Annotated in this window: 37 protein-coding genes and 1 pseudogene (1 of these 38 cut by a window edge); 14 read left to right on the forward strand and 24 right to left on the reverse strand. The window is 66.2% G+C overall.

Annotation, left to right across the window (positions count from 1 at the left end):
* The 3 genes from DID96_RS22720 to DID96_RS22730 form a co-directional block, all read right to left on the reverse strand.
* Positions 1–1,143, reverse strand: the 5' portion of a protein-coding gene (locus DID96_RS22720) for a SulP family inorganic anion transporter (RefSeq protein WP_124601513.1). Its footprint begins 591 nt before the window's first position; 1,143 of the gene's 1,734 nt are visible here — the first part of the coding sequence; it begins with the start codon at positions 1,141–1,143; its stop codon lies beyond the left edge, outside the window.
* A 10-nt stretch (positions 1,144–1,153) separates the two neighbouring features.
* Complete coding sequence (locus DID96_RS22725; RefSeq protein ID WP_124601514.1) at positions 1,154–1,780, reverse strand: ParB-like protein; 627 nt, start codon at positions 1,778–1,780, stop codon at positions 1,154–1,156.
* Between the two features lie 207 nt (positions 1,781–1,987).
* Complete coding sequence (locus tag DID96_RS22730) at positions 1,988–2,533, reverse strand: GNAT family N-acetyltransferase (protein WP_124601515.1); 546 nt, start codon at positions 2,531–2,533, stop codon at positions 1,988–1,990.
* Positions 2,534–2,817: 284 nt separating this feature from the next.
* Here DID96_RS22730 and DID96_RS22735 point away from each other — a divergent pair, with 284 nt between their 5' ends.
* The 4 genes from DID96_RS22735 to DID96_RS22750 all read left to right on the forward strand — a co-directional run bounded on the left by DID96_RS22735 (position 2,818) and on the right by DID96_RS22750 (position 8,077).
* Entirely contained in the window at positions 2,818–4,038 is a 1,221-nt protein-coding gene (locus DID96_RS22735; protein WP_124601516.1) for an MFS transporter, read from the forward strand.
* Between the two features lie 215 nt (positions 4,039–4,253).
* A complete protein-coding gene (locus tag DID96_RS22740; RefSeq protein ID WP_124601517.1) occupies positions 4,254–5,075 on the forward strand; it encodes a TetR/AcrR family transcriptional regulator in 822 nt (273 codons plus the stop codon).
* A gap of 239 nt (positions 5,076–5,314) precedes the next feature.
* The gene (locus DID96_RS22745) at positions 5,315–7,069 is read left to right on the forward strand and encodes an AMP-binding protein (protein ID WP_124601518.1); all 1,755 of its coding nucleotides are present in this window, start codon (positions 5,315–5,317) and stop codon (positions 7,067–7,069) included.
* Positions 7,070–7,096: 27 nt separating this feature from the next.
* Positions 7,097–8,077 (forward strand): DUF1571 domain-containing protein, encoded by a 981-nt coding sequence (locus DID96_RS22750; RefSeq protein ID WP_124601519.1) that lies wholly within the window; start codon positions 7,097–7,099, stop codon positions 8,075–8,077.
* A gap of 50 nt (positions 8,078–8,127) precedes the next feature.
* Here DID96_RS22750 and DID96_RS22755 read toward each other — a convergent pair whose 3' ends face one another.
* A complete protein-coding gene (locus DID96_RS22755; RefSeq protein WP_124601520.1) occupies positions 8,128–8,421 on the reverse strand; it encodes a hypothetical protein in 294 nt (97 codons plus the stop codon).
* A 295-nt stretch (positions 8,422–8,716) separates the two neighbouring features.
* Between DID96_RS22755 and hfq the strand changes: the two genes are divergently transcribed.
* Positions 8,717–9,286 (forward strand): RNA chaperone Hfq, encoded by a 570-nt coding sequence (gene hfq, locus DID96_RS22760; protein ID WP_124601521.1) that lies wholly within the window; start codon positions 8,717–8,719, stop codon positions 9,284–9,286.
* Between the two features lie 105 nt (positions 9,287–9,391).
* Here hfq and DID96_RS22765 read toward each other — a convergent pair whose 3' ends face one another.
* The 14 genes from DID96_RS22765 to DID96_RS22830 form a co-directional block, all read right to left on the reverse strand.
* Positions 9,392–10,090, reverse strand: a complete 699-nt coding sequence (locus DID96_RS22765) for a DUF2968 domain-containing protein (RefSeq protein ID WP_124601522.1) — start codon at positions 10,088–10,090, stop codon at positions 9,392–9,394.
* A 55-nt stretch (positions 10,091–10,145) separates the two neighbouring features.
* Positions 10,146–11,537, reverse strand: coding sequence for a sigma 54-interacting transcriptional regulator (locus DID96_RS22770; RefSeq protein WP_124601523.1), 1,392 nt, complete (start codon positions 11,535–11,537; stop codon positions 10,146–10,148).
* An 18-nt stretch (positions 11,538–11,555) separates the two neighbouring features.
* Positions 11,556–13,361: a TadG family pilus assembly protein gene (locus DID96_RS22775; protein WP_260463979.1), complete on the reverse strand. Its 1,806-nt coding sequence runs from the start codon at positions 13,359–13,361 to the stop codon at positions 11,556–11,558.
* A gap of 7 nt (positions 13,362–13,368) precedes the next feature.
* Entirely contained in the window at positions 13,369–13,713 is a 345-nt protein-coding gene (locus DID96_RS22780; protein WP_124601524.1) for a DUF3613 domain-containing protein, read from the reverse strand.
* Positions 13,714–13,736: 23 nt separating this feature from the next.
* Positions 13,737–14,612: a pilus assembly protein gene (locus tag DID96_RS22785; RefSeq protein WP_124601525.1), complete on the reverse strand. Its 876-nt coding sequence runs from the start codon at positions 14,610–14,612 to the stop codon at positions 13,737–13,739.
* A gap of 23 nt (positions 14,613–14,635) precedes the next feature.
* Positions 14,636–15,646 carry a type II secretion system F family protein gene (locus DID96_RS22790; protein WP_124601526.1) on the reverse strand — a complete coding sequence of 337 codons (1,011 nt, stop codon included), beginning with the start codon at positions 15,644–15,646 and terminating at the stop codon, positions 14,636–14,638.
* Positions 15,647–15,650: 4 nt separating this feature from the next.
* Positions 15,651–16,643 carry a type II secretion system F family protein gene (locus DID96_RS22795; protein ID WP_124601527.1) on the reverse strand — a complete coding sequence of 331 codons (993 nt, stop codon included), beginning with the start codon at positions 16,641–16,643 and terminating at the stop codon, positions 15,651–15,653.
* Positions 16,636–18,015: a CpaF family protein gene (locus tag DID96_RS22800; RefSeq protein ID WP_124601528.1), complete on the reverse strand. Its 1,380-nt coding sequence runs from the start codon at positions 18,013–18,015 to the stop codon at positions 16,636–16,638. The genes DID96_RS22795 and DID96_RS22800 overlap by 8 nt, the downstream gene beginning before the upstream one ends.
* A gap of 3 nt (positions 18,016–18,018) precedes the next feature.
* Positions 18,019–19,293: a fimbrial protein gene (locus tag DID96_RS22805; protein WP_124601529.1), complete on the reverse strand. Its 1,275-nt coding sequence runs from the start codon at positions 19,291–19,293 to the stop codon at positions 18,019–18,021.
* Between the two features lie 45 nt (positions 19,294–19,338).
* Positions 19,339–20,673: a type II and III secretion system protein family protein gene (locus tag DID96_RS22810; RefSeq protein WP_124601530.1), complete on the reverse strand. Its 1,335-nt coding sequence runs from the start codon at positions 20,671–20,673 to the stop codon at positions 19,339–19,341.
* Positions 20,674–20,743: 70 nt separating this feature from the next.
* The gene (gene cpaB, locus DID96_RS22815; RefSeq protein WP_124601531.1) at positions 20,744–21,646 is read right to left on the reverse strand and encodes a Flp pilus assembly protein CpaB; all 903 of its coding nucleotides are present in this window, start codon (positions 21,644–21,646) and stop codon (positions 20,744–20,746) included.
* 84 nt (positions 21,647–21,730) lie between these two features.
* Positions 21,731–22,207: a TadE/TadG family type IV pilus assembly protein gene (locus tag DID96_RS22820; protein ID WP_124601532.1), complete on the reverse strand. Its 477-nt coding sequence runs from the start codon at positions 22,205–22,207 to the stop codon at positions 21,731–21,733.
* Entirely contained in the window at positions 22,204–22,704 is a 501-nt protein-coding gene (locus DID96_RS22825) for a prepilin peptidase (protein ID WP_124601533.1), read from the reverse strand. Before DID96_RS22825 ends, DID96_RS22820 begins: the two co-directional genes overlap by 4 nt.
* 76 nt (positions 22,705–22,780) lie before the next feature.
* Entirely contained in the window at positions 22,781–22,957 is a 177-nt protein-coding gene (locus tag DID96_RS22830; RefSeq protein ID WP_124601534.1) for a Flp family type IVb pilin, read from the reverse strand.
* A gap of 664 nt (positions 22,958–23,621) precedes the next feature.
* Between DID96_RS22830 and DID96_RS22840 the strand changes: the two genes are divergently transcribed.
* The 4 genes from DID96_RS22840 to DID96_RS22855 all read left to right on the forward strand — a co-directional run bounded on the left by DID96_RS22840 (position 23,622) and on the right by DID96_RS22855 (position 28,905).
* A complete protein-coding gene (locus DID96_RS22840; protein ID WP_124601535.1) occupies positions 23,622–25,076 on the forward strand; it encodes a collagen-like triple helix repeat-containing protein in 1,455 nt (484 codons plus the stop codon).
* Positions 25,077–25,119: 43 nt separating this feature from the next.
* Positions 25,120–26,445 carry a collagen-like triple helix repeat-containing protein gene (locus DID96_RS22845; protein ID WP_124601536.1) on the forward strand — a complete coding sequence of 442 codons (1,326 nt, stop codon included), beginning with the start codon at positions 25,120–25,122 and terminating at the stop codon, positions 26,443–26,445.
* A gap of 141 nt (positions 26,446–26,586) precedes the next feature.
* The gene (locus DID96_RS22850; RefSeq protein WP_124601537.1) at positions 26,587–28,275 is read left to right on the forward strand and encodes a ShlB/FhaC/HecB family hemolysin secretion/activation protein; all 1,689 of its coding nucleotides are present in this window, start codon (positions 26,587–26,589) and stop codon (positions 28,273–28,275) included.
* Positions 28,276–28,443: 168 nt separating this feature from the next.
* Positions 28,444–28,905 (forward strand): DUF2147 domain-containing protein, encoded by a 462-nt coding sequence (locus tag DID96_RS22855; protein WP_124601538.1) that lies wholly within the window; start codon positions 28,444–28,446, stop codon positions 28,903–28,905.
* A gap of 106 nt (positions 28,906–29,011) precedes the next feature.
* On the opposite strand, the gene DID96_RS22860 is transcribed toward DID96_RS22855, so the two are convergent.
* From DID96_RS22860 to typA, 6 genes are all read right to left on the reverse strand, one after another.
* Positions 29,012–29,425, reverse strand: a complete 414-nt coding sequence (locus DID96_RS22860; protein WP_185732334.1) for a transposase — start codon at positions 29,423–29,425, stop codon at positions 29,012–29,014.
* 144 nt (positions 29,426–29,569) lie between these two features.
* Positions 29,570–30,667 carry a cell division protein ZapE gene (gene zapE, locus DID96_RS22865; RefSeq protein WP_124601540.1) on the reverse strand — a complete coding sequence of 366 codons (1,098 nt, stop codon included), beginning with the start codon at positions 30,665–30,667 and terminating at the stop codon, positions 29,570–29,572.
* Between the two features lie 101 nt (positions 30,668–30,768).
* Positions 30,769–32,199 carry a dihydrolipoyl dehydrogenase gene (gene lpdA / locus DID96_RS22870; protein WP_124601541.1) on the reverse strand — a complete coding sequence of 477 codons (1,431 nt, stop codon included), beginning with the start codon at positions 32,197–32,199 and terminating at the stop codon, positions 30,769–30,771.
* 81 nt (positions 32,200–32,280) lie between these two features.
* Positions 32,281–33,558, reverse strand: a complete 1,278-nt coding sequence (gene odhB / locus DID96_RS22875; protein WP_124601542.1) for a 2-oxoglutarate dehydrogenase complex dihydrolipoyllysine-residue succinyltransferase — start codon at positions 33,556–33,558, stop codon at positions 32,281–32,283.
* Between the two features lie 131 nt (positions 33,559–33,689).
* A complete protein-coding gene (locus DID96_RS22880; RefSeq protein WP_124601543.1) occupies positions 33,690–36,554 on the reverse strand; it encodes a 2-oxoglutarate dehydrogenase E1 component in 2,865 nt (954 codons plus the stop codon).
* A gap of 329 nt (positions 36,555–36,883) precedes the next feature.
* Positions 36,884–38,689, reverse strand: a complete 1,806-nt coding sequence (typA, locus tag DID96_RS22885; RefSeq protein WP_260463980.1) for a translational GTPase TypA — start codon at positions 38,687–38,689, stop codon at positions 36,884–36,886.
* Here typA and DID96_RS39015 point away from each other — a divergent pair.
* From DID96_RS39015 to DID96_RS22905, 5 genes and pseudogenes are all read left to right on the forward strand, one after another.
* Positions 38,663–38,728 (forward strand): annotated as a pseudogene (locus DID96_RS39015) (pyridoxal-dependent decarboxylase); the annotation flags it as partial. The gene typA and the pseudogene DID96_RS39015 sit on opposite strands and share 27 nt — an antisense overlap.
* A 317-nt stretch (positions 38,729–39,045) precedes the next feature.
* On the forward strand, positions 39,046–39,543 hold the full coding sequence (locus tag DID96_RS22890) for a MarR family winged helix-turn-helix transcriptional regulator (RefSeq protein WP_124601545.1): 498 nt from the start codon (positions 39,046–39,048) through the stop codon (positions 39,541–39,543).
* 84 nt (positions 39,544–39,627) lie between these two features.
* Positions 39,628–41,151, forward strand: coding sequence for an efflux transporter outer membrane subunit (locus tag DID96_RS22895; protein WP_124601546.1), 1,524 nt, complete (start codon positions 39,628–39,630; stop codon positions 41,149–41,151).
* A gap of 53 nt (positions 41,152–41,204) precedes the next feature.
* Positions 41,205–42,428, forward strand: coding sequence for an HlyD family secretion protein (locus DID96_RS22900; RefSeq protein ID WP_124601547.1), 1,224 nt, complete (start codon positions 41,205–41,207; stop codon positions 42,426–42,428).
* A 28-nt stretch (positions 42,429–42,456) separates the two neighbouring features.
* On the forward strand, positions 42,457–44,016 hold the full coding sequence (locus DID96_RS22905; protein ID WP_124601548.1) for a DHA2 family efflux MFS transporter permease subunit: 1,560 nt from the start codon (positions 42,457–42,459) through the stop codon (positions 44,014–44,016).
* Positions 44,017–44,163 lie beyond the last annotated feature (147 nt).

Raw genomic sequence — 44,163 nt, forward strand, 5'->3', positions numbered from 1 at the left:
CAGCGAATGGCTGACCGCGAAGATCACGATCGCCGCGAGCACGGGCTCGGGCGTGCGCGCCAGTTGCGGCAGCAGCAACCAGACGATCAGCGCGATCACGCCGGCCGCCCACAGCCCGGCAAAGCGCGACTGCGCGCCGGCCGCCTCGTTCGCGGAGGTCGCCGAATAGCCGGCACCGACCGGCATCCCGTGCAACAGCCCCGACACGAGATTCGCGCAGCCGAGCGCGACGAGGTCGCGGTTCGGCAACACGGCATCGCCGTGCTTCAGCGCGAAATTGCGGATCGAGCCATACGATTCCGCGTAGAGGATCAGCATCAGCGCGAACGCCAGCTCGGTGGTCTGCATCCACGCGTTGCGGTCGAGCTGCGGCAGGCCGAACGCGACGTTCTGGAAATCAATGTGCCCGACGATCGCGATCCCGTAGCGCTGCCAGTCAACCAGGTAGCCGGCCGCGATCGACAACACGATCACGACGAGCGTCGCCGGCACGCGCGAGCGGCGCCCGAGCAGGAACAGCAGTGCGAGCGCGGCGCCGCCGAGCGCGACGCTCGCGAGATTCGCGTGCGGCGCGCCGACGATCAGGTCGAACGCGACGCGCGGCGCGTCGCTGTGCTGCACCTTGACCGCGAGGATCTTCGGTAGTTGCTTGACGACGATCGTCAGCGCGAGCCCGAACGTAAAGCCGCGCAGCACGGGCCGCGCGACGAAGTCCGACATGCCGCCGAGCCGCGCGACGCCCGCGAGGATGAACAGCACGCCCGTCATCGCGACGAGCGCCGCCGCGAGCGCGAGCTGCGCAGCGAGGCCCAGGCCCGACTCGGCGAACACGGTCGCCGCGAGCACCGCGGCCGACGACGACGTCGACGACACGATCGCGAAGCGGCTGCTGCCGGTGAGCGCGTAGACGACGAGCCCGGACAGCAACGCGATCAGGCCGGCCTGCGGCGGCAGGTTCGCCAGCCCCGCATACGCGACGGCTTCCGGAATCAGCAGGCCCGCGATCGACACGCCGGCCAGCGCGTCGCGGCCGATGCGCTGCGCACGTGGCGGCACCGCCGCGTCGAGCGGCGCGAAGTGATCCACATGCTGCGGACCGGCGTCAGGACGGGGTTGCGGAGTCTGCGTGCGGTCGGTCGGCATGGCGCTGCTGTCAGCTCTTCGCGACGATCACGCCCGACCAGCCGGGCAGGTAGCGCGCATCCTGTTCGTGCGCGCGCTTCAGCGCGGCGTCGAGCGCCTTGTCGAAGTTCTTGCGGATCTGGTCGGGCGTCACGTGCAGCCGCAGGTAGTCGGCCCACAGGAATTCGCTGAACGGCGTCGCGTCCTTCGCATAGCCGCCCGCCGTGCGCAATTCGCCCGCGAGGCTCCGGTACGGATCGTCCTCGAGCCCCGTGAGCACCTTCGGCAGATGCTCGTAGTCGCGGCGCGCGCCGTCCGGGCCGAACGGATGCACCCACTGGTTGTGCTCCATCATCCGCCAGAAGATCGTCTCGTCGAGCCAGGACAGGTCCTTCAGCAGCATCGCCTTCACGTTCGTCTCCCCTTCCTCGATCAGCGCGAGGCCGAGATGGTGGTGATCGGTGATGAAGTGATGGCCGCCGGGACCGACGACGGCAGGAAACCAGTGCGAATCGATCGCGGCCTTGCGCTCGCCCTTGCCAAGCGTCTTCCAGTGCTTGCGCTTCGCTTTCACTTCGCGATAGCCGACGGTCATCTGCGTCGGGCGCAGCGCCTCGAGCTTGACGGGAATGAGATGAACGTCGCGGCCGAGTGTCATGGTCGTACCCTTTCTAGACAAATTCCGGCAACGATACTCCTGATCGCGCGCGCCGTTAATACCGCGCATCCCTCAACGGCACCCGTTTGACGATTTCCGAAGCCTCGGCGCAGGCACCCGCGCCCGGCTCTATTGGCCGAAATTGCACGCCACTCGAGTTGCGCATCGGGTGCGGTGTCGGGTGCCGAATCGAATGCCGAATCGGGTTCACGACACGCGCAGATCGTCGCGCTCGAGGCGGTGACGCACATACGGAATACCGTCCTGCACGACGCCGACGCGTCGCATCCCGAGCTTGCGCGCGACGTTCAGCGAAGCGGCGTTGGCCGCCGCGATGTCGGCGATCACGCGCGGCAGGCGCACGGTGTCGAACGCATGACGCACGACGGCCGCCGCGGCTTCGCTCGCGATGCCTCGCCCCCATGCGCTCCGGACGAGCCGCCAGCCGATCTCGACGTCGTGCCCGCCGCCAGCGTAATCGGGAATCAGCAACACCCAGCCGACGAACGTGTGCGGCGCAGCCTTCTCGAAGATCGACCAGTAGCCGAGGCCCGACGGATAGTCGCGCGTGATCCGGTGCGTGACGAAGCGGCGATGCTCGACGGGGTCGTGCCACGGCCCCGCGATATGCCGCGTGACTTCGGGATCGCGATCCATCGCGACACATGCGTCGAGGTCGGCGAGCACGCGCGGGCGCAGTTGCAGACGCGCGGTGTCGAGCACCGGCAGCGCGGCAGCGGAACGTGCAGTCATCTGATCCGGACTCCTGATTCGGTGCGCATTCGCGCAATCACATTACAAAAACGATACACCCGCCATTCCAACGCACGACACCTCGGGTGCGCGTGCGCGGCGCATGCGTACTTCGCTTCCGGAAACAATTCATTTCGTAGGGATTATTCCCGATTCGACCGTATCGCGGGCCACATCGCGCGATGCCGCGACCTACACTCGATGAATGCCCCCGCTCCGCGCGCCTGCCGGGCGGCACGCGCATGCGATCCGTCAGGGCGCACGCCAACGAGGAGACCTCGGCCATGAGCTGGACCCCCGAGCAACGCAACGTCACGATCGCCGCCTATCTCGGCTGGACGCTCGATGCGTTCGACTTTTTCCTGATGGTGTTCGTGCTGAAGGACATCGCGACCGAATTCAATTCGACCATTCCGGCCGTCGCGTTCGCGCTCACGCTGACGCTCGCGATGCGTCCGCTCGGCGCGCTGATCTTCGGCCGGCTCGCCGATCGCTACGGGCGTCGGCCAACGCTGATGGTCAACATCGCGTGCTATTCGCTGATCGAGCTGGCTTCGGGCTTCGCGCCGAGTCTCACGTCGCTGCTCGTGCTGCGCGCGCTGTTCGGCGTCGCGATGGGCGGCGAATGGGGCGTCGGATCCGCACTGACGATGGAAACCGTGCCGACCCACTCGCGCGGCGTCGTGTCGGGCCTGCTGCAGGCCGGCTATCCGAGCGGCTACCTGGTCGCGTCGATCGTGTTCGGCGTGCTGTACCAGTACATCGGCTGGCGCGGCATGTTCATGGTCGGCGTGCTGCCCGCACTGCTCGTGCTGTACGTGCGCGCGAAGGTGCCCGAATCGCCGGCGTGGACGCAGATGGAGAAGCGCCCGCGTCCGAGCCTCGGCAGCACGCTGCGCAACAACTGGGTGCTTGCGATCTATGCAGTCGTGCTGATGACCGCGTTCAACTTCTTTTCGCACGGCACGCAGGACCTCTATCCGACCTTCCTGCGCGAACAGCATCACTTCGATCCGCATACGGTGTCGTGGATCACGATCGTGCTCAACGTCGGCGCGATCGTCGGCGGCCTCACGTTCGGCACGATTTCGGAGAAGATCGGTCGCCGCCGCGCGATCTTCATCGCCGCGCTGATCGCGCTGCCGGTGCTGCCGCTGTGGGCGTTCTCGAGCGGCCCGCTCGCGCTGGCCGCAGGCGCATTCCTGATGCAGATCTCGGTGCAGGGCGCATGGGGGATCATTCCCGTCCACCTGAACGAGATCTCGCCAGCCGAGATCCGCGCGACCTTTCCCGGTTTCGTGTACCAGCTCGGCAACCTGCTCGCGTCCGGCAATGCGACGATGCAGGCGTCATTCGCGGTTTCGCGCGGCAACAACTACTCGCTCGCGCTCGCGCTCGTGTGCGGCACCGTCGCCGTCGTGATCGCGATCCTGATCCTGTTCAGCCCGGAACGGCGCGGGATCGACATGACGCAATCGGTCAATACGCGTAGCACCGTCGGCTGAGCATGCCGGTTGATGCAGCGCATCATGCCGCGCGGCCCGGCCTTGGCGGGCCACGCGGCGATCTTTCCGCGTTCGCACATCGATCTAGAGGATTCCGACCAGATTCAGCGCTTGCCCGCGCCGTGCGCGTTTTTTTATCTTAATAAAAACGGTTGTTTGAATTACAAATCTGAATCGATTGTTCGCGGCCGGGCGACCGGCATGGGAGGCGGAACATGGCAGTGGGTCAGGTGGGGCGGCCGCCGGGCAGCCGGCAAGCCGGCGGGACGAAGGCACGCATCCTTGACGCGGCCGAAGACCTGTTCATCGAACATGGCTTCGAGGCGATGTCGATGCGGCAGATCACGTCGCGCGCGGCGGTCAATCTCGCAGCGGTCAACTATCACTTCGGCAGCAAGGAAGCGCTGATCCACGCGATGCTGTCGCGCCGGCTCGATCAGCTCAACCAGGAGCGCCTGCACATCCTCGACCGCTTCGATGCGCAACTCGGCACGCACGTCACCTGCGAACACGTGCTCGGCGCGATGTTCATTCCCGCGCTGAAGGCGTCGCGCGACCCCGAGCGCGGCGGGCGCGCATTCCTGCGGCTGATTGGCCGCGCGTACACCGATCCGTCGCCGTTCGTGCGCAACTTCCTGACCGCGCACTATGCGAGCGTCGCAGGCCGCTTCTTCGACGCGTTCCAGCGCGCGCTGCCGGGCCTGCCACGCACGGAGCTCGGCTGGCGGCTGCACTTCGCGATCGGTGCGCTGTCCGGCGCGCTGGCGGGCGCCGAGACCGAGGGCCTGATCGACGAGTTCTCGCAGGGCCGCACGATGAACGACGTGCAGATGATCGCGCGGCTGTCGTCGCTGATTGTCGCCGCGCTGAAGGCGCCGATGCCCGACAGCGCGCAGCTGTCGATCTTCGCGGCGGTGCTCGACGATGCGGAGGCGAACGATTCGGTGCCTGGTCCGCCCGATTCAGCGGCCGATTCATCGTCTGCTACGCCGGCCGAGGCGCCGGTCGACGACGCGACGCTGCATCACGCGAACTGATGCGCGCTGTGCATCCGGCGTCGCGATGTGTGGCGACGCCGCGTGCTGTCGCAGCAGTACGAACTCAGCGTACTCCGCATGGGACCGAACCCGGCGCTATGGCACCAGGTTCGGTCGATATCCGATCGACTGTAGAGCGTGGAATCAGAGCAGGCGCTGAAGCGCTCATTCTGATCGACCGCAATGCATGCGACCAGGGCAAGCGCCAAAGCGCCAACGCTGGTCGACAGGAGACAACAATGTCCGCTTCCGCCCCCACCGAAGCCGCTCAGCTGCCGCCGAACACCGACGGCATCTGGTACGCGTCATATCCGCCCGGCGTGCCGCGCGAGATCGACGTCACGCAGTACGCATCGCTCGTCCAGTTCTTCGACGAATGCACGACGCAGTTCGCGGACCGCGTCGCGTACGTGAGCGCCGGTGCGTCGATGACCTATCGCGCGCTCGCGCAGAAAGTCGCGGCGTTCGCGTCGTATCTGCAGAGCCTCGGCGTGAAGCCGGGCGACCGCGTCGCGATCATGCTGCCGAACACGTTCCAGTATCCGGTCGCGCTGTTCGGCACGCTGAAGGCCGGCGCAATCGTCGTCAACGTGAACCCGCTCTACACCCCGCGCGAACTTGCGCATCAGCTGAAGGACAGCGGCGCGCAGACGATCGTCGTGTTCGAGAACTTCGCGCGCACACTGCAGGACGCGCTGCCCGAGACGCAGGTCAGGAACGTCGTCGTCACCGCGCTCGGCGACCTGCTCGCAGACGGCTTCAACGCGAAGGGCCGACTGATCAACTTCGTGCTGAAGCACGTGAAGAAGCTCGTCCCGGCATACCACTTGCCGCAGGCCGTGCAGCTGCGCTCGGCACTCGCGCTCGGCGCGCGCGGCAAGCCGCAGCCCGTGCCGCTCACGCGCGACGATCTCGCGTTCCTGCAGTACACCGGCGGCACGACGGGCGTCGCGAAAGGCGCGATGCTCACGCACGGCAACCTGCTCGCGAACCTGCTGCAGGCGAAGGCATGGATCGCCGACCAGGTCTCGGGTGACACCGAGACGGTGCTCACGCCGCTGCCGCTTTATCACATCTATTCGCTGACCGTGAACGCGTTCATCTTCATGGGGCTCGGCGGGCGCAACATCCTGATCGCGAACCCGCGCGACACGAAGATGGTGATGAAGATCATCCGCCACGAAACCTTCACGGGCATCACCGGCATCAACACGCTGTACAACGCGTTCCTCGACAACGAGGAATTCCGCAACCGCGACTTCTCGAAGCTCAAGCTCGCGATGGCGGGCGGCATGGCGATGCAGCGTGCAGTTGCCGAGCGCTTCCAGCAGGTGACGGGCCGGCCGATCGTCGAGGGCTACGGGCTCACCGAATGTTCGCCGATCGTCACGATGAACCCCGTGAACCTGCAGGACATGGCCGCGTTCAGCGGCTCGATCGGCCTGCCTGCCCCGTCGACCGTCGTGCGCTTCCGGCGCGAGGACGGCACCTGGGCCGGCATCGGCGAACCGGGCGAGCTGTGCGTGCACGGCCCGCAGGTGATGCGCGGCTACTGGCAGCGCCCCGATGAAACCGCGAAGGTGATCGACGCCGACGGCTGGCTCGGCACCGGCGACATCGGCGTGATGGACGAACACGGCTTCGTGCGGCTGATCGACCGCAAGAAGGACATGATTCTCGTGTCGGGCTTCAACGTGTATCCGAACGAGATCGAGGAAGTGCTCGTCATGCATCCGGGCATCAGTGAAGCGGCGGCGATCGGGATCCCTGACGACGTGCAGGGCGAGCGGATCAAGGTGTTCGTCGTGCGGCGCGACCCGACGCTCTCGGCGGACGACGTGCTCGCGCATTGCCGCAAGAACCTGACCGGCTACAAGATGCCGAAGCTCGTCGAGTTCCGCGACGCGCTGCCGCAGACCAACGTCGGCAAGATCCTGCGTCGCGCGCTGCGCGACGAGGAACTCGCGAAGCGCAAGCCGGCATCGCATGGCTGAATCCGCCGCATCTGGAGACACAAGTCGATGAACGAAGGAACGAAGCGGCCGCTGCGCCGGAATACGGCCCGCACAAGCACGTCGGCCACTTCGGCCACTTCGGCCGCCTCTGCCGCCGCGGCCATCGCCGGCGCGCTCGCGTTCGCGCTGGCACTGGCGCCGACAGGCGTCCATGCGCAGGAAGCCACCGCACCGGCAAGCGCCACGCACGACGCCGCGCCGTTACCGGCCGACCTCGCGAAGGTCGCGCGCGAGCCCGCCACGCAGCAGGCGCGCTGGCTGCGCAGCGCCGCGCAGCAAGGCACGCTCGCGAAGCTCGACGACGCGACGCTCACCGCGCTGTTCACGGCGCTCGACCCGCTCGCGGTGCCCGAGTACATCCGCACCGGGCCGAGCGGCTATTCGTCGTATCAGTTCACGATGCGCCGCCAGGAACGCATCAGCGGGAAGTGGTCGGACACACCCGATCACATGATCGTCAAGACCATGCGCGACCCGCTGCGGGTTTATGCGAAATGGCTGCCGGACGGCGCGCACGCGGGCCAGGAAATCATCTACGACGCGACGCTGCGCAAGGACGAGATGGTCGGCCACCTCGGCGGGCTGCTCGGCAAGCTGCCGCTGTGGACGGCGATCGACGGCGCACTCGCGCGCGCGCAGTCGAATCATCAGGTGAGGGATCTCGGCACCGAGTTCATCGCGAACCTGTACCTGAGCGAGGGGAAGAAATACCGCGAGGCGGGCGTCGAGCGCCCGACCCATGTGGAGGCGAAGACGGTCGACGGCGTGCGTGTCGTCGCCCTCACCTACGAGACGCCGACCGGCCGGCCGCAGTTCTACGCGAAGAAGGAAATCCTGGGGCTCGACCTGCACGCGCCCTATTTCCGGACGGTCGAATCCTACGACAACGACGGACGGATCTTCGAGCGGATCGTCATTGAGAAGATCGCGCCGGCGACGCTCGACGACACGGCGTTCGACCCGAAGAACCCGGACTACCGGTTCTGATGCGCGCCGCCGGCGGGCGCTTGCGCACGCCGCCGGCAGGTGCACCGCATTCAATCGTCATCGTCATCGTGATGCTTGTGCCAATGCTTGTAGTAGTGCTTGCGCCACTTGCGATAGCGGTCGTCATCGTCATCGCCTTCGTAGCCGTACCCGTAGCCCGGATACGCGACCACCGCCGGCTGCGGCGCCACATAGACCGGCGCCGGCTCGGCATAGACCGGCGCGGGTTCGACATAGGCAGGCACGCCGATGCCGACCGCAACGTCGACGTGCCCCGCCATCGCACTGCCGGAAGCCAGCCACGCCAGGCCCCCGACCCACACTGCCATTCGCCTCTTGTTCATGTTCTCGATCTCTGATAAGTCGGCCCTGCCGACGCGCGCGACGACTGTATCCGAGCGGCACGAAGCGAGGTGCAACGGCGCTGCGAGAGTCGTAACCCGACGTAACAAAACACGGCTGGCCGTTTGGCCGAATCGCCGAAATGCGTGGAACCGTCTATAGTGGGTTACGGTTCGACACAATCACGACCGCACGCAGGCGGATCGAACAAGGTAAAATCCCGCTCAAACATCCTGTGGATTCGACGCCACACACACGCACAACATATTTTCTGACGCAGGCTCCTGCCGCATCTCAATGGCCAATCCCGCAGAATCCCATCCGCAAAACGACTTCATCAATTCCGCGCGCAAGGAACGTAAGCGCGTTGAAATCTATCTCGTCAACGGCATCCGCCTGACGGGTTGCATCGAGTCGTTCGACCAGTATCTGGTGATGCTGCGCACCCCCGTGGGTCTGCAAGGCATCTACAAGCGTGCGATTTCCACGATCCAGCTCGATACGGGCGGTTCACGCCCGGGCGGCGGCGGTCCGCGCGGCCCGCGCCCGGGCGGCGGCGGCCGTCCCGGCGGCCGTGAAGGCGGTGGCCACAGCCCGTACGGCTCGCACGGCGGCTCCCGCGAATCGCGCGGCGACAGTTACGGTTCGCGCGAACCACGCGAAGGCTATACGCCGCGTGAACCTCGTGAAGGCTATACGCCGCGCGAACCTCGTGAAGGCTATGCCCCGCGCGAACCGCGCGAAGGTTACGGCGCGCCGCGCGATGCCGGCGACCAGTCGGCCGGTTCCGCACCGTCGGAGTCGCGCAACAGCAACGGGCCGGTGATCGTCACCCGGCGCCGGCGTATCGTGCCGGACGGCCAGTAACGCCAATAGCGCAAAAGGGCAAGCCCACGGGCTTGCCCTTTTTTTGTGCCGCATCCGGGCGCCAGCGCGGCATGTCGCCGCAGGCGTCCGGTCCGCGCCGTGCGCTCAGTGCACGTTCGGCAAGCCGGCGTCGGCCTCCCGCTGCAGCGAACGCACCTGCTGCTGCAACGCACGCAATTGCGACTGCAGTTCCGCCTGCTGCGCCTGCAGCGCCACAGTTTCGCTGCGCACCGTTTTCTGACGGTCCGCGACGGCCGTCTGCTGTTCGCGCGCGATCGAAATGTCCGCCTGCAGACGCCGCGCGCGTTCCTGTGCCGCATCGATCTGGCGATCCATCTGCGCCTTCTGCGATTCCAGCCGCGCCGCGCGCAATTCGTTGACGGACAGTCGCTCGGCCTGGCGCGAGAAATCGCGGTAGATCGCTTCCGCGCGCGCGTCGTCGTAGGACTTGATCACGCGCCAGAACGCCTTCTGCTGAAACAGCGCGATGTAGTACGCGCCGTCCTTCACATTGAACAACTGGCTCGCGCCGTAGCTGCCGCTGTAGCTGGTGCGCATTTCCGTCAGCGAATGCGCCTGGATCTGGCGTTGCAGTTCGTCGACCGTGCTCTGGCCAGTCGCGTCGCCCGCCTGCATCGGCGTCTGTGCCTGCGAATCGATCGACGGAATCGCGACGACGGGCGCCGCCGCCGGTTGCACCGCCGCCGATGCATCACCCGCCAACCCTTGCGCGCACGCGTGCTGCACGCCTCCCAACATGGCGAGCAACAAGCATGCTCGCCCCATCCCCGTAATCTGGCTCATGTAATGTGATTCCCGCACCGACTCGTTGTAATTTTGCGCTGCATTATCTCATTAATTAATCGCTTTCGCGGGTCTCGGGCTCCTCGTCGAAGATCTGGTATTTGCGCATTTTTTCCCACAGCACCTTGCGGCTGATGCCGAGCTGCTGCGCGGTGTCCTGGCGGCGCCAGCCATTCGCGTCGAGCGCCGCGATCACGCGGCTGCGTTCGCCCATGTCCCACTTGCTGCGATCGACGAAGACCTCGGCCGCGCTCTCCGCCGGCACCGGCTGCGCGGCGCTGCGCGCATGCGCGACCAGACGCTGCAGCCGCGCGGCATCCCAGCCGCCCGTCTGCCGGACCGTCACGCCGACACGTTCGGCCAGATTGCGCAATTCGCGCACATTGCCGGGGAAATAGCTGTCGGCAACGGCATCCGCGAGCCAGTACGGCAGGTCCGGCAGTTGCGCGAGCTTCTCGTCGCCGACGACTTGCGCGACGAACGACTTGAACAGTGCGATCTTGTCGACCGCGCCGCGCTCCTCGAGCGACGGGATGCTCAGCTCGATCACCGCGAGCCGGTAATAGAGATCGGCGCGGAACTGGCCGTCCTTCACGAGCTGCGGCAGCTTCTTGTTGCTCGCGGCGACGAGCCGGAAATCGACCTTGACCGGCGACGTCGCGCCGACCCGCAGCACCGCGCCATCCTCGAGCACGCGCAGCAGCTTGACCTGCTGGTAGAGCGGCAGGTCGCCGACTTCGTCGAGGAACAGCGTGCCGCCGGCGGCCTGTTCGAAATAGCCTTTATGCGCAACAACCGCGCCGGTGAACGATCCTTTTGCATGCCCGAAGAACAGCGATTCGAACAGGCCGTCAGGAATCGCACCGCAGTTGACCGGCACGAATTCGCCGAGCCGGTAGCGCGTGTGCTTGTCGTGGAGCAACTGCGCGATGCGCTCCTTGCCGACGCCGGTTTCGCCGTGCAGCAGCACGTTGGTGTCGCAGTCGGCGAACATATCGACTTCGTGCAGCAGCGCCTGCATCGATTCCGAATGCGCGACGAGCTCGGACGGGCGCAGCGTCTCCGCGGCGTGCGCGTGCAACTGCGTGACGAGCTTGCCGACCATCCCGCGCAGTTCCGCGCAGGTGAAATCGAGCGGCAGGATGTGCGAATACTCGGGCGGATACTGTGACGAGCCGTGGTCGCGCGCGGCGCCGACCCAGACGACCGGCATGCCGATATTGGCTTGCCAGTCGCGCAGGAACGCTGCGCCGCTTTCGATCATCGTCACGCTGATGATCGCGAGCGACGGACGCAGCGCGGCGCGTTCGGGCGAGATTTCCGCGTTGTCGGCGCGGATCACTTCGACGTCGAAGCTCGCCATGCAGCGGGCGACGCGGTCGACGATGTCCGCCTTGCCTTCCCAGACGTACAGGTCGAGCTCTTCGATTGCGGGCGTGGTTCTCATCGGATTGATCTGACTTCTCTAATTACTTACCGTTTGCGCGACGCCGCAGGTCAGCGCCTGATTGTGTACCGTCGAGACACCGACCTGGGCGCCAAGCAGATTCAGCAGCGGAACGATGATCTGGTCGAGGGCGGAAAGCAAGGGGGCCAACGCACCCGTCAGCACGGAGATCAGCGGATCCAGCATCGTGCCGAGCTGAACCGAGGCTCCACCGATATACAGTGCCAGTCCGTTCGTCGATGCGAGGCTGTTCGCAACCCCCGACAACGCGTTGGTCAGCACCGAACCCACTGCGTTGGCGTTCGTCGTCTGGTAATCGTCGGAATCGCCGGCCACACCGTTGAACGTCAGCGTTGCCGAACTGCTGGACGGCACGGACGCGGGCAATGCGAGGTTTGCCTTCACCTGGACGGCAGTCGTGCCCAGCACGCTAGCCGACAGGATCGTCGCAGGAACGGTGCAACTGAACGGCTGCTGGGCGCTCATGTTCGGCGGCGTATCGCCGATGCAGAGGTTGGCGACACCCGTCTGCACACCGACAACCGCACGGCTCGCCGCCTGGGTCGGCGCGCAATTGGTCGACACCAGCCACGCGGTGCCGGGCGCGACTTCGAGATAGATCGGCAGATGGACGTCCGCACTGACGATCTTGTTGAGGAACGTGTTCAACCAGCCGAGTCCGAGCAGGTTCAGGATCGTTATGTTGGTCGTACCCAGATCGGCATTCAGATACAGCCGGACTTGAGCCGTACTCGCCTGGGTGCGCCACGTGCCCGTGGTCGGATCGATGCCGCCCTCGCCCACGGCCAGCACCGGCGGCTTGATGATCTGCACCTGCAACGTCGCGTTCACGAGACCGAGATTCACGCCGGTGTTGACGTTGACGGCCGGCTGCCCTGCAGCCGCCACCTCGGCCGCGACCATCAGCGCATCGAGCAGCGTGACGCGCGCATCCGCGGCCGCCTGCTTGTTCGCCAGCCCCACCGCCAGCACGCCGGGCGTCGAGCCGTTGCTCAGCACATTCACCGTCGTCGTGCCCACCGCGACTTTCGCGATCGCCTGCAACGCGCTCGTCGCGACACCCGCGTTCACGTTGGCCACCTGCGTCTTCGACAGTGCCGTGACCAGCAACTGCGCGAAGCCGCCCGCCGTCACCGACACGTTCGCGAGCTGGTCCACCGTCCCGACGTTGGCCGCCACGACGAGATCCTTCAGCGCGATCTGCGTCGTCGCGAGCCCTTGGTACGACACGGCGCTCAGGTTGAGATTCGCGCCGAGCAACGCACCAAGCACGTTGTTCACCAGGCCGCCTTGCAGCGTCACGAGCGATGTCCCGAGCGTGAAGGAATCCGGATTGACCTCCTTGCCAATCGACGTCGCGGTGACGGTGCGCTTCGGCCCGAGGAAAAAGAACGGCACCGGCTTCGACAGCGTGACCTGGACCGCATTGAGCTGGCTCGACGCACTGCCGAAGTACGGCGGATTCGGAAACGCCGCCACGTCCCAGCGGCCGCAGACGATCGACATCGAATTGCCCGATGCCTGCGGGTCGAATCCGTTCGCCGACGCATTCTGCGTGGCGGTCGTGGTCGGCTGCGCACACTTGTCGTCCATGCGCTGCGCGGCGGCGAGCGCGGACATGTCCGCGATCCGCTGCAGGTCGCGGCGCTGAAAGAACAGATTGCCGATATCGATCGCGCCCAGCACCACCACCGCCAGGAGCACCCACACGGCCGCCAGAACCGCCACGGCGCCGCGCTGGCCGCCCATCCGCCGCCGGTCGCGCGGGCGGGCGCAGGAACCGGTCGATCGAGCCGAACGCATCACGGCCTCAGTACGACGATTGCGACGCGCCCTGTCCGCCCGGCATGCCCCCGCCGGCCCCGTTCGCGTTCAGCGGCGAGCCCATCGAATCCGGAATCTTGTTCTTGAACGAATCGAGATAGCGCTGGTACGCAAGCGACGCGGCGTCGCCGAGCATCGGCTGCGCCGGGCCCGCTGCCTGGTTGTCCCGCTGCAACGCGAGCCATGCGTCGGTCGAATGGCCGACTTCCGCGGCGTTCGGCGCGGGTTGCTGCTGTGCATGCGCGGCAGCGGCCGCGCCGGCGAGCACGAGCAGCGCGACACCCCGGCGTACGCGTGCCGGGCGCTCGAGATTCCTGTTGTTGTCGTTCATGCTTGTTCTCCCCGATTGTCTTGTCATTGTGCGAACCGCTGCAGCAGCGGCGCGGTTTGATCGAATCCCTGAACGCTCGCCACCGGCGACGTGCGTTTCGCGCCGCCGCTTCCGGCGACATCGACGACGCTGCCCGACCCGACGGCCGTCGCGACCGGCGCGAGCGCCGTGCGCCGCGATGCATGCGATGCCGCGATGATCTTCGTCGCATCGCCGCGAATGTCGTTGCGAACCTCCGGCGCCAGCTTCTGCTGGTTCATCAGCTTCTGCGCGTCGCGCGTGCGGCCGGACGCGAGCAGGTACAGCGTCAGGTTGCTGATGATCTTCGGATTGTTCTGGTCGAGCTCGGCAGCCTTCATCAGCGGCACGCGCGCCCCCTGCACGTCTCCGCAGCGCAGCTTCGCGTAAGCCAGATCGGACAGCATCGACGCATCGGTCGGCGCGAGCACCGATGCCTGCGACAGTGCCTGCGCGGCGTGCTCGAAATCGCCCGCGCCGCCGGCGATCAGCCCGAGCCCGCGATAGCCGCGCGCAGCGAGCGGCGTGTTCAGCAATTGCGTGTAGACGGCCGCGCTCGCGGCCGGCTGGTCGGTCATGCGCAGCGCGTCGGCGCGCAGCAGGATCGATTCGGGCGACGCGCCGTACTGCTTCTCGTATGCGTCGATATGCGCGAGCGACGCGTAATACAGCCCCTGCGCCTGCATCCGCTCGATCAGGCCGAGGTACATGCCGGGCGTGTCGGGCGCGGCCTGCTTCTGGCCGGCCGCATCCATCAGCGCCGCACGCTCGGCCTGCGCACCGACGCCATACCCGCTCTCCTTGAACGCCGAACATGCACCGAGCAGGCCGACCATCGCCGCCACGCCCGCCAGTTTCACGATTCCACCGATCCCGTTCATCTTCGTTCCTTCCATCCGCCGCATCAGTGGCGCGCCTGGGCAAGCGCGTGCAACACCGAGATCACGCCAGGGCCAGCCGTCACGATCAGCAATGCTGGCAGCAGCGTTATGATCATGACGCCCGTCATCTTCACCGTCAGGCGGCCGATGCGCTCGCGCAGCATCGCGCGGCGCGTCTCGCGCAGCCGGTCGCCGAACTGCTTGAGCGGCTCCTGCACCGCGCCGCCGTGCTTGTCGACCTGGATCATCAGCCGCACGATCGCGCGCAGGTCCTCGTTCTCGAAACCCGACGACAGCCGCTGCAGCGACTGCTCGCGGGTGCGGCCGGCCGCGAACTGGCGCTGCGCGATACCCATCTCCGACGACAGGACCGGCATCATCCCCTTGAAGTCATTGGTCACGACCTGGATGCTCTGGTCGAGCGACAGCCCGACGCCCTGCAGCAGGCGCAGCATGTCGACGAGGAGCGGCAGTTCGTCGACGACGCACTGCCGGCGCGCCGCCGCCTTGCGGCGCAGGTAGACCTTGGGCAGCATGAAGCCGACGACGAGTGCCAGCGCGATGCCGAACAGCCAGCGCCCGCCCGCCAGGCCGGCGCCGAAGAACGCCGCGAACAGGAACGGCACGACCAGTGCGCAGGCGACCCGCGCACTCAGGAACAGTCCGCGCGAGCGCGTGTCGACGTAACCGCACTGCTCGAGCAGCCGCCGGTCTTCTTCGGCAACCGCATGCTGGCCGATGCCCGTTTCGAGCCAGCGCATGCCGATCGCCGACATCCGCTCGAGCAGCTGCGCGACCTTCGTATGCCGATTGGCGGCCGGCGCTTGTTCCGGCTGGCGTGGCGGCGCAGTGCCGTCCGCCGCGGTCCGCGCGCGCGCCGCGTCGAGCGCCGCCGCGCGCCGGTCGAGCGCGTCGGCGAGCGCCCGCCGGCTGCGCGTTTCCGCGCCGGCGCGACGCAGTGCGAGAATGGCCAGAAGCACGACGCCGAGCGCGCCGAGCGCCAGTGCAATCGATCCGAGTTGATTGGGAGTCATTGCGTCACCTGAGCCGGGCCATCCTGTACAGCCATGCGCCACCCGCGACCTGCATCATGAAGGCCAGGTACAGGAGCTGGCGACCACCGCGATCGGACCACATCGCCTGGACATAGTCGGGGCTGGTCGCGACCACGAAACTGCCGATCCCGATCGGCAGCAGCACGAGCACCCAGGCCGACAGCCGCGTTTCCGACGACATCGCCATCAGCTCGCGCTCCGCCTGCTCGAGATCGCGCATGAACATCGACATGCGATCGAGCATCACGTCGGCCCGTCCGCCATAGCGCACCGACAGCCGCAGCACCGATCCGACCAGTTCGAACTCCTTCGTGTGATAGACCTTCGCGACGTGCATCATCGCGCGATCGATCTCGACCCCGGTGCGCAGCATTCTCGACACCTGATCGAGACAGCCGCGCAGCGGCGCCTCGGTGGTCTGCAGCGCGGCCTGAAACGCGGCCGGCACGCTGTTGCCGAGCGTCACGAGCCGCACGATGCCGTCGAGGAACGACGGCAGCTGCCGGACGATCTGCAGCCGGCGGCGCTGGATCCGCGACACGAGCCAGAACGCGAGCAGCGCGGTGCAGCCCACCAGGGCCGCAATGCATGCGAGCCAGCCGCCGCGGCCGGCGACGAGCGCCACCGCAACGAGCGCCGCCACCGCGGCGAATGCCTTGCCGCGCGCGCCTTCGATGCCTGCCCGGCTGAGCAGGTGATCGACGTATTCGTCCGCTGCCGCCCGCCAGCGGGCCCACTGCGTCGACGGCGCGTCCGGCGATGCGGGACGGGCGCCGGCGCCGGGCGTCATCGGCGCCGCCGGCGCGGGCCCGCCTTTCGCCGCCGCGCCCGCGCGCGCGGCCGGCTCGATCCGGCTGTCGATGAAGCGCTGCGCATGCGCACGCCCGCGCTTGAGTTCGCCGTGCCGCCACAGCATCAGCGCGGCGGCCACGCAGACGAGCGCGAGCGCAAGCGCGCCGGCCATCAGGCTATACATTGAAGCCTCCGCCGCGGCCGAAGCCGCCGAAGCCGCCACCACCGCCACCACCAAACCCGCCGCCGCCACCGCCGAATCCACCGCCCGTCAGCGTCTGGCGGAAGCGCGCGAGCTTCGGCGAATGCGGATGGATGCCGAGCGATTCCCAGTTGTCGATCTCCTCGCCGTCATGCGTCACGCGCGCCTCGTAGCGGTACAGCTCCTGCGTCGCGATGATGTTGTCCGACAGCCCCGTGACTTCGGTGATCGACAGGATCCGCCGCCGGCCGTTGGACAGCCGGCCGATCTGCACGATGAAGTCGATCGCGTTCGCGATCTGGCGGCGCAGGCTCGACTCGGTGCCCTGGAAGCCGGCAAAGCCGGCCAGCATCTCGAGACGGTACAGGCACTCGCGCGGCGAGCTCGCATGCACGGTGCCCATCGAGCCGTCGTGACCGGTGTTCATCGCCTGCAGCATCTCGAGCACCTCGCCGCCGCGCACTTCGCCGACGATGATGCGGTCAGGACGCATCCGCAGCGTGTTGCGCAGCAGGTCGCGAATCGACACGACGCCGGTGCCGTCGAAACCGCCCGGCCGGCTCTCGAGCCGCACGACGTGCGGGTGGTTCAGCGACAGCTCGGCCGTGTCCTCGATCGTCACGACGCGCTCCGGCTCGGGAATGTGGAACGCGAGCGCATTGAGCAGCGACGTCTTGCCCGAGCTCGTGCCGCCCGACACGAGCACATTGCAGCGCGCTTCCACCGCGGCCTCGAGCAGTGCGCCGATCTCGTCGTTGTAGGTGCCGTTGCCGAGCAGGTCGGACGGCTTCAGCGGATCCTTGCGGAACTTGCGGATCGACACGACCGGCCCGTCGAGCGACAGCGGCTCGATGACGACGTTCACGCGCCCGCCGTCCGGCAGCCGCGCATCGACCATCGGATTCGATTCGTCGAGGCGCCGGCCGATCGGCGCGAGAATCCGCCGCACGATCCGCAGCAGATGCGCGTTGTCGGTAAAGCGCACCGGCAGCTTCGACAGGATCCCGTGGCGCGACACGTAGATGTCGTTGTAGCCGTTGATCAGGATGTCCTCGACGTGCGGATCCGCGAGCAGGTCCTCGATCGGCCCGAATCCCGCGAGTTCCTTCGTCAGCGCCTCCGCGATCGCGCGCACCTCGTTCTCGTTCAGCGGAATGCGGCGCAGGCGCACGAAGCTGTCGATCTCCAGGTCGACGAACTGGTTGATCGCCTGTCGCGACCAGCGGCCGAACTCGGCGCCCAGTTCCTCGATGCGCGTCAGCAGGTGCTCGTGCGCAGCATTCTTGATGTCGTGGAATTGCTGCGTCTGGGAGAACGGCGCGGCGCCGTCGGCAAATTGAATGTCGTGTGCCATCGCTTACGATCGCTTGGACGAGGGTTGAATGAAGCGCTTGAGCGCGGAGAGCCCCGATGCCGCGCGCGGCGCGGCGGTGACGCCCGTCAGCCGCTCGGCGAGTGGTTCGAGCGCCCGCACGTACGGATCGCGCTCGGCGGCATCGACGATCAGCCGGCCCTGGTTGGCCGCATCGCCGATCGGCACGCGGCGCGCGGGCAGTGTCGCCAGCAGCGCGACGCCGAGACGGTCGGCGATCTGGGCCGGCGTCAGGTTGAGCGCCGGATCGTACTGGTTGACGACGAGCCGTACCTTGCCGATGTCGATGCCTGTATCGCGCATCTCCTCGAGCAGGTCGACTGCGGACACGATCGACGCGACGCCCTGGTCGCAGACGAGCCACGCCTCGTCGGCAGCCGCGGCGATCTGCGTGACGAATTCCCGGTTCGAGAAACCGCCGAGATCGACGATCTGCTGGTCGAAGAACGCGCGCAGCCGGTTCAGCAGGCCGACGCACGACGCGTACGACACGTCGCGCAGGTCGGCCAGGTTCGGCGGCAGCGTGGTCAGCGCGACGCCGCTCGCGTGGCGCGTCAGCGCGGTGTTGACGAACGTGCGGTCGATGCGGCGCAGGTTGCGCACGGCCTCGACGAAATGGAACTCGCAACGCGTGTTGAGGAACAGCGCGCCGTCCCCGGCGGGCAGGCCGAGATCGACGAGCGCGGTCTGCCGGCCGTGCGGCGCGGCCGCGCCGAACGCGGTCGCGCCGCTGTCTGCCGCGGGTGCCGTGCGCCTTTGCAGCAGCACCGACAGATTCGCGGCGAGCGTGCTCACGCCCATTCCCGCGCGCGCGCCGAGCAGCGCGACGAGCTTGCCGTGACGGTTCGCCGGCTCGCCGCCGATGTGCTCGAGCAGCCCGCGCGTGATGCGCAGCGCGTCGTCCGCGTTTCCCGACACGTCGATAAAGTCACGCACGCCCGCCCGCAGCGCGGCAAGCGCGCTTTCGGGTTCGCTCAGCATGCCGAGCGCGACGACCGGCAGGTTCGGATGCGCGAGCCGCACCGCCGCGGCGGCCGCGCTCGCGGCTGCCGGCGCGCCGGAAAAGTCGATGAAGACGATCGCCGGATTGAGCCCCGCGATACGCTGCGCGAGCGCGCCCGGCTCGAGCAGCGCGGCTTCGACCGCGCCCGCGGACACGAGCGTCTCGCGCAGCCAGCCGACGTGCTTGTCCTGCTGCGACGCGCACACGAAATAGTCGGTCACGGCGGGCTCAGCCAAGGAAAGGGTTCTCGCGTTCATGTTGAACATCCCCGGTTGCATTGCGCGCGACGGCACGCGCCGCGTTCATTTCGAAAACCCCGGCGCCGCGTCGGGCGACGCAATGCCACCGAGGTACGAGCGCCACACCGGGCCATCGCGCTGCTCGGACTGCTCGCCCGGCGTCGCCGGCAACGATGCGCCCTTCGCGATCGGCGCGACGAGGTGCGGCGTCACGATGATCACCAGTTCCTTGTCGTTCTGCTGATAGTTGAGGGACTTGAAGAACGCGCCAATGATCGGCAGGTCGCCGAGGACCGGCACCTTGTTGACGTTCGACATCGTCTCGCGATCGATCAGGCCGCCGATCACGAAGCTCTCGCCGTCGCCAAGCTCGACCGTCGTGTCGGCCCGGCGCGTCGTAATCGCCGGCACGGACACGCTGTTGATCGTCACGCCATGCAGGAAATCGAGCTGGCTCGACTCCGGCGCGACCTTGAGCGCGATGCGGCGCGGGCTCAGCACCGTCGGCGTCAGCGTGAGCCCGACGCCGTACTGCTTCCACTGGATCGCCGTCGAACCGAGCGCCTGCGGCACCGGCACCGGAATCTCGCCGCCCGCGAGGAAGCTTGCGCTCTGCCCGGACAGCGCGACCAGGGTCGGCTGCGCGAGCACGCGTGCGAGATTGTTCGCCTCGAGAATCGACAGATTCCCGAAAATGCCGCGGCTGGCCGAATTCACGACGAGGTTGAACGCAGACGCGATCGGGATGCCGCCCGTCGCCTGGAACGCCGACGTCGCACCGCCGGTCACCGACTGCAGCCCGCCCGGCGTGAATGCGCCGAACGCGAAGCCATTGCTCTGCTTGAAGAAGTTGAGGCCCACCTCCTTCAGCACCGAGCGGCTGAACTCGACGACCCGCACGTCGACCTGCACGGTGTTCTTGCCGCCGACCGTCGACGTGTCGATCACCGTGCCGTCCTTGCCGCTCATGCGCTTGCCGACGGCTGCCGCACGCTCGTGCGCGTCGAGCGATGCCGCCGAACCGGACAGCACCGACGTGCCGCCGTACGCCTTCACGCCCGGCGTCGAACTGTCGAGCACCGCCTGTGCGGCCGCATCGACGACATTGACGTTCCACACCATCGGCTCGTCGTGGCCGCGCTCCCACAGCATCACGTTGGTCGAACCGGGCGCCTTCGCGACCAGCAGCACCGTGCCGGCACGGCCGCCCTTCATCACGAGCACGTCGGCGACCGACGGATCGCCGACCGCGACGCGCTGCAGCGTGTGTCCGGCGGCGATCTGCCGCTGCGTGCCGACCGCGAGATCGATCGAACCGTTCACGCCGGTGGCCCCCGCCAGCGCTGCGAACGTGATGGCCCAGAGGGTAATTGCGAAAGCAATCAGTTTATTTGTCATTGTGTCGGAGACCGTCGAGCGGCCATCTCCCTTCCGTTACTGCTGTCGATGATCGTGCGTTTCGTTGTTCTTAATAGGTAACCGTCTCGGTCCGCCCCCCGCGAATCACTTCGATGTTCGCACCGCCCGATCGCGCGACGACCGGCGCACGCGGCGCGGCCGGCGCGCGCGGTGCGCTGCGCGCACGCCCCGCCGACAATTCGTCGAGCGACATGCCGGCGGCAGCGGCAGCCGACGGCGCGAGGTTGCCCGTCGTACGCAGCGCCACGGTCTGTGCGGCGACTTCGTCGTCGAGCGGATTGCGCAACGCAAGCGTCAGGTGGCCGCTCGCTTCGCCGAGCGTCAGCGCGTCGACCTGCGCAGTCGGCACCGCGAGCACGGCGGTACGCACGGCACCTGTCGCGGTCCCGCCACCGTCCTTGTCCGGCGTTGCATCGCCGAATGACAGCACACGCACCTTCGACAGCAGCAGACGCGCCTGCGTATTGGGGATCTCCGCGCCCATCGGACCGCCCGCGGCGCCGTCACGCCTAAGGTTCACGAATACATCGACATAGTTGCCGGGCCGCAGCCGGTTGCCGACCGCATTGGTTTCGTCGACCTTGACCGCTACGGCCCGCTCGCCCGGCGCAACCTGATCCGCGAGCCCCGACGTCAACGCGCCCTCGAGCACCGGCGACGCGGCGAGGATGTTGCTGGCCGGCACGCGGCCGACGAGTGCGGCCGGATCGCTGAACCCGCCCGTCGGCATGGCCGGCGCCTGGCCCACTTTCAGCGCGTCGGCGGGAATCGGCTGGCCGGCGGTCAGCACGCGTGCCGCCACCACGATCGGCACCGTCTTCACGGCCGCGGCCTGCGGCTGCGCTTCGGCCGGGCGGGCCGTGTGGCGTCCGAGCATCCACGCATAGAGCCCGAGGAGAATCGCGATTGCGATCAGCAGCCCGGCGATGATCTTCGTCAAGTGGTTAGCCATGGTTGGATATCGGTGCCCCGGTAAGTGTCGTTATTGATATGGACTGCATGTCAAATGCGGAACGCGGTCGTTCGCTCCGTTCCGTCATAGATAGGTATCCGGGATCTGCACGGTCGCCGAACTCGTCAGCGTATTGGGCAGCACCATGCCGAGTAGCGGGATGTTCGGCACCAGCGGCGAATCCTTGTACCGGTACGTCACGGTCACCGTCACGCAATGCAGGTTGGCGTTGCTCGGGTCATAGCTGCACGACGCAGGCGTCGGGACCGGAACGTCCACATACTGCTTGAGCCCCGGAGCGATATACGCGAGCGCCATGCCCCGCGCGTTTTGTGCTCGTGCGGTCAGTGCGGACGTCGTCGAGGTTCCCGGCACGTAGTTCAACGCCGCCCGCGCGCCCTCGCTCGCCGCCAGCGTGAGGTTCTGCTGAACGGCGAAGATCAGGCCGAAGGTGACGATCGCGTAAAAAATCAGGAAGAACATCGGAAACACGAGCGCGAATTCGACCGCGGTCGCACCGCGCTGGCGCCGCCGGGCGCGCGGGGAAAAATGTCGTCTCATCGTACGCCCCCCGAAACCACGAGATAACCGAGCCACGCGGCCGCAGGCAACGTCAGGCACGCCGCATACGGCGTCGCGCGCCGTCCGCCGAGTACGAGCGCAGGTGCGCCGCGCTGCCAGAGCGCACCGAACGAGGTCCCCGACAGCAGCACGAGCGCCAGCGCATGAATGCCCGCGGCAAGACTCGCAACGATCCAGAGCCCGAGCAGTGCGTGTACGCCACACCACGCGCCGAGCACGGCGAACACCTTCACGTCCGCCGCGCCCATCACGCGAAATGCGAAAAACGGGAAAAGGCCAATCAGGCCGACCAGCATGCCGACCCATGCCTGCATGACGGACATGCCGAACGGATTCGCGTGAACCAGCGTCGCACCGAATGCGCCGACGAGGCCAAACACGACGAGCACGTTCGGCACGCGGCGAAAGCGGATATCACCCAAGGCAACAAGCATCGCCCAGGCAAAGAAAACCCCGGTACAGAATAGGAGTGCCATATGAAAACCGCTCGCAGACGCGGAAGCGGGCGAATCGCCATGACGATTCGCCCGTTATTGCGACAAATCGCGAAGCTCAGCCTGCAGCGGTAGTCAGCTGTGAACCGATCGAATTGAACAGGCCGACAATGTCGGTCTTGAGAGACGTGAGTGCCCCCACGATACCGACGGCCACCAGACCCGCGATCAGACCATACTCGATCGCGGTAACCCCGTCTTCTTCCCGAAGGAAGCGAATCATCATTGCTTTCATATTTTTTTCCTCGTGCCTGAATCTATGTCTCTTTGGCCGCTTATACGTTGTCGTGTCCCGCATATTTGGCCTTGCCCCGCGTCGTTCGCCACATCAGCCGTGACGACAACCAGGTGCGCTTTCTTTATAACTCACCCCGAAGTGGGTGTATCACAATTTGATGCAAGTTAACATTCGCGATAGGAACCCTCCTCGAACGTCGTGTACCAATTCGTACAATCCTTACACCCGTCTCGAATCTTATATCCGATCCCCATTCATTTCCAACCCCTTTCAACGGCGGATCGAAAAAAATGACTCGAAACACGACGTATTTGTACGGTGTCCCGGTACGTCTTACACATAAGGATTAACGATAGGTTAGATGTGCACATCTAATCCATCAGTAAAACAGACGGGCCCTCCTCCCCGGCTTTCGCACACCCACGTTACGTCGCGCCGTAACGCCATTGATGTGACGTTACGTTACGGAGCCGCAGAAATCGTTCTCACTCGAGGGCGCTTGAACAATTTCAACAATCTTTCAATTCGTATAAGTCCTTTTACCGAAAGGAATTGTCCCGTTTAAAGCATTTCATCGAACTGCCGGCCATCGAAATGGCACGACAGTTGCAGAGTAGTCCGCGCATCACTCAACACAACACAGGTTTAATGCGAGGACGAAATGGACATTCAGGTATTCCCTCATGGCGCGCTCCGGACGACTCTGATCACGGCCACCGTGGCAGCCATGCTCTCCCTCTCCGCATGCGGCGGTTCCGGTTCGATCAGCAAGGGCCTCGGCGGCTCGAGCGCGGGCGGCAGCGGTGCGCTTTCCACGTCCGGCGGCGGCACTTCCGACTCGACGAGCGGCACGTCGGGCGGTACGAGCGGCTCGTCGAGTGGCAGCACCAGCGGCTCCACGAGCGGTAGCACGAGCGGCAGCACCAGTGGCTCGACGAGCGGGACCACGAGCGGGACGACCAGCGGCACGAGCGGTACGTCGGGCGTGTCGTCGAACGCGGTGGGGAATGTCCTCGCAGGCAGCAGCAACCTCGTTACGAACGTCGGCTCGACCGTGTCGGGCCTCGGCACCGTCGTCGGCAGCCAGACGCTGCCGGGCGTCAACCCGCAGACGACGCAAGCCGCTGGTGGCGTCCTGCAAAGCGTGGGCGGCGCGGTGTCGGCGCTCGGCAACGGCATCGGCAACGGTCTCGGCCAGCTCGGCGCGGCCAAGGATCCGGTCGGCACCACGGTCGCCAGCACGGGCGGCGTGGTCAATCAGCTCGGCGGCGCCGTCACGCAGACCGGCAATCTCGTCACGAGCCTCGGCAGCGGTCCGCTGTCGCCGCTCGCGCCCGTCACCGGCGCCGTCGGCGGTCTCGTGTCGACGGTCGGCAACGCCGTCGCGAACGGCGGCAACACGCTCACCAACGCGCTGTCGACGGGCCCGGTCCAGCAAGTCACGCAGGCCGTCAGCTCCGCGATCACGCCGATCACGACGATGGTCGGCACGACGACCCAGACGATCGGCACCGCAACGGGCCTCGGCGCACCGGTCAACACCGTGCTCGGCACGCTCGGTAATGGCCTGAACCAGGCCGGCACGCTGATCGCATCGACGGGCGGCAACCCGGTCACGACCGGCCTCGGCAACACCGTGTCGTCGACGGGTGGCACCGTAAAGGCAGTCGGCGGATTGCTGACCGGCGGCAGCGGCGCCACCAACCCGCTCGCGCCGCTCACGGGCATCGTTTCGACCGTCACCGGTGCACTTGGCGGCGCGACCGGCGGCAGCAGCAGCCCGCTTGCACCCGTCACCGGCCTTGTCTCGACCGTGACCGGCGCACTCGGCGGTGCGACCGGCGGCGCTGGCGGCAGCAACCCGCTCGCCCCTGTCACCGGCCTCGTCTCGACCGTGACCGGCGCACTCGGCGGTGCAACGGGCGGCGCTGGCGGCAGCAGCTCGCTGGCTCCCGTCACGGGCGCCCTGTCCACCGTCACCGGCGCGGTCAGCGGCGTGACGTCCGGGCTGTCGGGCGGCACCGGCGCCGTCACGAACTCGGGCACGTCGTCGAATCCGCTCGCACCCGTCACGTCGCTGATCGGCGGCCTGCTCGGTGGCGTGCACGGCAAGTAAATCCGCTCGTTCCATTCATCGACAAGACAGCGAGGAGTCAATCATGTCCCAGCAACGTTCTTTTACGTCAGCCGCGCTGCGTCAGTGGCGCATCCCCGTCACCGCATTCGCGGCCGCCTGCGTGCTGGCCGCCTGCGGCGGCGGCGGCGTGAGCGCGCCGCAGACGACCAGCAGCAACAACGGCGGCAGCACGAGCGGCCCGAACCCGGCGCCGCCCACCCCGACGCAGACGGGCACCACCGGTGTCGTCAACACGACCGGCCAGACCGCCACGGATCTCGGCAGCACGATCGGCAGCGTGAGCCTGCCGGGTCTCGGCAACGGCGTGACGCAAGGCCTCGGCAAAACCGTCTCCGGCACCGGCACGATTCTCGGCGCGGCCGCTGACGCAGCGAGCAACGGACTGGGACAGACCGGCTCCACGCAGAACCCGGTCGGCACGACGGTTGCCGGCCTCGGCAACGTCGTCGGCGCGACGGGCAACACCGTGTCCGGCTTGAGCCAGACCGTCAAGGCGCTCGGCTCCGGCCCGCTGTCGCCGCTCGCGCCCGTCACGACACCGGTCGGCACCGTGCTCGACACGGTTGCCAACGGTCTGGGCGCCGCAGGCAACACGGTCGGCTCCGCGCTGTCGTCGGGCCCCGTTCAGCAGATCACGCAACCGATCAGCTCGACGATCACGCCGCTCGTGATCACCGCCGGCCAGGTCACGCAGCAGGTCGGCACGACGACCGGCCTCGGCCAACCCGTGTCCGGCCTGCTCGGCCAGATCGGCGGCGCAATCAGCTCGGCCGGCCAACAGGTTGCGGGCACATCGAAGCAGCCGCTCGTCGGCGACGTCGGCCAGCTCGTCAGCACGGTCGGCAACACCGTGACCAACGCAGGCGGTCTCGTCAATCCGAACGGCCCGAACGGCGCGGCACCGATTCCCGGTCTGATCACGAGCCTCGTCGGCGGCTCGACCGCGACGGTGCAGAACGGCTCGCCGAACGGCACGACGTCGGGCTCCGGCTTGACCAACCCGCTCGGCGGCCTGCTGTCGGGTCTCGGCCCGACGCCGCTCGGCACGCCCGGCGGCAGCGCAACCTCGGGCGGCGCAAGCAATTCGGTGTCGCCGGTCACGGGTCTACTGGGCAATGCCGGCGGCAGCAATCCGCTTGCTCCGGTGACCGGCCTCGTCTCCACGGTGACCGGCGCATTGAGCAGCGCGGCGGGCGGTACAAGCGGGGCAAACCCTCTCGCGCCCGTTAGCGGTTTGCTGAATACTGTCACCGGCACTGTGAGCGGCGCAGCGAGCACCGGGGGTACGTCGAGCCCGCTCGCGCCGGTCACCGGCCTGCTCGGCACGCTGGGCAGCATTGGCAAGTAAGCACGACGGCCGCGCGTTCCCAGCCGGAGCGAACGCGCGGCCGACGACATCACAACCGGCATAGCGGCACACGACGCGCGGCACCTCGAATGCCGCGCGCGAGCATTAGAAGACGATAAGCAAGGCCAACGAGGAAGAACAATGAAATCCAGACTCGATACATGGATGATGCTGCTCGCCATCACGGCGGCGGCAGGCACAGTGCATGCGCAGACACGCGTCGCCGGCAACCCGCTCGATTCCCTCCCCCAGATCAACGCGCCCAAGCAAGGGCCGAACGTGACCGTGCAGGTCGCGCCTCAGGCGCCTCAGCTTCAGGAACTGCTGTCGCGCCACCTGACGCCTTCCACGTTCCAGGTCGAGGGCGTCAAATCGGTGCCGTTCGAGGAGATCTCGCGCCGCTTCACGCCGCTCGTCGGCAAGGACATTACGATAGGACAACTGATCGAGACCGCGAACGGCGTGACGAAGCTTTACCAGGACCGCGGCTACGCGTTGTCGTTCGCGTTCATTCCCGCGCAGACCTTCGAGAACGGCGTCGTGCGCGTGACGGTCGTCGAAGGCTATGTATCGGACGTGAAGGTGACCGGCAAGCCCGGCGCGATGGATGCGAAGATTCGCGCGATCGCCGCGCACATCACGGCCGACCGCCCGCTGCGCCGTGCGACGTTCGAGCGCTACGTCAACACGTTCGGCCTGCTGCCCGGCGTGTCCGTGAAGGCCAACGTGCCGCCGCCGCAAACCACCGACGGCGCGACGACGCTCGAGCTGAACGTCGACCGCAAGCCGTTCAACGTCAGCACCGGGATCGACTTCAACCATCCGGGCGTGCAAGGCCTCATCACCGCGACCGAAAGCGGCCTCACGTCGTTCGGCGAGCAACTGAGCATCTCCGCGCTCGTGCCGCCGGGGCGCGACAAGCAGACCTACGTCGCGTTCAGCGGCGCGGTGCCGGTCGGCAGCAGCGGCCTCATCACGCGGCTCGACGCCAGCACGTACCGCGGCAAGCCGACCGACAACCCGGGACTGCCGTCGTATGTCGAGCGCACCGTGAAAAACGAGAAACTCGGCCTTTCGGCATCCTATCCGCTTCTGCTGAACAACCAGCGCAGCCTGCTCGGCACGGTGTCCGGGTATGCATCGCACAACGAGGATCGCTACCAGAACCGGATCAACGGCGTCACGCTCGACAACCGGTCGCAGGTGCGCGTGCTGCAGCTGCAGCTCGACTACACGAGCGTCGACCCCAAACAGGTTCGCAAGCTGAGCGTCAATGTCGCGAAGGGCTTCGACATTCTCGGCGCATCGAAGTCGCAGGACATCACGTCGGGCACTACGACGGTGTCGGTGCCGAGTCCGATCTCGCTGACGTTCGTGCGCACCGGCGCAACCTTCACGCAGACCAACGAATGGCCGTTCCGGATCGGCACGTCGATCTCGCTGACGGGCCAGTACAGCCCCGATTCGCTGCCGACGTCCGAGCAGATCTCGTTCGGCGCGCAACGCTATGCGCTCGGCTACCAGCCGGGTGAGACTTCCGGCGATTCGGGATGGGGAATGTCGCTGGAGCTCAACCGTGCGTTCTCGCCCGGCTGGACGTACCTGAAGTCGATCACGCCGTACATTGCGTACGACATGGCGCGCGTCTACCTGCATGCGGGCACGCCGGCGCCGAACCGGCTGTCGTCGGTCGGCCTCGGCGTGCGGCTGAGCGACAGCCGCTACTACAACCTCGACCTGTCCGTCGCGAAGCCGGTCGGCGACGCGCCGGTCGAAAGCGCGTCACGCAGCCCGCGCATCAACGCCGCGTTCTCTTACCAGCTCAACTGATCGCGCCCCGTACAGCCCGCTCCCGCGGGCTGTTTCGATTAGAGCCCCCTCTATCAAACGCGACGCGTGGTTTCACGTATTCTGCAGGGAGCTCGCAACATGCCACCGCCCGATGCAGACGGTCGTGCGAGCCGCTCGAAAACGACATGCAAAACAAGGAGGAAGACGATGATTCAATTGACCCGCCCGTTGCGTTCGATGGCCCTGGCCGGCGCGCTGCTCGCCTGTGCCGCTCACGCATTTGCGCAGGCCGACAGCCCGGTCGGCATGTGGCAGACGATCGACGACAGCACCGGCAAGCCGAAGGCGCTCGTGCAGATTGCAGAAGACTCGGATGGTTCGCTGTCGGGCAAGGTCGTGAAGGGCCTCGGTGCGAACGACACGCCCGATCGCCGCTGTACTGCATGCACGGATGAGCGCAAGGATCAGCTGATCAAGGGCATGACGATCATCAAGGCGATGAAGAAGGATGGCGACCACTGGGATAGCGGCAACATCCTCGACCCGGAGAACGGCAAGGTCTACAAGTGCAAGATGACGCTCGACGACGGCGGCCAGAAGCTGGTCGTGCGCGGCTATATCGGCGTATCGCTGCTCGGACGCTCGCAAACCTGGGTCCGTCAGCCGTAACGAGATGCGCGCAACGGCGCGCCCGTTAAAAATCATCGGCCTGCGACTCAGTCGTCAGGCCGATTTCATTTTGGGCAAGCGAAGCGGGTGCGTTCACTGAGGAAGATCATGTCGCCTGTTTCAATGCAGCCGACGCATACGCGCTACGTGTGGTGGCGTGGGCCGGCATCGCGGCGCCACGCGCCTGTGCTGCCTGCGACTGAGTGTGCTTGCGCATTCGCGTCGCCAGCGCATTGCACAGAGTCACGCCCGCATCGCCGTACAACGTGCGCATCACCTGCATCAGCGCGCCCGTCTCGTGCCAGACCTTGAAGCGGCGGTGGCAAGTCTGGTACGAAGGATAGCGGCGCGGCATCGCCGACCACGTCGCGCCGCTGTAGATCACCCACATTACGCCGTTCAGCACGGCGCGCGTGTTGGCAAGCGGCCGGCCGCGCAATTCGGTGCGGGGTTGCATTTCGGGCAGCAGCGGCGCGACGCGGCGCCACTCGTTGTCGGTCAGATCGCGATACGGTGTCATGGACATCTCCAGCCTCAGGAACCATGGCACAACGATATCGGCTCGCCCCGACGTTGAATATAAGACACGTCCGAAATTGCAGCAAGATCGCGCCGACTTGACCGAAATTGAACATTGAATGCGGTCAGTTGGCGCGGCGCGCGGTCAGGTGAGCGAAGTATCGACGATGCGCCGCGGCGTCTCGAGATACTCCTTCGACTGCATCTCGACGATGCGCGACACCGTTCGCGTGAACTCGTTGGCCATCGGCCCTTCGACGTACAACTGCTCGGCCGGCACCGCCGCGGACATCAGCAGCTTGACCTTGTGGTCGTACAGCACGTCGATCAGCCAGGTGAAGCGGCGCGCCTCCGACGCCATCCGCGGCGACATCTGCGGGACCTCCGACAGCACGATCGCGTGGAAGCGGCTCGCGAGTTCGAGATAGTCGTTCTGCGAGCGCGGCCCGCCGCACAGCGTCGAGAAATCGAACCATACGACGCCGTCGGCCTTGCGCAGCGCCTTCAGCTCGCGCTTCTCGATATGCAGGATCGGGCTCTCATCCGGCACCGCCGCGAGTTGCGCGAACGCATGGCGCAGCGCGCGGTCCGCGTCCGCGCCGAGCGGCGTGTGGTACATCTGCACCTGCGCGAGCGTGCGCTGGCGATAGTCGACGCCCGCGTCGACGTTCAGCACGTCGAGCTTCTCCTTGATCAGCGCGATCGCGGGCAGCATCCGGTCGCGATGCAGGCCGTCCGGATACAGGTCGTCGGGATCGTAGTTGGACGTCATCACGAACTGCACGCCGTTCATGAACAGGCGGTCGAGCAGCCGGTACAGGATCATCGCGTCGGCGATGTCCGACACGTGGAATTCGTCGAAGCAGATCAGCCGGTAGCGCTTCGCGATGCGTCGCGCGAGCTCGTCGAGCGGATCGGCCTGCCCCTTCAGTTCCTCGAGCTCGCGGTGCACTTCGCGCATGAACTCGTGGAAATGAAGGCGCGTCTTGCGCTGCACGGGCACGACCGCATAGAAGCTGTCCATCAGGAAGCTCTTGCCGCGCCCGACGCCGCCCCACATGTAGACGCCGCGCGGCAGGTCCGGATGGATGATGAGTTTCTTGAACGCGTTCGAGCGGCGCGCCTTGTACGCGACCCACTCGTCGTAACAGCGCTGCAGGCGGTCGATGGCCGCGCGCTGCGCGGAGTCGGACTGGTAGCCGCGCGTGGTCAGCTCCCGCGCGTAGTATTCGGTGACGTTCATCAGGCAAACCGGAAAAGACGAAGGCGAGCAGGAAACCCCGCCCGCCTTCGTCGTAGAACCGCAGCGCCGGCCGCGACAACGGGCCGGCGCGTCACTGCGCGTTAGCTGTTCAGCGAGCGCTTGTCGACGGCGAGCGCCGCTTCGCGCATCACTTCCGACATCGACGGGTGCGGATGGCAGATGCGGGCGATGTCTTCCGACGCCGCCTTGAATTCCATCGCCACCACGGCTTCCGCGATCAGGTCCGACGCGTTCGCCGCGATCACGTGCACGCCGAGCAGTTCGTCCGTCTTGGCGTCCGCGATCATCTTCACGAAGCCGTCCGGCGCGTTCATGCCGAGCGCGCGGCCGTTGATCGAGAACGGGAACTTGCCCGACTTGATCTCGCGGCCTTCCGCCTTCAGCTGCTGCTCCGTCTTGCCGACCCACGCGATTTCCGGGTACGTGTAGATCACCCACGGAATGCAGTTGTAGTCGATGTGCGGCTTCTGGCCGTCGATCACTTCCGCGACCAGCACGCCTTCGTCTTCCGCCTTGTGCGCGAGCATCGGGCCGCGCACCACGTCGCCGATCGCGTACACGTTCGGCACCGCCGTGCGGCAGTGGTCGTCGACGTCGATGAAGCCGCGCTCGTTCGCCTTCAGGCCGATCGCCTCGAGGCCGAGGTTGTCGGTGTTCGGCACGCGGCCGACCGACACGATCAGGCGGTCGGCGTCGAGCGTCTGCGCATTGCCGTCCTTGTCCGTGTACGCGATCGACACGCCGTCCGGGGTCGCCTTCACTTCGCCGATCTTCACGCCGAGGTGAATATCGAGGCCCTGCTTCTTGAACAGCTTCGCCGCTTCCTTCGCGAGCGCGTCGTCAGCCGCGCCGAGGAACGCCGGCAGCGCTTCGAGCACCGTCACTTCGGCGCCGAGGCGGCGCCACACCGAGCCGAGCTCGAGGCCGATCACGCCCGCGCCGATCACGGCGAGCTTCTTCGGCACCGTGTCGAACGTCAGCGCGCCTTCGTTATCCGAAACGATCTTGTTGTCGACCGGGATGCCCGGCAGGTGACGCGCCTTCGAGCCCGTCGCGATGATCACGTTCTTCGCGGTGACGACTTCGGTTTCGCCTTCGCCGCTCACTTCGATCTGCACGCCGGCGTCGGTCTTGCCGGTGAACTTGCCGTGGCCCTTCAGCCAGGTGATCTTGTTCTTCTTGAACAGGAACTCGATACCGGACGTCATCTTCTCGACGATCGCGTCCTTGCGGCCGATCATCTTCGCGATGTCGATCTTCACGCCGTCAGCCGTGATGCCGTGGTCGGCCAGGTGGTGCGACGCGTTCTCGAACTCTTCCGACGATGCGAGCAGCGCCTTCGACGGGATGCAGCCGACGTTCAGGCAGGTGCCGCCGAGCTTGAGCGCGCCGGCCGGGTTCTTCCACTTTTCGATACAGGCAACGGTCTTGCCCAGTTGAGCGGCGCGGATCGCGGCGATGTAGCCGCCGGGGCCGGCGCCGATCACGACGACGTCAAATTCCTTGGACATGGCAATCCTTTCTTCTTGTGCGTCCGCGCGGGCGCGCGATGTCGCGCGCCCGCGGGAGCGGGTCAATGCAGGTGGCTTGGCTTACAGGTCGAGCAGCAGACGTGCCGGATCTTCGAGCGCGTCCTTCATTGCGACGAGCGACAGCACCGCTTCGCGGCCGTCGATGATCCGGTGGTCGTACGACAGCGCCAGGTAGTTGATCGGACGGATCACGATCTGGCCGTTCTCGACGACCGCGCGATCCTTCGTTGCGTGCACGCCGAGGATTGCCGACTGCGGCGGGTTGATGATCGGGGTCGACAGCATCGAGCCGAACACGCCGCCGTTCGAGATCGAGAACGTACCGCCCGTCATTTCCTCGATCGACAGCTTGCCGTCCTTCGCCTTCTGGCCGAACTCGGCGATCTTCTTCTCGATCTCCGCGAGGCTCAGCTGGTCCGCGTTGCGCAGGATCGGCACCACGAGGCCGCGCGGCGAGCCGACGGCGATACCGATGTCGAAGTAGCCGTGATAGACGATGTCGTTACCGTCGATCGACGCGTTCACGAGCGGGAACTTCTTCAGCGCGTGCACCGCGGCCTTCACGAAGAACGACATGAAGCCGAGCTTCACGCCGTGTTCCTTCTCGAACTTGTCCTTGTACTTCGCGCGCAGGTCCATGACCGGCTGCATGTTGACTTCGTTGAACGTCGTCAGGATCGCGTTGGTCTGCTGCGACTCGAGCAGACGCTCGGCGATACGCGCGCGCAGACGCGACATCGGCACGCGCTGTTCCGGACGGTCGTTCAGCCACGTCGTCGCCGATGCCGGCACCTTCACTTCCGGCAGCGCCGGCTTCGCAGCAGCCTTCGCCGGTGCGGCAGCCGGAGCAGCCTTCGGTGCGCTGCCAGCCGACAGCACGTCGCCCTTCGTGATGCGGCCGTCGCGGCCCGAGCCTGCGACGTCGCCTGCAGCGAGGCTCTTCTCGGCCATCAGCTTTGCAGCAGCCGGCGATGCCGATGCCGAGCTCGATGCCACGGCAGCGGCCGGCTGTGCAGCCGGTGCCGGTGCAGCAGCGGGCGCAGCCGCCGGCTGGACTTCCGCTTCGCCAGCAGCAGCCGCCACGGCACCTGCCTTCGCTTCCGTGTCGATCGTTGCGATCAGCTGGTCGGCGACCACCGTGTCACCGTCGTTCTGCAGCACTTGCGCGAGCACGCCCGCCGCCGGTGCCGGCACTTCGAGCACGACCTTGTCGGTCTCGAGTTCGATCAGGATTTCGTCCTGCGCAACCGCTTCGCCGGGCTTCTTCTTCCACTGCAGCATGGTGGCTTCCGAAACCGACTCCGAAAGCTGGGGGACTTTGACTTCTACGATAGCCATGTGATTTTCCTGGATGCTTAATCTGGGTAATGACGAGCTGGCGATTCTTCCGGCCGGTGCGGCGCGATGCGCGTCCTGCAGGCCAAAAGAGCCGGGAAAGCGCCGTGCGCTTTCCCGTTACGCTTCGTCGGTTATTTCGCGATCGATGCGCTCTTCAGGCGGCCGAATGCCCCTTCGATCAGGGCCTTCTGCTGCTCGTAGTGCTTCGCGTAGTAGCCGACCGCCGGCGAGGCCGAAGCCGGACGGCCGCTGTATGCCAGCTTCTGCCCTTCCTTCATGCCTTCCTTCAGGTGGTGCTCGACGTAGAACCACGGGCCCTGGTTCTGCGGCTCGTCCTGCACCCAGACCACTTCAGTCGCGTTCTCGTACTTCTTCATTTCGGCTTCGAACTGCTTGTGCGCGAACGGATACAGCTGTTCGATACGGATGATCGCGACGTCGTTCGCCTTCGTTTCGCGGCGGTGCGCGACGAGGTCGTAATACACGCGGCCCGAGCATGCCAGCACGCGCTTGACCTTCTTCGCATCGATGCCGCCGTCGATTTCGCCCAGCACCGGCTGGAACGAACCCTTCGCCAGTTCCGACAGGTCCGACACCGCTTCCTTGTGGCGCAGCAGCGACTTCGGCGTGGCGACGATCAGCGGCTTGCGGAACAGGCGGATCATCTGACGGCGCAGCAGGTGGAAAATCTGTGCCGGCGTCGTCGGCTGGACCACTTGCATGTTGTGATCCGCGCACAGTTGCAGGAAACGCTCGATACGCGTCGACGAGTGTTCCGGGCCCTGGCCTTCATAGCCGTGCGGCAGCAGCATCGTGAGACCCGACACGCGGCCCCACTTCACTTCGCCCGACGAGATGAACTGGTCGATCACGACCTGCGCGCCGTTGACGAAGTCGCCGAACTGCGCTTCCCACAGCACGAGCGTGTTCGGCTCGGCGGTCGAGTAGCCGTATTCGAAGCCCAGCACGGCCTCTTCCGACAGCACCGAGTCGATCACCGTGAACTTCGCCTGGCTCTCGGCGATGTTCTGCAGCGGCACATACGTGCCGTCGTTCCAGCGCTCGCGGTTCTGGTCGTGCAGCACCGCGTGACGGTGCGTGAACGTGCCGCGGCCCGAGTCCTGGCCGGTCAGGCGCACTGCGTAGCCCGACGCGACGAGCGATGCGAACGCGAGGTGTTCGCCCATGCCCCAGTCGAGCGGCTGGTCGCCACGCGCCATGTTGCGGCGGTCGTTGATCACGCGCTCGACGAGCGGGTGAACCTTGAAGTTTTCCGGCACGGTCGTGATGCGTTCGCCGAGACGCTTCAGTTCAGCGAGCGGCACGGCCGTATCGGCGGCGTCGGTCCACTTGCGGTTCAGAAACGGAACCCAGTCGACCGCGTACTTGCTCTTGTAGTTCGACAGGACCGGATCGACCGTGTGATGGCCATCGTCCATCGCCTTGCGGTACGCCTTCACGTAACCGTCAATGTCTGCCGCGGCGATCACGCCCTGCTGCACGAGCTTCTCGGCGTACAGCGCACGGGTGCCCGGGTGCTGCGCGATCTTCTTGTACATCAGCGGCTGCGTGACGGCCGGCGTGTCCTGCTCGTTGTGACCCAGCTTGCGGAAGCAGACGATGTCGATCACGACATCCTTGTGGAACTGCATCCGGTAGTCGATCGCGATCTGCGTCGCGAGCACGACGGCTTCCGGATCGTCGCCGTTCACGTGCAGCACCGGCGCCTCGATCATCTTGACGACGTCGGTACAGTACAGCGTCGAGCGCGCGTCGCGCGGGTCGGACGTCGTGAAGCCGATCTGGTTGTTGATGACGATGTGCAGCGTGCCGTGCGTGCCGTAACCGCGCGTCTGCGCGAGGTTCAGCGTTTCCATCACGACGCCCTGGCCCGCGAAGGCCGCGTCACCGTGGATCTGCACCGGCAGCACCTGCAGGCCGTCGTCGTCGCCGCGGCGGTCCATCCGCGCCTTCGCGGAACCTTCGACCACCGGGTTGACGATTTCGAGGTGCGACGGGTTGAACGCGAGCGACAGGTGAACCGGGCCGCCTTCCGTCGACACGTCCGACGAGAAACCCTTGTGGTACTTCACGTCGCCTGCCGGCAGGTCGTCGACGTGCTTGCCTTCGAATTCGGCGAACAGGTCCGCCGGCATCTTGCCGAGCGTGTTGACCAGCACGTTCAGACGGCCGCGGTGGGCCATGCCGATCACGATTTCCTGCACGCCCTTCTTGCCCGCGTGCTGGACGACTTCGTCCATCGACGCGATGAAGCTTTCGCCGCCTTCGAGCGAGAAGCGCTTCTGGCCGACGTACTTGGTGTGCAGATAGCGCTCGAGGCCTTCCGCTGCCGTCAGGCGGTTCAGGATGTGCTTCTTCTTGTCAGCCGTGAAATTCGGCGTCGCGCGGGTCGATTCCAGGCGCTCCTGCCACCAGCGCTTCTGTTCAGGATCGCTGATGTACATGAATTCGGCGCCGATCGTGCCGCAGTACGTGTCGCGCAGACCCTTGACGATGTCGCGCAGCGACGCCTGGTCGAAACCGAAATACAGGTTGCTCGCGCTGAACGTCTGGTCGAGGTCGCCCTCGGAGAAGTCGTAGAACGCGGGTTCGAGTTCAGGGATGGCGGGACGTTCGCGACGCTTCAGGGGATCGAGATTGGCCCATTGCGAGCCAAGGAAGCGATATGCGCTGATCAGGGACTGGACGTGGACCTGCTTGCGCGCGGTGGCCAGATTGCTGGTGCTTTCGCGCGGGATGAAGGCATTGGCCTTCGCACGCTCTGCGAACGATTCGACGATCGGGAAATGCGCCACGTCGTTGGCGTTCGAGCCGTCCGCTGCAGGAACGTTCTGCAACGCGTCGAAATACTCTCGCCAGTTCTCGGGCACTGACGCCGGATTATCGAGATATGCTTCGTACAATTCTTCTACGTACGAAGCATTGCCGCCGAACAGATAGGAGTTCAGCTGGAACTGCTTCATGACATCTGACATTTTACGCTCACCTTTCTTCGAGCTTCTCGAGAAATAGCGGGTTGCTCAACCTTCCGCGACACGGCCTGACCGTTTAGCGGATTGCGAATCAAGTCTTGCTTGGAAGGACCTAAAACTTGCGTGCGCGCAGCATATCACAGAACCGATACCGGGATTCACGCGGGAAAGCACGATAGCACAAGGCGCGACGGGGATCCGGCCGGATTGAAGCGACCCCGTGAAACATTGTTTTGCACGCGTGCCGCTTGCCGGCCGCCGAGGTGCAAAAAAGGCCGCCCGAAGGCGGCCTTTTCATCGTGCCGGAATCGCTCCGGCGCGCGAAACGCGGATCAGTCGACCGCACCTTCGCGGCTCGCGCGGCGACGCTCGTGCTCCTTCAGGTGGCGCTTGCGCAGGCGGATCGACTGCGGCGTCACCTCGACGAGTTCGTCGTCGTCGATGAATTCGACTGCGTATTCGAGCGACATCTGGATCGGCGGCACGAGACGCACTGCTTCGTCGGTACCCGATGCACGCACGTTGGTCAGCTGCTTGCCCTTGATCGGGTTCACGACGAGGTCGTTGTCGCGGCTGTGGATGCCGATGATCATGCCCTCATACAGCGCGTCGCCCGGCTTCACGAACATGCGGCCGCGGTCCTGCAGCTTCCACAGTGCGTAGGCCACGGCGGCGCCGTCGTCCTGCGAGATCAGCACGCCGTTGCGGCGCTCGAAGACCGAGCCGTCCTTGACCGGCGCGTACGAGTCGAAGATGTGGCTCATCAGGCCCGTGCCGCGCGTGAGCGTCAGGAATTCGCTCTGGAAGCCGATCAGGCCACGTGCCGAGATCTTGTATTCCAGACGCGTGCGGCCGCGGCCGTCCGACGCCATGTCGAGCATTTCGCCCTTGCGGCGGCCGAGTTCTTCCATCACACCACCCTGGTGCTCGTCTTCGAGGTCGACCGTCAGCAGCTCGTACGGCTCGTGCCGCACGCCGTCGATTTCCTGCATCACGACGCGCGGACGCGACACGGCCATTTCGTAGCCCTCACGACGCATGTTCTCGACGAGAATCGTCAGGTGCAGTTCGCCGCGGCCCGACACTTCGAACACCGTTTCGTCGCCCGTGTCGCGCACGCGCAGCGCGACGTTGTGGTTCAGTTCCTTCATCAGGCGGTCGCGGATCTGGCGGCTCGTCACGAACTTGCCTTCACGGCCCGCGAGCGGCGACGAGTTGACGAGGAAGTTCATCGTCAGCGTCGGCTCGTCGACGGTGATCATCGGCAGCGCTTCCGGCGTATCCACCGCGCAGATCGTCGCGCCGATGCCGACGTCTTCAATGCCGTTGATCAGCACGATGTCGCCCGCTTCGGCCGACTCGACCTGCACGCGCTCGAGGCCCTTGAACGACAGCACCTGGTTGATCTTGCGGTTCAGCACGTCGCCTTCCGGGCCGAAGCGCATCACGACCGGCTGGCCGGGCTTGATGCGACCGCGCGTGATGCGGCCCACGCCGATCCGGCCGACGTACGTCGAATAGTCGAGCGACGTGATCTGCAGTTGCAGCGGCGCTTCCGGGTCGGCCGGGCGAACCGGCACGTGCGCGAGGATCGCCTCGAACAGCGGGCGCATGTCGCCTTCGCGCGCGGCCGGGTCGAGCGACGCATAGCCGTTCAGGCCCGACGCGTAGACGATCGGGAAGTCGAGCTGCTCTTCGGTGGCGCCGAGCTTGTCGAACAGGTCGAAGGTCTGGTTGATGACCCAGTCGATGCGTGCACCCGGGCGGTCGATCTTGTTGACGACGACGATCGGCTTCAGGCCGAGCGCGAGCGCCTTCTTCGTGACGAAGCGAGTCTGCGGCATCGGGCCCTCGACGGCGTCGACCAGCAGCAGCACCGAGTCGACCATCGACAGCACACGCTCCACTTCGCCGCCGAAGTCGGCGTGCCCCGGGGTGTCGACGATGTTGATGTGCGTGCCTTCATATTCGACCGCGCAGTTCTTCGCGAGAATCGTGATCCCGCGCTCCTTTTCGATGTCGTTCGAGTCCATCACCCGTTCGGCAATCTGCTGGTTCTCGCGGAAGGTGCCGGACTGGCGGAGCAGTTGGTCGACGAGCGTCGTCTTGCCGTGGTCGACGTGGGCGATGATGGCGATATTGCGAAGGGCGCGGGTCATAGAAACCTGAAAATCGATTGAACGCGCAAACGCGCACGGACGTATTTCACGTGCGTGCGCACTGCAGCTTGGGAAGCGACGGATTATAGCACGCGCGAATGTCGCAAGCTGACAGAGCGTTGCGCCGCAGCAAGATGGATACGGCCCCGTTCATCGCCAGGAGCGCCGCACGCCCCACCGCCCTCGCCTGCGCCGTCATCGTTAGGTAAAGACCCTCATTCGTCAGGGGTATTACTCCGCGCCGAGCAAGTCCTCTGTGGTTCGATTAACATTTGCCGAGGCAAGCAATTGTGCCTATACTGCTGCCTAGTCAACTATTGCAGCTTCAGGGTTTTATGTCGGATCCGTCCTCTTCCAATTCTCAGTCCCTATCGCTTCTGACGTACCAGATGAACGACAGCGTCGGTTATCTGATGTCGCGCGTGAAATCGCTGATGACCAACCTGGTCACGCAGCGCACGCAGGAAGAGCTCGGCATCACCGGTACGCAGGCGAGCATGCTGTTCATGATCGCGGTCGGCAAATGTTCGACCGCCGCGGAGCTCGCGCGCGAATACGCGATCGACGCGAGCGCGGTGACGCGCCTGCTCGACCGCGTCGAGAAACGCGGCCTGCTGTGCCGCGTGCGCAGCATCGAGGACCGTCGCGTCGTGCGGCTCGAACTGACCGACGAAGGCCGCGCGCTCGCCGAGCAGCTGCCACCGATCTTCCGCAGCGTGCTCGACCAGTTGCTGGACGGCTTTACGCCGGAAGAAGTCGGTTTCCTGAAGAGCATGCTGCGCCGGATTCTCAGCAATTACTGCGAAGCGGCCGGCAGCAGCAACTCGCAATAGTTGCCATAACAATCAACATCGACAGATTAATGTAAGGAAATCCTTGCAGTGTCCATCATCCATTCCGAGTCAGGGATTCGCGCGATGAAATCCTCCCCGTTGTCCGTGCGTGCCGGGTCGTGCCGGGCTGCCGTCGCTGCCGCGGTCGCCGCGCTGGCACTGGCGGGCTGCGCGAACTACATCGGCATCAGGAGCGACAAGCAGATCGCCCCCGCGTCGCAATTCGACACCGCCCAGAGCCTGCCGGCCGAAGGCGGCAAGTGGCCGTCGCTCGACTGGGCCGCCCAGTTCGGCGATCCGCAGCTGCCGAAGCTGATCGACGAGGCGCTCGCCGACAATCCGTCGATCGCGCAGGCGCAGGCGCGAATCGCGAAGGCGTCGTCGTATATCGAGTCGTCGCGCTCGAACCTGCTGCCGAAGGCCGAAGCAAGCTACTCGTGGACGCGCGAGCTGTATTCGGGCAACGCGCTCTTCCCTCCTCCGTACGGCGGCGCGTGGTACAGCGAGAACAACGCGCTTGCGAGCGCGTCGTGGGATCTCGACCTGTGGGGCAAGAACCGCGAGCGCCTGCATACTGCCGTGTCGCAGGAAAAGGCCGCCGAGGCCGACCTGCAGCAGGCGCGCGTCACGCTCGCATCGTCGATCGCCCGCACCTACAACTCGCTCGCGCAACTGTATGCACTGCGTGACATCGCGCAGCGCGAGATCGTCAACCGCCAGACGGTCGGCAAGATCACCGACGGCCGCGTGTCGGCCGGCCTCGACACGAACGTCGAACGCCAGACCGCGCGCGGCAACGTCGCGACCACCCAGGCGTCGCTGTCCGACCTCGAAGGCCAGATCACGACGGTCCGCTATCAGCTCGCCGCGCTGCTCGGCAAGGGGCCGGACCGCGGGCTGAAGATCGCGGCACCGGTGCTGAATCCGGGCGGCGCCGTCACGCTGCCCGACAACCTGCCGGCCGACCTCGTGTCACGCCGCCCCGACATCATCGCCGCGCGCTGGCAGGTCGAAGCCGCGATGCACGACGTGAAGGAAGCCAAGGCCGAGTTCTACCCCGACGTGAACCTCGCGGCGAGCTTCGGCTTCGATGCGTTCGGCTGGGGCAAATTCCTGAATTTCGCGAGCCGCCAGGCCCAGTTCGGCCCGGCGATTCACCTGCCGATCTTCGACGCCGGCGCGCTGCGCGCGCAGCTCAAGGGCCGCTATGCGGACTTCGACCTGACGGTCGCGAACTACAACCAGACGCTGATCGGCGCGATGAACGACGTCGCGACGCAGGTCGCATCGATCCGCGCGATCGACAGGCAGATGGACGACGCGCAGCGCGCGCTCGACGCATCGACGCGCGCATACGACCTGGCCGTGATCCGCTACAAGGCCGGCCTGTCACCGCAACTGCAGGTGCTGAACGCGGACAGCAACCGCCTCGCGTCGGAGCAGACCGTGACCAACCTGAAGATGCGGCGGCGCGACATGCAGTTCGCGCTGATCAAGGCGCTCGGCGGCGGCTTCGACGCCACCGGCACCCGCCTCGCCGCACCCGATGCCGATCGCGCCGCGCAGGCCAGAGCCGCGCAGCAGGCCGCACAACAGGCCGCGAACTGAATCGGCACGACCACTACGCAGACACTCGAAATAATCGGACGGAGAACATCGCCATGAGCGACCCCCAACAAAACGCCGCCAGCACCCAGGCGCAGGGCAACGGCAAGCGCAAACGGATGATGACGCTGCTCGTCGCGGTCATCGTGATCGCGGCTATCGCCTACGGGCTGTACTACTTCCTCGTCGCGCGCTTCCACGAGAGCACCGACGATGCATACGTGAACGGCAACGTCGTGCAGATCACGCCGCAAGTGACAGGCACCGTGATCGCGGTGAAGGCCGACGACACGCAGACCGTGAAGGCGGGCGATCCGCTGGTCGTGCTCGATCCGGCCGACTCGCAGGTCTCGCTGCAGCAGGCCGAGGCGAACCTCGCGCAGACGGTGCGCCAGGTGCGCGGCCTGTTCGTCAACGACGACCAGTACCGCGCGCAGGTCGCGCTGCGCCAGTCTGACCTGTCGAAGGCCGACGACGATTTGCGCCGCCGCGTCGCGGTCGCGCAGACGGGCGCCGTGTCGCAGGAAGAAATCTCGCACGCGCGTGACGCGGTGCGCGCCGCGCAGGCGTCGCTCGACGCCGCACAACAGCAGCTCGCATCGAACCGTGCGCTGACCGCGAATACGACGATCGCATCGCACCCGAACGTGCTCGCCGCGGCCGCGAAAGTCCGCGACGCGTATCTTGCGAACGCGCGCAACATGCTGCCCGCGCCAGTCACCGGCTACGTCGCGAAACGCTCGGTGCAGGTCGGCCAGCGCGTGTCGCCGGGCACGCCGCTGATGTCGGTCGTGCCGCTGAACGCCGTGTGGATCGATGCGAACTTCAAGGAAGTCCAGCTGAAGCACATGCGCATCGGCCAGCCGGTCGAGCTGACCGCCGACATCTACGGCTCGTCGGTCGTCTATCACGGCAAGGTCGTCGGCTTCTCGGCCGGTACCGGCTCGGCGTTCTCGCTGCTGCCCGCGCAGAACGCGACCGGCAACTGGATCAAGGTCGTGCAGCGCCTGCCGGTGCGTATCGAGATCGATCCGCAGGATCTCGAAAAGCATCCGCTGCGCATCGGCCTGTCGATGCAGGTCGACGTCAACATCAAGGACGAGAGCGGCAACCAGCTCGGCAACGTACAGAACACGGTCTACCAGACCGACGTGTTCGCGAAGTACGGTGACGAAGCCAACGCCGAAATCGCGCGCATCGTCGCGGAGAACGCGGGTGGCAACGCGTCGGCTGCGGCGCCGGCCCCGGCGAAGCAGAGCAGCATCGCGAAGATGATGTAATCCGTTCCGATCCCGGAAAACCACCGACATGGCACAGCCTCCTGTCTCTCACCCGCCCTTGCAGGGCGGGCAGCTCGTGATCGGGACGATCGCGGTGTCGCTCGCCGTGTTCATGAACGTGCTCGACACGTCGATCGCGAACGTCGCAATCCCGACGATCTCGGGCGATCTCGGCGTATCGGCCGACCAGGGCACCTGGGTCATCACGTCGTTCGCGGTCGCGAACGCGATCTCCGTCCCGCTGACGGGCTGGCTCACCGATCGCTTCGGACAGGTTCGCCTGTTCCTCGCGTCGATCATCCTGTTCGTGATTTCGTCGTGGATGTGCGGGCTCTCCCCCAACCTGCCGTTCCTGCTCGCATCGCGCGTGCTGCAAGGCGCGGTTGCCGGCCCGATGATTCCGTTGTCGCAAGCGCTGCTGCTCTCGAGCTATCCGCGTGCGAAGGCGCCGATGGCGCTCGCGCTGTGGGCGATGACGACGCTGATCGCGCCCGTCGCCGGCCCGATCCTCGGCGGCTGGATCTCTGACAACTACTCGTGGCCTTGGATCTTCTACGTCAACATCCCGGTCGGCATCGCCGCCGCGGCCGCGACGTGGATGATCTACCGCCAGCGCGAGTCGGCGGTGCGGCGCGCGCCGATCGATGGCGTTGGCCTCGCGCTGCTGGTCGTCTGGGTCGGCTCGCTGCAGATCATGCTCGACAAGGGCAAGGATCTCGACTGGTTCGCGTCGACGACCATCATCGTGCTCGCGCTGACCGCCGTCATCGCGTTCGCGTTCTTCGTCATCTGGGAGCTCACCGCCGAGCACCCGGTCGTCGATCTGTCGCTGTTCCGCATGCGGAACTTCACCGGCGGCACGGTCGCGCTGTCGATCGGGTACGGCCTGTACTTCGGCAACCTCGTGCTGTTGCCGCTGTGGCTGCAGACGCAGATCGGCTATACCGCGACCGACGCCGGTCTCGTGATGGCGCCGGTCGGCCTGTTCGCGATCCTGCTGTCGCCGCTCACCGGGAAGTATCTGCCGCGCACCGATCCGCGCTATATCTCGACAGCGTCGTTCCTGACCTTTGCGCTGTGCTTCTGGATGCGTTCCCGCTACACGACGGGCGTCGACGAATGGTCGCTGACGCTGCCGACGCTCGTGCAGGGCATCGCGATGGCCGGCTTCTTCATTCCGCTCGTGTCGATCACGCTGTCCGGCCTGCCGGGCCACCGCATTCCCGCGGCGTCGGGCCTGTCGAACTTCGTGCGGATCATGTGCGGCGGCATCGGCACGTCGATCTTCCAGACCGCCTGGGATCACCGGAACAACTTCCACCACGCGCAACTGGTCGAGCAGGCGAACGCGTACAACCCGACGTTCAACCAGGCCGTCACGCAGATGGGCAATCTCGGCCTGACCCAGCAGCAGGCGCATGGCCTGATCAACAACATGGCCACGCAGCAGGCCGCGCAGCTCGGCGTGAACGACCTGTTCTACATCTCGGCCGCGATCTTCGTGCTGCTGATCGCGCTGATCTGGATCACGAAGCCCGAGCGTGCGGGAGGCGGCGATGCGGGCGCGGCGGCATCGGCCGCACACTGAACGCAGCACCGGTCGGCGCAAATTGGGATAGGGGCAGGCCTCGCGGCCCGACCCCTCCCGCACCACCGTGCGTACGGGTCCGTACACGGCGGTTCGGATCAGTTGATCGGCGATGGACCCAGCGACGGAAGGCCCAACGAGCGGAAG

The organism is Burkholderia sp. Bp8963 (assembly GCF_003854275.1).
Lineage (GTDB): Bacteria > Pseudomonadota > Gammaproteobacteria > Burkholderiales > Burkholderiaceae > Burkholderia.

Coding starts and splice junctions, on each gene's coding strand:
- DID96_RS22725 (WP_124601514.1), bottom strand. CDS start 1,780: ATGACACTCGGCCGCGACGTTCATCTCATTCCCGTCAAGCTCGAGGCG.
- DID96_RS22730 (WP_124601515.1), bottom strand. CDS start 2,533: ATGACTGCACGTTCCGCTGCCGCGCTGCCGGTGCTCGACACCGCGCGT.
- DID96_RS22735 (WP_124601516.1), top strand. CDS start 2,818: ATGAGCTGGACCCCCGAGCAACGCAACGTCACGATCGCCGCCTATCTC.
- DID96_RS22740 (WP_124601517.1), top strand. CDS start 4,254: ATGGCAGTGGGTCAGGTGGGGCGGCCGCCGGGCAGCCGGCAAGCCGGC.
- DID96_RS22745 (WP_124601518.1), top strand. CDS start 5,315: ATGTCCGCTTCCGCCCCCACCGAAGCCGCTCAGCTGCCGCCGAACACC.
- DID96_RS22750 (WP_124601519.1), top strand. CDS start 7,097: ATGAACGAAGGAACGAAGCGGCCGCTGCGCCGGAATACGGCCCGCACA.
- DID96_RS22755 (WP_124601520.1), bottom strand. CDS start 8,421: ATGAACAAGAGGCGAATGGCAGTGTGGGTCGGGGGCCTGGCGTGGCTG.
- hfq (WP_124601521.1), top strand. CDS start 8,717: ATGGCCAATCCCGCAGAATCCCATCCGCAAAACGACTTCATCAATTCC.
- DID96_RS22765 (WP_124601522.1), bottom strand. CDS start 10,090: ATGAGCCAGATTACGGGGATGGGGCGAGCATGCTTGTTGCTCGCCATG.
- DID96_RS22770 (WP_124601523.1), bottom strand. CDS start 11,537: ATGAGAACCACGCCCGCAATCGAAGAGCTCGACCTGTACGTCTGGGAA.
- DID96_RS22775 (WP_260463979.1), bottom strand. CDS start 13,361: ATGCGTTCGGCTCGATCGACCGGTTCCTGCGCCCGCCCGCGCGACCGG.
- DID96_RS22780 (WP_124601524.1), bottom strand. CDS start 13,713: ATGAACGACAACAACAGGAATCTCGAGCGCCCGGCACGCGTACGCCGG.
- DID96_RS22785 (WP_124601525.1), bottom strand. CDS start 14,612: ATGAACGGGATCGGTGGAATCGTGAAACTGGCGGGCGTGGCGGCGATG.
- DID96_RS22790 (WP_124601526.1), bottom strand. CDS start 15,646: ATGACTCCCAATCAACTCGGATCGATTGCACTGGCGCTCGGCGCGCTC.
- DID96_RS22795 (WP_124601527.1), bottom strand. CDS start 16,643: ATGTATAGCCTGATGGCCGGCGCGCTTGCGCTCGCGCTCGTCTGCGTG.
- DID96_RS22800 (WP_124601528.1), bottom strand. CDS start 18,015: ATGGCACACGACATTCAATTTGCCGACGGCGCCGCGCCGTTCTCCCAG.
- DID96_RS22805 (WP_124601529.1), bottom strand. CDS start 19,293: ATGAACGCGAGAACCCTTTCCTTGGCTGAGCCCGCCGTGACCGACTAT.
- DID96_RS22810 (WP_124601530.1), bottom strand. CDS start 20,673: ATGACAAATAAACTGATTGCTTTCGCAATTACCCTCTGGGCCATCACG.
- cpaB (WP_124601531.1), bottom strand. CDS start 21,646: ATGGCTAACCACTTGACGAAGATCATCGCCGGGCTGCTGATCGCAATC.
- DID96_RS22820 (WP_124601532.1), bottom strand. CDS start 22,207: ATGAGACGACATTTTTCCCCGCGCGCCCGGCGGCGCCAGCGCGGTGCG.
- DID96_RS22825 (WP_124601533.1), bottom strand. CDS start 22,704: ATGGCACTCCTATTCTGTACCGGGGTTTTCTTTGCCTGGGCGATGCTT.
- DID96_RS22830 (WP_124601534.1), bottom strand. CDS start 22,957: ATGAAAGCAATGATGATTCGCTTCCTTCGGGAAGAAGACGGGGTTACC.
- DID96_RS22840 (WP_124601535.1), top strand. CDS start 23,622: ATGGACATTCAGGTATTCCCTCATGGCGCGCTCCGGACGACTCTGATC.
- DID96_RS22845 (WP_124601536.1), top strand. CDS start 25,120: ATGTCCCAGCAACGTTCTTTTACGTCAGCCGCGCTGCGTCAGTGGCGC.
- DID96_RS22850 (WP_124601537.1), top strand. CDS start 26,587: ATGAAATCCAGACTCGATACATGGATGATGCTGCTCGCCATCACGGCG.
- DID96_RS22855 (WP_124601538.1), top strand. CDS start 28,444: ATGATTCAATTGACCCGCCCGTTGCGTTCGATGGCCCTGGCCGGCGCG.
- DID96_RS22860 (WP_185732334.1), bottom strand. CDS start 29,425: ATGACACCGTATCGCGATCTGACCGACAACGAGTGGCGCCGCGTCGCG.
- zapE (WP_124601540.1), bottom strand. CDS start 30,667: ATGAACGTCACCGAATACTACGCGCGGGAGCTGACCACGCGCGGCTAC.
- lpdA (WP_124601541.1), bottom strand. CDS start 32,199: ATGTCCAAGGAATTTGACGTCGTCGTGATCGGCGCCGGCCCCGGCGGC.
- odhB (WP_124601542.1), bottom strand. CDS start 33,558: ATGGCTATCGTAGAAGTCAAAGTCCCCCAGCTTTCGGAGTCGGTTTCG.
- DID96_RS22880 (WP_124601543.1), bottom strand. CDS start 36,554: ATGTCAGATGTCATGAAGCAGTTCCAGCTGAACTCCTATCTGTTCGGC.
- DID96_RS22890 (WP_124601545.1), top strand. CDS start 39,046: ATGTCGGATCCGTCCTCTTCCAATTCTCAGTCCCTATCGCTTCTGACG.
- DID96_RS22895 (WP_124601546.1), top strand. CDS start 39,628: ATGAAATCCTCCCCGTTGTCCGTGCGTGCCGGGTCGTGCCGGGCTGCC.
- DID96_RS22900 (WP_124601547.1), top strand. CDS start 41,205: ATGAGCGACCCCCAACAAAACGCCGCCAGCACCCAGGCGCAGGGCAAC.
- DID96_RS22905 (WP_124601548.1), top strand. CDS start 42,457: ATGGCACAGCCTCCTGTCTCTCACCCGCCCTTGCAGGGCGGGCAGCTC.